This is a genomic window from Romboutsia sp. 1001713B170207_170306_H8, assembly GCF_015550495.1.
In the GTDB taxonomy this organism is placed as follows: domain Bacteria; phylum Bacillota; class Clostridia; order Peptostreptococcales; family Peptostreptococcaceae; genus Romboutsia_E.
In genome coordinates, this window is record NZ_JADNAX010000001.1 from 807,401 (window position 1) to 865,071 (window position 57,671).

Consider the following 57,671-nt stretch of genomic DNA (forward strand, 5'->3'; position numbering starts at 1 on the left):
GCTAAAGGATATAACTATAAAGAATTAGGGTATGATTATAGTGGTAGTATGCTAGTACTAAAAACTATACTTGGATATGATTATCTTTGGAATAATGTCAGAGTAAAAGGTGGAGCATATGGGGCTATGAGTAATATAAATAGAGAAGGAAGCATGATATTTGTATCTTATAGAGATCCTAACTTAGTAAATACTCTTAATGCTTATGAAGGTGCAGGAAACTATTTAGAAAACTTTGATATATCTGATAGAGAAATGACAAAATATATAATAGGAACAATCAGTAATTTAGATACGCCACTTATGCCTTATTATAAAGGAATGAAAGCAACTTCAATGTTTATTAGAAATATTACTAATGCTGATCGAAAGAAAGAAAGAGAAGAAGTTTTAAATACTAAGGTTGAGGATATAAAATCTTATTCAGAAATAGTTGATAAAGTTATGAATAAGGATTATTTAGCAGTTGTTGGTAATGAAAAAGAAATAAAAGATAATAAAGATTTATTTAAAAATTTAGTAAATGTTTTAAAATAATATATGAGCCTGAAAAGATGTATAAAAAGTAATAAATTATAATATTTACTATAAATCTAAAACTATAATTATTAAAACCTTAGTTTTTGTCAACTTAGGTCATCAAAAATCATATTTATATAATAAGAAATATAAATATGGAGGGTTGTATATGTCTAGAAAGAAAAAATCATCTTCAGGTAAGAATGGAAAGAAATCTACACAAAAGGCTACTAGCAATTCTAATAATGAAATGATGCAAGAATTAAAAAAACAATTAATACAAAAATTAATATCAAAATTATAAGATATAAAAAGTACATCAAAATAAGGTGTGCTTTTTTTATGTAATAAAGCAAGTAAAAACAACCTAAATGGGAAAAATTATATAGAATAAAAATTTTTAATTGATTTTTGAGAAAAAATGATTTAATATACCCTTAAGGGGTATATAATAATTATAAAATAAATAGAAAGGAAGATTGATATGAGTTCAAATAAAATAAATGAAACGTATAAAATAACAGGTATGACCTGTGCAGCATGTGCTAAAGCTGTAGAAAGAGTAGTTAGAAAGTTAGACGGTGTAGAAGAGCAAAGTGTAAACATAGCTACAGAGAAATTAAATATAGTTTACGATAATTCTAAAGTAAGCTTTGATACAATTAAAGGGGTAATAGAAAAAGCAGGGTATGGAGTTGACGTTGAAGAAGATAACAAGTCTATAGAAATGAAGATTGAAGGAATGACTTGTGCATCATGTGCTAAAGCTGTAGAAAGAGTAGTTAAGAAGTTTGATGGAATACAATCTATAAATGTAAATATAGCTACAGATAAAGCAACAATAATCTATAACCCATCTTTAGTAAAGTTATCTCAAATAAAAGGAGCTATAGAAAAGGCTGGGTATAAACCAATTGAGGAAGAAAAAAGTTTAAATATAGATGAGGATAAACTAAAAAAAGAGAAAGAGATGAAGACTTTATTTACTAAGTTTATAATAGCAACTGTATTTGCTATACCTTTATTTTATATAGCAATGGGTCCTATGATACCAAAGCCTATAGGACCATGGCCATTACCAAGAATATTAAATCCTATGACTCATACTTTAAATTATGCACTAATACAATTATTATTAGTATTACCAGTTATGGGTGCCGGATATAAGTTTTATATACATGGATTTAAGTCTTTGTTTGCAAAAAGTCCTAATATGGATACATTAGTTGCAATAGGTACAAGTGCAGCGTTTTTATACAGTTTATATACAACTATTCAAATAGCTAATGGTAGTATAGTAGGTATGCACCATCATCAACTTTACTATGAAAGTGCGGGTATAATAATAGCACTTATATTACTTGGTAAATATTTTGAATCAAGATCAAAAGGTAAAACATCAGAAGCAATTAAAAAGCTTATGGGTCTTCAACCTAAAACTGCAATATTAATAATAAATGGAAATGAAGTTGAAACTCCAATTGATGAAGTTATGGTTGGAGATATAATATTAGTAAAACCAGGTGAAAAGATACCCGTAGATGGTATAGTAATAGAAGGAAGTACTTCAGTAGATGAATCAATGTTAACAGGAGAAAGTATACCTGTAGAAAAAACTATAGGTTCTAAAGTTACTGGAGCAAGTATAAATAAAAATGGTAGTATTAAATTTAAAGCAGAAAAGGTTGGAAGCGATACAGCTTTAGCTCAAATAGTAAAATTAGTAGAAGATGCCCAAGGTACTAAAGCTCCAATAGCAAAACTTGCAGATACAGTATCAGGATATTTTGTTCCTATAGTAATGACTATAGCAGTAGTTTCTGCATTAGCATGGTGGATATTTGGAGGAAAAGACTTAGTATTTGTACTTACTATATTTATATCAGTACTTGTTATAGCTTGTCCTTGTGCACTAGGCCTTGCAACTCCAACTGCTATAATGGTTGGAACAGGAAAAGGTGCTGAAAATGGAATACTTATAAAAGGTGGAGAAGCACTAGAACTTGCACATAAAATTGATACAATAATATTTGATAAAACAGGAACAATAACAGAAGGTAAGCCTAGGGTTACTGATATAATAACTTCTAATAATATAGATGAAGACTACTTATTAAGTTTAGCAGCAAGTGCAGAAAAAAATTCAGAACATCCATTAGGAGAAGCTATAGTTAGGTTTGGAGAAGAGAAAAGCTTAGAGTTTAAAAATATACAAGAATTTAAAGCTATACCGGGCCATGGTATAGAAGTTGTAATAGATAATAAATCTATATTGCTTGGAAATAAAAAACTTATGGTTGAAAATAAAATTGATCTATGTAGTTTAGAAAATGAATCTGATAAATTAGCAAGTGAAGGTAAAACTCCAATGTATATATCAATAGATAATTCCATTGGTGGAATAATTGCTGTAGCAGATGTTGTAAAAGAAAGTAGTAAAAAAGCTATAGAAACATTACACAATATGGGAATAAAAGTTGCTATGGTTACGGGAGATAATAAGAAAACAGCACAAGCAATATCATCTCAAGTTGGCATAGATATAGTTTTAGCAGAAGTTTTACCAGAAGATAAATCTAAAGAAGTTGAAAAGTTACAAAATGAAGGTAAGTTTGTAGCCATGGTAGGAGATGGTATAAACGATGCACCAGCATTAGCAAAGGCAGATATAGGTATAGCTATAGGTAGTGGTACGGATGTAGCTATGGAATCTGCAGATATAGTTCTTATGAAAAGTGATTTAATGGATGTGCCTAATGCAATAAAATTAAGTAATGCAACTATAAAAAATATAAAACAAAACTTATTTTGGGCATTTGGATATAATACAGTTGGAATTCCAGTAGCTGCAGGCTTTTTATATATATTTGGAGGACCACTCTTAAATCCTATGATAGCAGCAGCGGCTATGAGTTTAAGCTCTGTATCAGTAGTTACAAATGCACTTAGATTAAAAGGATTTAAATTTAATAAATAGATAATGCTAAAAAGTTATTAAATTCTAAAAAATTACAAACCATTATGTATATAAGAATTAACATTATACATAATGGTTTTTTATATATTTAAATTTAGATTTATTTAAAGGGGGGGGATAAATAATAATTGTAGGAAAGTTAATAAATTGCACAGTAATTTTACTATTAAAAGAGCCAATAATGAAACTTTTTGATGTCTTATGTAATAATGTATAAAGTTCTAAAGTCTAAGCTTTTATTACTTTCACGCTTATATCTGTAGAAAATAATTTTTAATCAAACTTTTCATATTAAATTCATATATGTAGGCTAAAATATAAATATACAAAACAATAAATGATAGGAGTGATCTAATGAGCGCATCTATATTAGTAGTAGAAGATGATGCAAATATACAAGAACTTATAGTTGAATTCCTAAGGGCAGAGGACTATAAAGTAGATTATGCAAGTGATGGACTAGAAGGAATTCAGCTTTTTAAGAAAAATAATTATGATTTAATCATATTAGATATAATGATGCCAAATTTAGATGGATACTCAGCTTGTAAGATGATAAGAAAGACATCTAATGTACCAATAATATTTTTAACAGCTTTAAATCAAGAGAATGATGAGTTAAAGGGATTTGAACTAGAATGTGATGATTATATAACCAAGCCTTTTTCATTTAATTTATTAATAAAAAGAGTACAAGCAGTTTTAAGAAGAAGTAATAGTTCCATAGAAAATAGTGACTGTTTAGATTTTGAAAAATTAAAACTAGACTTGAATACATATACGGTGAATGTAGATGGAAATATAGTAGAGTTAACTTTAAAAGAATTTAATATATTAAAAAGCTTAGTGGAAAAATATCCTCAAGTCATAACCAGAGAAAGCTTATTAGATAGTATATGGGGATATGATTATTATGGTGATACAAGAATAGTTGATGCACATATAAAAAATATAAGAAAAAAAATAGAATTACCATATATAAAAACTGTAAAAGGGATAGGATATACTCTTGAAAAAGATATTAAATAGATGGGAGAAAATAAGCATTAAATATAAGTTATTTCTTATAACTAGTGGTCTTCTTGTGGCCTTAGCTTTAATAATATATTTAATACTTTATAATTGGTTGCCTGTGTATTATCATAAATATAAAATAGAAACACTAGATAAAGAAATAACAACTTTGATAAAAAATGCTGCTTATGGAGATACAAAGGCATTAAAAGAAAATCTTGAGCATCTTGAAAATAATCAAAATCTATCTATAATTTTAAGTGAGCAAAATGGAAAATTTATATATGGATCAAATAAAATAGTTTCATTAAGAAGGATTGATATTTATAGCGGAAAAGATAATATAAAAACAAGCAAAAATAATAAATTAAAAGAGTATAGTATACATAGATATATAATTACAAATGATTCTGAAGTTCCATATAGGCTAGATGTAATGATGCCATTACAGCCCATTGATGAAGCAAGCCTTGTAATTAGAAATATAATGCCATATATATTATTAGTAGCAATACTTATAGGTATGATAGGTGCATTTATATATTCTTCAACAGTAACTAAACCGCTTATAAAAATAATTGAAAGTGAAAGAGAACAAGAGCAAAAAAGAAGAGATTTTATAGCTACTATATCTCATGAATTAAAGACTCCAATAACAATAATTAGTGGTCAAATAGAAGGTATGATTTATAATATAGGAAAATATAAAGATAGAGATACTTATCTTAGAAAATCATATGAAAGTACTCAGGAATTAAAAGAATTAGTTAATGAGATGATTGAAATATCTAAAACCGAAAATTTAAAGCAGGATTTAAATTTAAGTAGTATAAACTTAAGTAATCTTCTAGATAAGCTAGTAAAAAGACAAATTTTTTTAATTGAAGAAAAAAATTTAAAAATGGAACTAAATATAGATGAAAATATTACAGTAATTGCAGATGAAGAAAAAATAACTAGAGCAATTAATAACATAATTAATAATGCTATAAAATATTCACCAAGTGGAGAAAAATTAATAATAAGACTTTATAAAAAGAAAAGTGCTAGAACTATAAAGCCTTATTTAGAAGTAGAAAATACAGGTGTAACTATAGAAAAAAAATATATTAAAGAAATTTTTAATCCATTTTATAGAATAGAAAAGTCTAGAAATAGAAAAACTGGAGGTAGTGGATTAGGTCTTTACATAGTTAGTACTATATTAAGTGGACATGGATTTGAGTACAATATATATGGAAAGAATAATTCTGTAATATTTACTATTAAATTTTAAAAATTTATCTATGAAATTCAATAAGTTTTCATAAAAAATACATATTAAATTCATATATAAGTAGTAATATTAAATATGAAAAGACTAGCTTAAAACATAATAATACCCAAATCTATAATGGTAAGCTCCCTCACATCCTCCAAAAGTTTACCATTATAGAGAAAGAGGGCAATATTAAAATATTTTTATTTTGATATTCGCCCTTTTTCTATTGGAACATTTCTATTAACAATATAATCCACTATATATCCCATAATAATAACTCCAGGAATATCAATTAATAATCTAAGAAATGTAAACTTATAACCTAATGCACCGATTTCAAATAATAAAGTAGAAATTTTAATTACACACCAAGAGTTCATAAATATTATTATATTAGAAAATTTTACCCCTTTCTTCATAAGCACTGCTGTGAAAGGAAATGCTGCATACATAGGTCCTGCAGCAAATGCAGCTAGAGCAATAGATAAAACTATTCCTAATATACTTGAACCCTCACCCATATATTTCATCATAGATTCTCTAGATACCCATTCATCCATAAGTCCTAATAATAGCATAATAGGAGGAAGTACAGATATCATTTGTAAGAAACTACTTTTTGCATTATTAAAAGTATTTACTCCTAAATCATTATAAAATATAAGTAAAAATATCAAAATACAAGTAAATAATAATACAAATTTATACCTATTTAGTATATATTTTAATTTACTCATCCAAGCATCACTCCTATAAAAAAAGCAACTAAAAAAGAAAATAAAAAAGCTATAAAGTTTCTAACAAAAGCAGCCTTTTTACCTATATATTTAGCTTCTAATGTGAAGGTCATAACTCCTACTAATGTAAGAGTAGACACTAGAGCCGCAACTTGAGCATATCCTGCACCACTTTTAAGTAAAGCATCTGCTGTTGAAAAAGCCACAAATGTTGGCATAAGAACGGTCGAACCTACTATAGCAGAAAATAAAACCCCTAAAAATCCAGATTGTGAACCAATAAGTTTAGATATAGTTTCGGTATCTAATAAAGATAATATTATTCCAACAATTATTATGATAGATAAAAATTGAGGCATTATATTTTCAAAAGATTTGAGTGCTTTAATAATTGCTTTTTTAGTTTTAGATTTATCTTTTATAAAAGATAAAATAAATAAAACAATAGCTATAGAATATAAAATATAAGACGTCATATCATAACCTCCAAATCTAAATCTATATTAATGTATGAAAAAAATATATAATAGTTAACAATATAGTTTTGATATATATGTTATAAGCAAATAATTTTATCGTTTTTGGAAAAAATAATAAAAAATATTAGAGGAGGCTTTGATATGGATAAAATGCAAAAAGAGCTTAATAACATGAAAAATGATGTAAAAGAAGGCATACAAAAAGTTGGCCATGCAGTAAAACATACAGCAAGTGATTTAAAATCAGATATGAAAGGTGCTATGGCATCTATGGAAATGAAAAAAGATGATCTTATGGAACAATATGAAGAAAAGAAATTTTCTAGAGAAATAAAAAAACAAATGGAAAAAGAATCTAAAAAGAATATGAAACACTAAATTATAGGTCTATCTTAGAAGATAGACCTATAATTTTATATTAATATAAATTATATCTAATAAATTTATATTAATGATTATCTTCATTATTTAATTAATAAAGTATTTGAAAATTTATAATAAGTTAAAATACATAAATAAAATATGGTATAATACTATATAAAATATTATCAAATCGGATATATATACAAAATACGTTTTATAATTTTTTAATTGGGTATTTTAATAAAACAAATTTTAAATGTGTAAATTAAGAAATTGATATATAAAGGAGACAATATGAGAAAGGTAGAATTATTAGCACCTGCAGGTGATTTAGAAAGATTAAAAATAGCATTTACTTATGGAGCAGATGCTGTATATATAGGTGGAGAAATATTTGGAATGAGATCTGCAGCAAAAAACTTCTCTAAAGAAAATATGATAGAAGGAGTAAATTTTGCTCACGAAAGAGGAAAACAGGTTTTTGTTACAATAAATATAATTCCAAGAAATGACGATTTATTACAACTTGAAGAATACTTATTAGAATTACAAGAAATTGGAGTTGATGCAGTTATAGTAAGTGATCCAGGGGTGTTTAGTTTTGTTAAAAAGACAATACCAAATATGGAAATTCATATAAGTACTCAAGCTAGTACAACAAATGCAGCTTCTGCAGCATTTTGGTACAAGCAAGGAGCTAAAAGAATAGTTACAGCAAGAGAATTATCTTTTAAAGAAATAAAAGAGATAAGAGAAAATACACCAGCTGATATGGATATAGAGACATTTGTTCATGGAGCAATGTGTATGTCATACTCTGGTAAATGTGTAATAAGTAATCATACAACAGGAAGAGATGCGAATAAAGGATCATGTGCTCAATCATGTAGATGGAAGTATACTTTAATGGAAGAAGTAGCTCCAGGTGAATATGAGCAAGTTTTAGGAGATATAGATCCAGAATTTTTCTTTAACTCTAAGGACTTATGTATGATTCAATATATACCAGAAATATTTGAAAGTGGTATGACAAGTTTAAAAATAGAAGGTAGAATGAAGACTGCATATTATGTTGCTACTACAGTTAGAGCATATAGAATGGCTATTGATGCATATTATAAAGATCCAGAAAACTGGGAGTTTAATCCAATGTGGTTAGAAGAACTTAAAAAAGGAAGTCATAGAGATTATAGTACTGGATTCTTCTTTGATAGACCTGATTCAAATTCTCATAATTATGAATCAGCATCTTATATTAGAAATTATGACTTTATAGGTTTAGTTAAAGGTAATGAAGAAGAAAGTGGACTTGTAATAGTAGAACAAAGAAATAAAATGTATGTTGGAGATAAGATAGAGGTTATAGGACCATTTAAAGAAACTATGAATGCAACTATATTAGAAATGTATAATGAAGATGGAGAACCAATAGAATCGGCTCCACATGCAAGACAAGTGGTAAAAATGAAGTTAGATATAGATGTTGAAAAAGATTATATGTTAAGAAAAGCAATAACAGTTTTAAGTATATAATAAAATAAAAGAAGTCTTAGGGAACTAAGGCTTCTTTGACATGTTTTAAATTTAGGTATAATATAAAACTATAGCCAATAGAAGGGAGATAAATTATGAATATAGGTAGAAATGATGATTGCTGGTGCGGAAGCCAAAAGAAATATAAAAAATGCCATATGAAATTTGATGAAAAGTTAGATGAATTAAAAAAAGAAGGTAAGACAGTTCCTTCAAGAAAGCTTATAAAAAATAAAGAGCAGATAGAAAAAATAAGAGAAAGTGCAAAAATAAATAATGCCATATTAGATTTAGTTGCAGAAAACATAAAAGAAGGTATGACTACAGCTGATATAGATAAGATTGTGCATGATTATACAATATCTCAAGGCGCAGTTCCAGCACCATTAGGATTCTGTGGGTTCCCTAAAAGCTGCTGTACGTCAATAAATGATGAGATTTGTCATGGTATACCAAGTGAAAAGGTAGTATTAAGAAATGGAGATATAGTAAATGTAGATGTATCCACTATTTATAATGGATATTATTCAGATGCTTCAAGAATGTTTTTAATTGGTGAAGTAAGTGATAAAGCTAAAAAGTTAGTTGAAGTTACTAAAGAATGCATGATAAAAGGTATAGAAGCAGTTAAGCCTTGGGGATACTTAGGTGATATAGGTGCAGCTATAGAAAAACATGCTAAAGAAAATGGATACAGCGTAGTTAGAGAATTTGGTGGCCATGGAATTGGACTTGATTTTCATGAAGAACCATTTGTATTCCATTTTGGAAAAGAAGGAAGTGGGATGGTTTTAGTTCCTGGAATGATGTTTACTATAGAGCCTATGATAAATGAAGGTAAGGCTGATTTATACATTGATGCAGATAACGAGTGGACAGCAATAACAGATGATGGTTCCTTATCAGCACAATGGGAGAATATGATTCTTGTAACTGAAGATGGAATTGAGATATTAGCTTATTAATGATATGGATATATTGATTTAGGGTCGGATATACCGACAGGTTGGCATGAAATATTATATTTCATGCCTTACTCCCTAGGATGTCAGACTAATCAATATATCCATTAATTATTAATTATCTAATATTGTTTTGAAAAAATAAAAAATCTTTAAATTTAAAATACCAAGTTTAAATTTAGCAATCTTTGTTTTACATCATTTATTACTTTTATTTCTTCTTGTTCTGAATTTGCTTCGAAGGTTACTGAGAATCTTAAGAATGCTCCACACTCATCCCATGGTACTGTTGATATGAAGGCTTTATTTAAGATATAATGACTTGCTTCTTCTGCATCTTTAAAATTTATTCCATCTTTAGTTCCTTTTGGAATAGGGACATAGCAGTAAAAACCTCCTTTTGGTTTTTCTACTTTAAATCCAACTTCTTTTAATGCATCTACTAATAAATCAAATCTTCTATCATATCTTTTTATATTTATATCAATTAATTCCTTATGAGTAAGTGCATATATTCCTGCTTTTTGAATTGCTCTAAATTGTCCAGAGTCGCAGTAACTTTTTACTGTTGAAAAAACTTTTATAGATTTTTGTGATCCAACTAAAAAAGCCAATCTCCATCCAGTCATATTGAATGCCTTTGATAGTGAGTGTATTTCTATTGAATACTCCATATTTTTATCTACGCTAAATATACTTAAAGGTTTTTCTTGATTATAAACTAAAGGACCATAAGCTACATCTGATACTATAAGTATGTTATTTTTTTTTGCAAACTCAAGTGCTTGTTCATAAAATTCTTTAGTTGCTATTTGTCCTGTTGGATTATTTGGGTAATTTAAGTATAGTAATTTTGATTTCTGTAAGATATGATTAGGTATAAGTTCAAATTCTGGATAAAAATTATTTTCTTTACAAAGTTTTAATTCATAAACACTTCCACTTACAAACCTAGTATTATTTGCTATTATAGGGTAACCAGGAACTGTCATTAGTGTAATATCCCCAGTATTTATAAAGCATGTTGGTAGCATTGATAATATAGATTTAGCTCCAATACCATGGACAATGTTAGATGTATTTATATTATCTATATTATACACGTCCTTTAAATAAGAGCATGCAGCAATTTTAAATTCTTCTATTCCATTATCTGCATAAAATCTATTTTCTTCTTTAGCAGCTTCTATACTTAAAGTATCAACTATTGATTTATCTGCCATTTTATCTGGTTCACCGACACCCATATCTATTATTTTTATATTAGGATATTTTATCTTTAACTCATCTCTGATTTTTTTTAGTTTTTCGAATTTAAATATCTTATTTTCATTAAAAAAGTTTTTACCCCCAAGTCTATTTGAAACTATGTTGTCAATAAAGTCCATGTTAACCCTCCAAAAATTATAAGAATAATATATAATACTTTAAAAGAAAGTGAAATGGAACTAAAAAACAACAAATTTATAAGTTTTTTGAGCTAAATAAAAATCCTAACTGAAATCAAATGATTAGTTAGGATTTTAAATAAATTAAACTTATTTTGCTCTTGAATCAAAGAATTTACCATATTTTATAACCTTAGGTTTTATATCTATGTTAAATTCTCTTTTATATCTTTTAATATCAGCAAGTTCTCCTCTAGTAACTATTGAAATAGCGTTACCACTTCTATTACCTCTAGCAGTTCTACCAGCTCTATGAATATATTCATTTTTACTTCCTGGGAAGTCTAAGTTAAATACATGACTAGTATCTACAACATCTAAGCCTCTAGCAGATAAGTCAGAAGATACTAAAACTTTAGCTTTACCAGTTCTAAATGCATTTATAGCATTTTTTCTATCTTCTTTAGACATATCACCAAATATACCAACAGCTTTGTATCCATGGAAATTTAATTTAGAGGCTATAACCTCTATACTTTTTTCATTGTTAACAAAGACTATCGCTCTTTTTGGAGTAGTTGCAGCTAATGCTTTTCTAAGTAAGTCAAACTTTTCTCTTCTTTCTCCTAATAAGTACATATGTTTTATTTTAGGATTTATAGTAACTTCTTTAGTAGCATTTATTACTATTGGATCTTTCATAATTTCTTTGCATAAATCTATAGTTTCATTATTTAAAGATGCTGAAAATCCCAAAAGTTGTCTACCTCTTAAAGTACACTTTATAATATCTTTAACATAAGATATGTTATTTCCACTTAATAAGCTATCAACTTCATCTAAAACTATAGCTTTTATAGTATGAGCTTTTAATTTTTTTTGTTTTATTAAATCTAAAACTCTACCACAAGAAGCTACAGCTATATGTGGCTTAAGATTTTTTATACTTTTTATTTGCTTTTGTATATTTACTTCCCCGAATATAGGTAAAGAAGTAACTTCTACTCCTGAATTTTTAGCTAATAACTCTATTTGGTTATGTATTTGAACAACTAATTCATGAGTAGGCGCAAGAACTAATACTTGTGTTTCTCTTTTTGTAGTATCTATTTTTTCAAACATAGGTAATAAGTAAGCTAGCGTCTTACCACTTCCTGTTTGAGAATTAACTAGAATATCTTTATTATCAAGTATATTTTTAAAAACAAGAGATTGAACCTCAGTTGGAGAAGTTATATCTTGTTTTTTAAGTCCGTTTATTAAATTATTATTTAACTTTAATTCTTCAAAACTTTTCATAAAAAACTCCTTTTATTATTTAATATCTAAATTAGTACTTTTTATTATACACTTAATAGGAAAAAAATTATATATAATAATATAAATATTTACTTAAATATCGTTATAAACATGATAATTAATAAACAAACATGTTGTAAAAAAATGCAAAATATAGTAAAACTATATTATATGATGAGAATTAAAAAAATAATAAATCGCATAATAAATAGTGAGATAAAGTTTTAGATTGGATTATTTTGGGAATTATTATAATCTAATGAGTAATGGAGGTTAAATTATATGAAAAAAAATAAGGTAGTAATAGTTGGAACAGGTATGGTAGGTATGAGTTATGCATACTCAATGATAAATCAAGGTACATGCGAAGAATTAGTTCTAATTGATATAAATAAAGAACGTGCTAGAGGGGAAGCAATAGATTTAAACCACGGCCTTAGCTTTGCACCAAGAAAAATGAATATATATGCAGGGGATTATAGTGATTGTAAGGATGCATATATTATATGTATAACAGCAGGAGCTATACAACTTGAAGGTGAAACAAGATTAGATTTACTTCATAAAAATAGTAAGATAATGAAATCAATAATAGATCAAATAAAGGAATCAGGATTTGATGGTATATTATTAATAGCAACTAATCCAGTTGATATAATGACATATGTTGCCCAACAATTATCAGGGTATGATAAATCAAAAGTAATAGGTTCTGGAACTACTTTAGATTCAGCAAGACTTAGATATACATTAGGAGAAAAGTTAAATGTAAATCCAAAGGATATAAATGCATACGTTATGGGTGAGCATGGAGACTCTCAATTTGTACCATGGAGTTATGCATTATGTGGTGTACAACCAATATATCAAATAGCATCAAAAAAAGATTCAAGTTTAAAATTCGATGAGTTAGAAGAAATAGAAGATACTGTTAGAAATATAGCTTATGAAATAATTAAGTGTAAAAATTCTACGTATTATGGTATAGGTATGGCTTTAACTAGAATAACAAAAGCAATACTTGAAAATGAAAATAGTATACTTACAGTTTCTTCATACTTAAATGGAGAATATGGACATGACGATGTTTATATAGCGGTGCCAAGTATAGTAAATCAAGATGGAGTTAGAGAAGTTATACATTTAGCATTAGACAATAGTGAAAAAACTAAATTAGATGATTCTATAAAAATAATGAAAGAAAATATAGCTAAATTAGATTTAAAATAAATAAAAAATACCTTAAGACTAAGTAAATTACATAGTCTTAAGGTATTTTTTTATTTATATATAAGTATGAAAATTTAAAAATTAGTTGAATAAAAAAGTTATTTGTTATATATTATATATAACAAATATAAAATATATAATTGGATGAGAAAATGCTAAGTATAAAAAATCTATCTAAGTCTTATAAAAGTAATGAAAAAGCTATTGATAATATTAGCTTTGAAATAAATAAAGGAGATATCTTTGGATTTATAGGTCATAATGGTGCAGGAAAAACTACAACTATAAAATGTATAGTAGGTATACATGAATTTGAAGAAGGTGAAATTTTAATTGATAAAAAAGATATAAATAAAAATCCAATAGAATGTAAAATTGATATTGCTTATATACCAGATAATCCTGATCTATATGAGTCTTTAACAGGAATACAATATCTTAATTTTATATCAAATATTTTTAAAGTTGAAAGAAAAGAAAGGGAAGAACTAATTAATTATTATGCAAATAGATTTGAAATTAAAGATAATTTAGGCAATTTAATATCATCTTATTCTCATGGCATGAAGCAAAAATTAGCTATTATAAGTGCACTTATTCATAAACCTAAGATTCTAATATTAGATGAGCCATTTGTTGGATTAGATCCTAAAGCATCATTTACATTAAAAGAAATGATGAAAGAGTTTTGTGAAAATGGAGGAGCTATATTCTTTTCTACTCATGTACTTGATGTAGCAGAAAAAATTTGTAACAAGGTTGCGATAATAAAAAATGGTAAATTAGTAACTAGTGGTTATACAGATGAAGTCACAAGGAATAAAAGCCTTGAAAGTTTATTTATGGAGATGATTGAACATGAGTAATTTAGGACTATTAATTAATATAAATATAATAAATGAATTTGGATTAAATAAAATAAAATACTTAAATAAAAAAGAAAAAACTAAAATAATAGGTATGATACTAGCTAGTTCAATTCTTATTATATATGTAATCTATAAGATGTTTAATTTTTGCTTAGATATAAGTGATACTTTAATACAATATAATTTAATGGATTTACTACTTATAAGCGGATTTACAGGGGCAGTGCTTTTTAGTTTAATTACAACTATATATAAAGGCTCTTCATATTTATTTGAAGCTAAAGATTTTGAAAGTTTAATAAGTTTACCCATAAATGAAGTAGCAATATTATTAAGCAAAATATTCATGTTGCTTATATCTAACTACTTATTTACAGTTCCATTTTTACTTATACCAGGAATAGTATATTTTATAAGAATGGATATAAGCTCAATATATTTAGTAAATTTAATATTAATGTTTCTATGCGTTCCATTAATACCAATAATAATATCATCAATGATAGCTTTTTTATTAGGAAATATTTCATCTAAGTTAAAACATAAAAGTTTAATATTAATAATTGGAAGTATAATTTTACTTGCACAGTACGTATTATTAGTTAGCAAAATGGATGTATTATTAAAAAATATAATTGAAAATAGTAACTCTGTAACTGACACAATAAAAAAGATATATTTTATGTCTTATTATTTTATTGAAGGATTGAAAAATAATGATATTTTATTAGTATTAAAATTTATATTTATATCAATATTGTCATTTATACTATTTATAGTTTTATTTTCTAAACAATATAAAATTATAAATTCTAGAATGAACGAAAATTATAAAGCTAAAAAATATGAGATAAAAGATTTAAAAAATAGCTCTATAATAAGTGCATTACTTCAAAAAGAAGTAAAAAGATATTTTTCATCATATATATATGTTCTTAATAGTTCTATAGGTATAATTTTATTAAGTATATTTTCGATTGGTATTATAGTGTTTGGTCAAGATAAGATGGCGGATATTTTACAATTAAATTTAGATTTTGCTTTTATAAAAATTCAAATAATAAGTTTAATATTATTTTGTATAATGACAACATGTACTACTTACTGTTCAATTTCATTAGAAGGAAAAACTTTATGGATATTAAAGTCTTCTCCAATAAAATAAGTTGATATATTTAAAAGTAAAATAGCTTTAAATTTGGATTATAAGTATTCCAGCAAGTTTAGTTTGTTTCATATTAATTAGCTTTAAATTAAAATTTGATTATTTATTTATAATTATTGGAAGCCTAGTGATTACATTAATGGCTATACTGGTATCAGAATTAGGATTATTTTTAAACTTATTATTCCCTAATTTAAACTGGAAAAATGAAGTTGGTGTTGTAAAAAGAAGCTTTTCATTAATAGGAGTTATGATATTTTTTATATTATATATAGGGTTGTTTGCATTTATATACTTTAAATTTAAAATAATAAATTTAAATATATACTTATTATTACCAATAGTTTTTACATTAACAATTAATTTAGTAATATGGAATTTGATAAAAACTAAGGGTGTAGAAATTTTTAAAAAGATATAAATAAAATAAAACAAGCTAAAAAATTATATAATTTTTTAACTTGTTTTATTTTATTTATAAAAATTTATTTATGGTGATTAGAATCATTAAAAAAATATAACAATAAATAATAGGGTTAATAAATATAAATTATAAAAAATAGAAAAATCTTATAGTAGTAAAACTAATTTATATGGACAATTTAAACTTATAAAGCAAAATAACAATGAAAGGAAGATATAAATGTCTAAAAAAGGAAATGAAAGAGAAGAACTTGATAATAATAAAGTAATAAAAGAACTTTTAAAAGAGAACCATTCTAAAGAAGAAATAGCAGAAGAAGTATCCACTAATAGAACAGTAGCAGATGTATTAGGAGATAGACTTTCAAAAGCAAGAAGATTTCCTCCGTGTTAGATAAATTTATTTGCTAGAGGAGTGATGACGATGAAAAATGAAAGTAGATTTGGTAATGAATATTACAGTAATGGGCTTGAATTTACAAAGGATGTACTTCGTGCAAGTTCCTCTATAGAAGATATTATTGAAAAAGCACATATTGTAGAAGAAACTAAAGAAGAAATGGAAGAAAGAATAAGAGAAAGCAGATAAAAATTTAATTTTAGGGCTATTTTAAAATATTTTGATATTAGATATGTTAGATATAATAAATAAAATAAGTACATATGGTATAGTATATGCTAATGTTCGTTATTTTAAATATTAAATACTATCACTAGATAAAATCAAAAACATATTTTGAAATATGCCCTTTAAAAATACATAACACGTATTTTTTTATAAAAAAATAAAAAAATATTCGTGATAATATTGATAAATCTAAAAGGTATTGTTATAATGATTGAGTAATGTGAATTGGAAAAATATAGTTTAATTAAATTAATAACAAATTAGTTTGGGGGATTTATAAAATATGACTACAAAAAATTCTGTGATTTATCAATTAGACGGTAAGCCTAAGCTTAGACAGGCGATACCATTAGGATTACAACATATATTAGCTATGTTTGTGGGAAATGTTACACCGCTTATAATTATAGCAAATGTAGTTAATATGAGTTTAGCTGATAAAACAGCTTTAATCCAATGTACAATGTTCGTATCGGGAATCGCTACTTTAATGCAATGTTATAACTTTGGACCTTTTGGAGCAAGGTTACCTATTGTTATGGGAACTAGTTTCGGGTTTGTTCCTGTATTAACTGTAATAGGTACAAAGTATGGGTATGAAGCAATACTTGGTGCGTGTTTAATAGGTGCATTAATTGAGATATTATTTGGGAAATCAATGAGCAGTTTAAGAAAATATTTTACGCCAGTAGTTACAGGTACTGTTGTATTAGCAATGGGCATTTCTTTACTTCCAACAGGAATAAAGTATTTTGCAGGAGGAGTTGGAGCTGAAGATTTTGGTTCATTATCAAATTTAGCTTTAGGGACTATAGTATTAATAACAGTTTTAATAATGAGCAATTATACTAAAGGAATAACAAAACTTGCTTCTATACTTATAGGATTAATAGTTGGTTACATAGTTGCAATACCAATGGGGAAAATAGATTTTAGTTCATTATCAACAATATCTATTATTTCAATGCCAACACCATTTAAGTTTGGATTTGAGTTTCATTTAGACGCTATAATAGCAGTAGCAGCTACATTTATAGTTTCTGGAGTTGAGACAGTAGGAGATATAACAGCAATAGCGTATTCTGGTATAGGAAGAGATGCTACAGATAAAGAAATATCAGGAGGGGTTATGGCAGATGGATTAGGAAGTGTAGTATCATCAATATTTGGTGTATTGCCTAATACATCTTTTGGTCAAAATGTTGGTATAATAGCTATGACGAAAGTTATAAATAGAAACATAGTTGGTATTGGAGCGTGTATACTGGTATTAGCTGCTATATTCCCAAAATTTGGAGCATTAATATCGTTAATGCCTTCAAGTGTTTTGGGTGGAGCTAGTATATCAATGTTTGCAATGATAGCAGTTAGTGGTATAAAATTAATAACTAGCGAGCCTTTAAATGAAAGAAATAGTACAATAGTTGCATTAGCAATAGGTATAGGTGTTGGGATATCATTTGTTCCTGGTGTACTAGTAAGTCTTCCAGAATCTATACAATTAATATTTGGAGATTCAGGATTAGTGCTTGTTGCTTTAATAGCTGTTGTGTTGAATATAGTATTACCAAAAGAGGAAAAAGAAGATAAAGCACTAAATTTAGATGTAGAAATAGTTTAGATATTTATTAATATATATGTAAATAAAAGCAGAACTTTAAAGTAAGTTCTGCTTTTTATTATTTTTAAATATAATTAAGAAGATGAATTAAAATAAAAGCTATAAAAAGGAATATACATATAAAGATATTGCAATATTCTGAAAATTTAAGTACAATAATTATTATCTAATTTTTTATTTAATGATTAAGGGGGAGTTAGAGTGGAGTATAGAAATAGATTTCCAAAGAAACAAGGACTGTACGATCCGACATTAGAAAAAGATAGCTGTGGTGTTGGATTTATAGCAAATATAAAGGGGAATAAAAGTCATGATATTGTGAGAAAAGGTCTTAATATATTATTAAATCTATCTCATAGAGGGGCTACTGGTTGTGATGAAAAAACTGGTGATGGAGCAGGTATATTAACTCAAATACCACACGTATTTTTTAAACGTAAATGTAAGGAATATAATATAGATTTACCTGATGAAGGTAATTATGCTGTAGGTATGGTGTTTTTACCTCGTGAGTCTGATGAAGATTTAAAATGTGAAGGGATATTTGAAAGTGTGCTTAAAGATGAAGGTCTTAAGCTTCTAGGTTGGAGAGATGTAGAAGTAGATAGAAATGCAATAGGAGATATTGCTAAAGGTAGTGAGCCTTTAATCAAACAAATATTTATAGACAGAGAAAATTATTCTGTAGATGAATTTGAAACAAAATTATATGTAGTAAGAAAAGTAGTTGAAAAACTAATAAGAGAGTCTGATATGTATAATAAGGGTTATTTTTATGTATCAAGTTTATCTAGTAAAGTTGTAATATATAAAGGGTTATTATTAGCACATCAAATAGGCAATTTTTATAAAGATCTAAAAGATCCATTATTTGAAAGTGCATTGGCGCTTGTTCATCAAAGATATAGTACAAATACTTTCCCTACTTGGGATTTAGCTCAACCTTTTAGATACATAGCACACAATGGAGAAATCAATACAATAAGAGGAAATCGAAACTGGATGAATGCTAGAGAAAGAAAGCTTGAATCGGATAGATTAAAAGATAATATAAAGAAATTATATCCAATATTAACTCCAAATTGTTCTGATTCAGCAACTTTTGATAATGCTTTTGAATTACTAATAAATAGTGGAAAACCATTAACTAAAGCAATATCAATGCTTATACCTAAGGCATGGGAAAATAGTGAATTTATGAGTGAAGAAGAAAAATCATTTTATAATTACAATTCAGCAATTATAGAGCCATGGGATGGTCCAGCTGCTATAGTATTTACAGATGGTACGAGAATAGGAGCTACATTAGATAGAAATGGACTTAGACCATCTAGATATACTATAACAAAAGATGGATTTGTTATATTAGCATCAGAAACTGGTGTATTAGACATAGAACCAGAAAATATAGACTGTAAAGGTAGATTAGAACCAGGAAAAATATTTATGGTTGATTTAGAACAAGGTAGAGTTATAGATGATAATGAAGTTAAAGAAGGACTATTTAAAGAGTACGATTATGTAGATTGGATAAAAAGAAATAAATTAACTTTAGATATGCTACCTCATCCATCATATTTGCCAAGTGGAGATACTGACACACTTACACAAAGACAGCAGGCTTTTGGATATACTCATGAAGAAGTTAAGTCTATAATTTCTGTAATGGCTAAAGATGCTAAAGAACCAATTGGTTCAATGGGTTATGATACACCTCTAGCAGTTTTATCAAACAAACCTCAGTTACTATATAATTATTTTAAACAATCATTTGCACAAGTAACTAACCCTCCAATAGATCCAATAAGAGAAAGATCAATTATGAGTTTGACTACTATATTAGGTGAGATGGTAAATTTACTAGATGATAAAAAAGAAGATTGTAAATTTATACAACTAGAGAATCCAATACTAACAGATATTGAATTAGAGAAAATAATTAAAATAAATAATGAAGATTTAAGAGCTATAAAAATACCTATAACATATAGATCACCAGGGAATGGTGAGGATTTAATTAAAGCAATTGATTTATTATGTGAAAGAGCTAAAAATGCTATTGAAGAAGGATATAATATAATAATACTTACAGATAGAGAAATAAATAAACATCAAGCGGCAATACCTTCATTACTTGCAACAAGTGCACTTCAACAGTATTTAATAAAAAATAAATTAAGAACTAACACAAGTATAATAGTTGAAACTGGAGAAGCTAGAGAAATTATGCATTTTGCACTACTAATAGGTTATGGAGCTACTGCAGTTAACCCATATCTTGCCTTTGAAACTATAGACTATTTAGTTAAAAAAGAGTTATATATTAAAGAGATAAGTAGTGAAGAGGCTAAAAATAATTACATAGAAGCTATATGTAAAGGATTACTTAAAATTATTTCTAAAATGGGAATATCAACAATTCAAAGTTACAGAAGTGCACAAATATTTGAAGCAATAGGGCTTAATAATGAATTAGTGGAAAAGTATTTTACAGGAACTCCATCTAGGATAGAGGGCATAAACCTAGATATAATTACAAGGGATACATTAATACGCCATGAAAGAGCTTTTAATAGATTAAGAAATCCTATAGATACATTAGAACTAGGAGGTCAATATAGTTATAGAAGAAATCAAGATTACCATATGTTTAACCCTTTTACAATAAGTAAGCTTCAACAAAGTACTAGAGATGGAGGGAGCTATGATAGCTTTAAAGAGTTCTCTGATGATATAAATAATCAATCGAAAGAATTATGTACTATACGTGGACTTTTATCATTTAAAAAAGGTGAAAAAGTATCATTAGATGAAGTAGAGCCAGCTAAAGAAATAGTGAAAAGATTTGTAACAGGAGCAATGAGTTTTGGATCATTAAGTAAAGAAGCACATGAAACCTTAGCAATTGCTATGAATACAATGGGGGGACGATCTAACACAGGTGAAGGTGGAGAAGATTCATCTAGATACTTAGATAATAGAAGAAGTGCAACTAAGCAAGTTGCATCAGGGGGATTTGGTGTAACAACTGAATATTTAGTAAATGCAGATGAATTGCAAATAAAAATGGCTCAAGGTGCAAAGCCAGGAGAAGGGGGTAGATTACCTGGCCAAAAGGTAAATGAAGTTATAGGTAAGGTACGTCATGCAACACCAGGTATTGATTTAATATCACTTCCACCTCACCATGATATATATTCGATAGAAGATTTAGATCAACTTATACATGATCTTAAAAATGTAAATCAAAATGCAAGTATATCTGTTAAATTAGTTTCAGAAGTTGTAGTAGGAACTGTAGCGGCAGGAGTTGCAAAAGCTAAAGCTGATTTAATATTAATATCTGGATATGATGGAGGAACAGGCGCAGCACCTCTTACATCACTTAGACATGCAGGAGTTCCATGGGAATTAGGTTTAGCAGAAGCACATCAAGTTCTTCTTTTAAATAACTTAAGAAGCCGAGTTACATTACAAACTGATGGTCAAATGAGAACTGGTAGAGATGTGGCAATTGCAGCACTTTTAGGAACAGAAGAGTTTGGATTTGCAACAGCACCACTTGTAGTATCAGGCTGTATGATGATGAGAAAATGTCACTCTAATACTTGCCCTATGGGAGTTGCAACTCAAAATCCAGAGCTTAGAAAGAAATTTAGTGGAAAACCAGAGTATGTAATAAAATACTTTTTCTATGTGGCTGAAGAGCTGAGAGAAATAATGGCAAGTCTTGGGTTTAGAAAAGTTGAAGATATGATAGGTAGGGTAGATTTATTAGAAGTTAATAAAGAAATGCTAAATGATAAAACTAAATATTTAGATTTATCAGCAATACTTTATAAGCCGAACTTACCTCAAAGAATAGTTGGAAGAAAAATAATGAATCAAAACCATGGTTTAGATAAGGCATTAGATCATAATTTAATAGAATTAGCTAAAAAGAGTTTAGAGAACAAAGAAAAAACTGTCGCTGATATATCAATAAGAAATACTAATCGTACAGTTGGAACTATGCTTAGTGGTGAGATAGCAAAATTATATGGTGCAAATGGATTAGATGATGATACAATAACATTTAACTTTAGAGGAAGTACAGGTCAAAGTTTTGGTGCTTTTGGAATGAAAGGACTCACTTTAAATGTAATTGGGGATTGTAATGATTATTTAGGAAAAGGTCTATTTGGAGCCAAGATAACTGTTAGACCAGATGAGAATGTACAGTATAAATCAGATGAAAATATAATAGCAGGAAATACTTTGCTTTATGGAGCAACAAGTGGAGAGATTTATATAAGTGGAATTGTTGGAGAGAGATTTGCAGTTAGAAACTCTGGAGCTATAGCGGTAGTAGAAGGATTAGGTGAGCATGGTTGTGAATATATGACAGGAGGTAGAGTAGTAATCTTAGGAGATATAGGTAAAAACTTTGCAGCAGGAATGAGTGGAGGTATTGCTTATATATATAATAAAGATGAAAATTTAGAAAGAAAAATAAATAAAGAGTTTACAGAGATTGAAAAATTAGTTGAAGTAGAAGGAGAGGATGAATTAAGAAGTTTAGTAGAGAACCATTATAAATATACTAGTAGTCAAAAAGCTAAGTTTATTATAGAAAATTGGGAAGAGGAAAGACATAACTTCTATAGGGTAATACCAACTATATACAAAAATATAATTTATACAAGTAATAAGATTGAAGAATCTTCAATAATATAAGGAGGAGGAATATGGGCAAAGAAACTGGTTTTATAGATTATAAAAGAGAAAATCCAAACAAACGTCCTGTAGAAGAACGTATAAAAGATTATAAAGAAATATTTATACCCATGGATTATAAGGACGTAAAAGTTCAAGCATCAAGATGTATGGATTGTGGTGTAGCATTTTGCTCCTCTGAATTTGGATGTCCACTTGGAAATACAATACCTGAGATGAATGATTTAGTATATAGGGGACAATGGAAAGAAGCCTTAGATATGTTACTTAGAACAAATAACTTTCCAGAGTTTACAGGAACTGTATGTCCAGCTTTATGTGAAAATGCTTGTATATTAGGCTTATATAGTGAATCTGTTTGCAATAAAAGTATGGAAAAAAGTATAATTAATAAAGGATTTGAGGAGGGGTATATAAAAGCAAAACCTCCTATAGTTAGAACTGATAAAAAAATTGCTGTAATAGGTTCTGGTCCATCAGGTCTTGCTTGCGCAGATCAATTAAATAAGGCAGGACATAACGTAATTGTTTTTGAGAGGGATGATAATGTAGGTGGACTTCTTACTTATGGTATACCAGATTTTAAATTAGAAAAATATGTTGTAGATAGAAGAATAAATCTTATGAAAGAAGAGGGAATCATATTCAAAACAAATATGTGGATTGGAAGAGATTACCCTGCAAATTATTTAAAAAGAGAGTATGATGTATTAGTGCTTTGTGGAGGAGCAACGCAAGCTAGAGATTTACCTGTTCCAGGAAGAACACTAGAAGGTCTTTATTTTGCAGTAGATTATTTAAAACAACAGAATAAAAGAAATAGAGGAATAGAAATTGAAGAAAATGAGATAACAGCTAAAGGAAAAAATGTAGTCGTTATTGGGGGAGGAGATACAGGTAATGACTGTATTGGAACTGCTATTAGACAAGGTGCTAAAAATGTGTATCAAATTGATAGATCTAGCAAAAACTCAAAATATAAAAGTTTAGATAGCAATAAAACATGGCCATTAGGACCTATGATATTTAAAACATCTACATCTCATGAAGAGGGTGGAATAAGGGATTTTTCAGTTAAAACTGTAGCATTTAGTGGAGAAGCGGGTAAAGTTAAAAAGCTTCATGCAATTAGAATGGATGAAAATTATAATGAAATACCCGGAACTGAATTTGAAATAGATTGCGATTTAGTATTGTTTGCAATGGGATTTTTACATCCAGAACATGAATCTATGATTTATGATTTAGGCGTTGAATTAGATAATAGAGGAAATGTAAAAACAAATTCAAAATATCAAACATCAGTAGAAGGGGTATTTTCAGCAGGAGATATGAGAACTGGTCAATCTTTAGTTGCAAAATCAATTGCAGAAGGAAGAAATGTTGCTAGAGAAATAGACTTATATTTAATGGGAAATACAAACTTAAGATAAATATGAAGTTAACTAATAATTATGTGACAATAAAATAAATAATATAGAAAATATGAGATTCGAGAATTATGTTGAGAATCTCATATTTTTATTTATATAGATAAATATGTCCAATGATACAGCTTAAAAAAGATATTGAATATAATTAGTATCAGTATGTAAAAAAATAAATATTATAGAATAAAGAACTTGTTTTTGAAATGGTAATAAATTTAATTATACATTAATATTGAGTAACCTAAATGATAAATATTCAAGTTCGGTATATAACAATATAGGGGGAATTTATGAAAACTATATCATTATACGCATCTTCAAGTGCTTATGTAACAAATAGATTTCCTAGATGTAACTATATTTTTAGTGAAAATATATATGCAGGTTGTAAATATAGGCAATACAATAGTTATAGATACATTTCCTTATTAAGGTTTAACTTTTCTTCTATAAGGAGTAATTTAGTAGATATTAAAAAAGCTATTTTATATATTGCTGTAAAAGGAAACTTATATGAATCATCCTACAACGATGAGCCTTTAAGTGTTGGATATAATAACTACTATTTTGATTTTTATAATGTTAATTATGAAAGTAGACCTAGATGTACACATATTAATTCAACAAGTAATATTTGTAATATAAATGGTTGTAGCTATATTGCAATGGATATAACAACTTTAGTATGTAAATGGATATATGGTTATTTATCTAATAACGGGATTTCACTATATGCAGGAAATAATTTAAATAAGATTTATGAGCTATATTCCAATAAAAGTTCAAGACCACCATTTTTAGAAATTTCTTATGACATAAAAGTTAGAAGCCTAGGTATATTTGCTCAAGAATCTAATTGCTATCATGTAACAAATGTATATGATGGATTAAGAGGAGCAACTGGTGCTACTGGAGCAACAGGCCCAATAGGACCTCAGGGAGCTCAAGGTATGACAGGCCCAACAGGACCTACTGGAATTCAAGGAGAGATAGGCCCAACAGGCCCAACAGGACTTACTGGAATTCAAGGAGAGATAGGCCCAACAGGCCCAACGGGACCTACTGGAATTCAAGGAGAGATAGGCCCAATAGGCCCAATAGGCCCAACAGGTCCTACTGGATTTATAGGATCTTATATACAGCTAAATGATGAAGATTATACAAATAATATAACTTCAGAAGGTACAAATTTAACATTATCAGATACAGGAATTGACCCTAGCTACACAAATGGTGGATATAGCTTAACGACAACAAGTACAACAAATGATACCCTTATTTTTGAACAACCTGGAATGTATAATATATATGTAAATCTAGTTACATCATTCGCTACATCAAGTACAGTAACAACAGGAGAAGAATATACTATGCTTTTCCAAGTACAGAATATATCTGGAACATATAATCAGTATTTGTTACATGAAGGCGTTATACCATCAGGTGGAGCATCAACATCTGTTAGTAATCAGCTAAGTGTCAATTTCTTATATAATGCAACTACTGCCAATGATGGCATTATCATTTCTTTATTTGGATTTGATTTTGAGCTTGCTAATCCAGAAATTTTACAAGTTGGCCAGATAATAGTAATTGCATCTAGATGGGGTAATGCTATAACTTAATATAAAATATGTTGTGGAGTTAAATAATAAAAAGGCATAGATATAATAACTAAGCCTTTTTATTATTTAACTAATTTAGCTATTTTTGTTTTTCATAACATAGCCATAAAATATAGACAATACAAAATGTTAAATCTATATTAAATCCATAACAAAATAAAATATAGTTAATATAATAAAAAGAAATACTTATATAAAGGGGAGGCAGTTATGGAGACATATATACACACAATAGATTGTAACAATTTATTAATAATATTTGCTATAGTTGCATTGACAGGGATTATATGTAGCAAAGTGAGTGAAAAAATAAAGATACCAGATGTGGTACTTTTTTTAATTGCAGGAATGATACTTGGTCCATCATTTTTAAAATTTATAGATATAAGCAAATATGGAGTAGAGAATCAATTAATATTAACTTTTGGATCAGCATTTATATTGTACTTAGGAGGAAAAGAAATAAGTTTAAAGGTATTAAAGAAAGTCAAAATATCTGTACTTTTACTTTCTAGTGTAGGAGTTTTAATTTCTGCATTTGTAATGCAGTCAATTATAGGATTCACATTTAATACTAGCTACATGACTGCATTACTTATAGGTTCAATAATAGCATCAACCGATCCTGCAACATTAGTGCCTATTTTTAATAGTGTAAAAATAAATAACAAAGTAAAACAGACAGTAATAAGTGAATCAGCTTTTAATGATGCAACTGGTGCTATATTAACATCAGCAGTACTGGCTATAATTTTATCCGGAACATTCTCACTAAAATCAAACTTATATGAGCTTATTATTATGGTAGTTGTAGGGATATTAGTTGGCGTTGCAACAGGACTTGTACTATTAGCTCTAGTAAATGATAAGCCATATGGTATATTTAAAGAATATACACCTATAGTATCTGTTTTATCAGTTGTAATTGCATATGAGCTATCTACTGCACTTGGTGGAAGTGGGTATATGTCATGCTTTATTGTAGGTATAATAACTGGAAATAAAAAGAACTTTAAATTATGGTTAAGTCAAAAACACTATGATACAGACTGTCATGTTGTAGAGACACTAGGTACAATTTGCAGGATGGCTATATTTATAATATTAGGAACTCAAGTAGATTTAGCAGTGCTTGGAAAATATTTAATTCCATCAATACTTACCGTACTTGGATTAGTTTTCATAGCAAGACCTATTTCCGTCTTAGTATGTACTATATTTGATAGAAAAGCAAAATGGAATAAAAGAGAAATACTCTTTATGATGTGGGTGAGAGAAACTGGGGTAATACCAGCAGCTCTTTGTGGTATTATAGCATCTATGAAGATACCTGGATATGAAATTATGTCTTCAGTAGTTTTTATGACTATATTAATAACATTAATAGTGCAGGGAAGCAGTACAAAATTTGTAGCTAAAAAACTAGGATTATTAGATGAAGATGATAAAGACAGTAATTAAAATACAAAATCCATATCTATAATTTAACATAGATATGGATTTTATATTTAAGCTAAAAACGTACATAAAACAAGAATGAGTAATGAATATAATGATTATTACGAATTTTAATGTCGAATAAAAGAGAAATATGGTATAATTATAAAGATTAAAAGAAAACTTACAGGGAGGAAAAGTATGTTTACAGTTATGGAAATGGTTCAGCCTAAAACGGTTGAGGAAGCATACGAGATATTGACAAAAAGAAAAAATAATCAAGTTATAGGTGGAAGTGCTTGGCTAAGAATGGGGAGTAAAAGAATAGGTACAGCTGTAGAGTTATCTCAGCTAGGCTTAGATTACATAAAAGATAGTGGAGATTACATAGAAATAGGTGCAATGACTACTTTTAGAAGTTTAGAAACTAGCAAATTACTAGAAGAAAATTTTGGTAGTATAATAAAAGACTCTGTAAAAGATATAATAGGAGTTCAATTTAGAAATGTAGTAACAATAGGTGGAACAATCTTCTCTAAATTTGGTTTTTCTGATTTAATAGTGGCTCTACTTGCTCTAGAATGCGAAGTGAAACTAGTGAGAAATGGAAAACTAGCTTTACGAGAGTTTTTAAATAAAGAATATGAAAAAGACTTACTTACTAAAATTTATATAAAGAAAAATAACGTAAAAGCATCATATAAAAGTTTAAGAAATGCACAAAGTGATTACGCATTATTAAATGTTTCTGTATCTAAATTTGAAGATAAAGTAAAAATATATGTAGGTGCAAGGCCTCAAATAGCTACTCTTGCAATTAAAGCTAGCGAGTTTTTATCAAATAATGAATTGACTGATGAGAATATAGAAAAAGCAGCTTTTATGGTTAGTGAAGAACTAACTTTTGGAACTAATATGAGAGCAACTAAAGAATATAGAAGTTTAATGAGCAAGGTACTTGTAAAAAGAGCATTAATGGAGGTCAGATAATGTTAGTAGAATTAAAGGTAAACTCAAAAAAGTATAAAATAGATATAGAGCCAGAGGAACAATTAGTAGATACACTTAGAAAAATAGGAAACTTAAGTGTTAAAAGAGGTTGTGATACAGGATGTTGTGGACTTTGTTCTGTCTGGATAGACAAAAAGCCAACATTATCATGTGCAACACTTACTGTAAGAGCAATAAATAAAGAAATAACTACAATAGAAGGATTAGAAAAAGAAGCTGAAGAATTTGCAAAAATACTTATAGCAGAAGGTGCTGAACAATGTGGTTTTTGTTCACCAGGATTTATAATGACAGTGCTTGCAATGAAAAATGAACTTGAAAATCCAACTGAAGAAGAAATAAAGCATTATTTAACAGGAAATCTATGTAGATGTACAGGATACATGGGTCAATTAAGAGCAATAAAAACTTATATGGGGGTAAAATAATATGAGTTTAGTAGGAAAAAGTATACCTAAAACAGACGGACTTGCAATAGCAACAGGTAAACCTGTGTATACAGATGATTTATCATCAAAAGATGCATTAGTAGTAAAAATACTTAGGAGTCCACATGCAAATGCAAAAATAAAAAATATAGATACAAAAAGGGCAATGCTTGTACCAGGAGTAGAATGTGTACTTACATATAAAGATGTACCAAATACGAGATTTACACTAGCTGGTCAAAGTTATCCAGAACCATCTCCATATGATAGATTAATATTAGAAGATAGGGTAAGATATGTAGGGGATGAAGTTGCTATAGTTGCAGCAGTAGATGAAAAAACTGCAGTTAAAGCACTAAAAATGATTAAAGTTGAATATGAAATATTAGATGCAGTTATTGATTTTGAAACTGCAATAGATAATAAAGTAATAGTTCACGAAGAAGAAGTACATACAAACTTTGATATAGGAATGCAAAGAGAAAGAAATATAGTTGCAACTCATGATTATACTAAAGGGGATGTTGATAAGGTATTAAGTGAGTGTGATATAGTTTTAGAAGAAACTTATTATACTCAAGCACAAGCACAAGCTATGATGGAAACATATAGGGCATATAACTATTTAGACCATATGGGAAGACTTGTTGTAATATCTTCAACACAAATCCCTTTTCATGTAAGAAGACATTTATCTAGAGCTCTAAATATACCTTCAAGTAAGATAAGAGTTATAAAACCAAGAATAGGTGGAGGTTTTGGTGGAAAGCAAACTGCTTGTGTAGAAATTTTCTCAGCACTTGTTACTTTAAAAACTGGAAAACCAGCTAAATTAATATATGATAGAAAAGAAACATTTAACTGTTCAAATAGTAGACATGCTATGAAAATGAATGTAAAAATAGGGGCTACTAAAGATGGTGTTATAAAGGTAATAGATATAAATGCTTTATCTGATACAGGAGCTTATGGAGAGCATGCATCAACTACATTTGGACTAGTTGGAGAGAAAAGTATACCGATATATAATAAACTAGAAGCTGCTAGATTTAAGGGTAATGTAGTTTATACTAATAAAATGCCATCAGGAGCTTTTAGAGGATATGGAGCAACTCAAGGATGCTTTGCAGTTGAATCAACTATAAACAAATTAGCTACTAAGTTAAATATGGATCCTGTAAAATTAAGACTTAAAAACATAGTCAAAGAAGGTGAAGTTACTTTTGCATATAATAAATCTATAAATAGTGCAAATTTAGCGGAATGTATAAGAAAAGGTAAAGAGATGATAAAATGGGATGAAAAATACCCATCACGTGACCTTGGAAATGGAAAAGTAAGAAGCGTTGGAATGGCACTTACTATGCAAGGTTCTGGAATAGCTGGAATTGATACATCTTCAGTTGAGATAAGGCTAAATGATGATGGGTTCTATACGCTATATGTTGGTTCTACTGATATGGGAACAGGAAGTGATACTATACTTGCACAAATGGCATGTGATATTTTAGAAACTACTATGGACAAGGTTACTGTTGTATCTGCAGATACTGATATAGTACCTTATGATCCAGGATCTTATGCATCAAGTACAACTTATGTTACTGGTATGGCGGTAGTTAAAGCATGTCAACAATTAAGAGAAAGGATAATAGAAGTAGGAGCTAGTAGGCTAGAGATAGCTAAAGAGCTTGCTGAGTTTGATGGAGAGAAGGTATTCTGTGATGATAAATCTATATCTGTATTTGATTTAGCTGTTGATTTTACAGTTGGACCTAATAAGATTCAGTTAAATGGATTTGCATCTCATGGAAGTCCAGTTTCACCACCTCCTTATATAGCAGGATTTGTTGAAACTGAGATTGATAAGGAAACTGGTAAGGTTGAGATTATTGACTATGTTGCAATAGTTGATTGTGGTACTGTTATTAATAGAAATCTTGCTACTATACAAACTGAAGGTGGTATAGTTCAAGGTATAGGTCTTGCTTTATTTGAGGAAGTAAGATATTTAGAAAGTGGTCAAATGGATAGTAATAGCTTTATGCAGTATAAGATTCCTGCTAGAAGTGATATTGGTACTGTTAGAGTTGATTTTGTTGAGACTTATGAGCCAACAGGTCCATTTGGAGCAAAAAGTATAGGTGAGGTTGTTATTAATACTCCTGCTCCTGCTATTCAAGATGCTATATATAACGGTGTTGGGGTTAGAATTAATAGCCTTCCGATGACTCCAGAAAAGATATTCATGGATATGAATAACTAGTATATAGTTTTTATGTAATTATATATCAAAAACACATTGATAAATTTATCAATGTGTTTTTTTTATGAAATAAGAAGAATTATGATATATTATAAATATAAATTTAAAATAATATAGATTAATTCAGTTTATTGAGGGGGATATTGTGAAAAAAACAGAGACTAATCATAAAACTTATATGTATATGCCGGAGAAAGATTTTGTAGTTTATTATTATAAAGATACTGAAATTCCCGAGGTACCACTTCATTATCATGAATTTTATGAGTTACTATTTCTTATAGATGGAAATTTAGATTATATAGTAGAAGATTATATATATCATTTAGAAAAAGGAGATCTATTATTTATACCTCCAGGTGTGTTTCATAATCCAATTATTCATAATTTTGATGTACCTTATGAAAGATATGTACTTTGGATATCTGTATTTGCCATTAATAAAATTTTTGAGCTAGATGAAGATGCGGACATTTTTAAAGACGAATCTTTTAATAAATCATTTTTACTTAGAAGTAAAGGATATATTGCATCAACACTTCAAGGCGCTTTTAAATCACTTTTTGATTCTTATGAAGAAAAGAAGTATTGTTATAAGAGTGAAGGTTATTCAATTATTATTCAAATTTTAACAATGTATAATAGAGAGTTATACAATAGAACAAAAAATATAATGAGTGGAAGTAAAGATACATTAATAAGTAGTATATTACACTATATAAATGCACATATAACAGAAGATTTATCTTTGGATAATATTGCATCAATATTTTTTATTAACAAATATACTATATCTCATAAATTTAAAGATGTTATGAATATATCATACTACCAATATGTTATACAAAAAAGATTAAGTATAGGAAAGCAGCACTTATTAGAAGGTATGCCTGCTAATAGAGTATATAAGGTTTGTGGTTTTAGTGATTATGCATGTTTTTATAGAGCATTTAAAAAAGAATATGGGTTTTCTCCAAGTAAATTAAAACAAATTCATAAAGAATGTATGAATATATACTAAAATATAGAATTAAAAAATAGCAAGAATAACAATAATTAAAGCAATTATATGCATTTTAATTGTAATAAAAATTAAGTATACTAATATAAAATTTAAATATAATAAAATTTATGAGTATATGGAGATTAAATATGTCGATTAGAAATTTTAAGTTTAAACTTATAAACAATAAAGATAATATAGTTAGCTTTTCTAGTGAAGATATAGTTGCTAAAGTACAAGTATTAGAAGAGGATATATTAAGAGTTATAATACATAAAGAAGATGGATTAAAGTTAGATAAAACATGGTTAGTTGCTCCTGGCATGGATGATATACCTTTTGAAGGAAGAGATAAGTTTGATACAACAGGATTTAGCTTGCCAGAATTTAAATTAGATGAAAGTGATGAATTTGTAAAAATATCTACTTCAAAAGTGGAGGCATCAATAAATTTACTTAATTTTAGGATTACTTGGTATTATGTAGATGATAATAAAAGAGTTGAATTTATGAGAGATAGACAGACTCAAGCATATAATTTTAAAGGAGAGCTTGGTGATGGTATATATCACTATATAAATAGAAATAGAAGAGAACAGTATTTTGGCTTAGGTGAGAAGGCAGGAAATTTAAATAGATATGGAAAAAGGTATAGAATGCTAAACATAGATGCTATGGGCTATGATGCAGAGAGTACAGATCCACTATATAAACATATACCTTTTTATATAACTAGAGATGAAGAAACTAATTTATCTTATGGTATATTCTATGATAATATGTCTAATGCAATATTTGATATGGGTCAAGAGTTAGATAATTATCATGGACACTATAGATATTTTTATTCAATAAATGGAGATCTAGATTATTATGTAATTGCTAAAAAAGATATACCATCTATAGTTAAAACATTCAGTTGGATGAGTGGTAAGACAACATTTTCACCTAAATGGAGTTTACACTATTCAGGATCAACTATGACATATACAGATTCACCAGATGCAGAAGAGCAGTTAAAGAAGTTTGTTGATTTATGTGAAGAAAACGATATACTAAGTGGATCATTCCAATTATCGTCAGGATATACATCAATAGGTGATAAGAGGTATGTATTTAACTGGAATAGAGATAAGATACCTTCACCTGAGAAACTGACAGAGTATTTTCATAAAAAAGGTTTAAGATTATGTGCAAACATAAAGCCGGCTTTATTATTAGATCATCCAATGTTTGAGGAGTTAAAAGAAAGAGGGTTATTTGTAAAAGAAGAAAATTCTGATACACCTTATTTATGTCAATACTGGGATGAATTAGGTGCACACTTAGACTTTACTAATATTGACACTATAAATTGGTGGAAAGAACAAGTAACGAAACAGCTTTTAGAGTATGGAATAGATTCTACATGGAATGATAATAATGAATATGAAATATGGGGAAATAATAAATTAAATGGATTTGGAAAAGAGATAGATTTAGAGCTTGTTAGATCTATAATGCCATTACTGATGATGAAATCATCATTTGAAGCTCAAAAAGAGTTTAATCCAAGTGAAAGACCATATTTAATATCAAGATCTGGATGTCCAGGGATACAAAGATACGTTCAAACTTGGAGTGGAGATAATTACACTTCATGGAAAACACTAAAATATAATATAAAAATGGGAAATGGATTAAGTTTGTCTGGAATATACAATCATGGTCATGATATAGGTGGATTCTCTGGAAATGCACCAGAGCCAGAGTTATTTGTAAGGTGGGTACAACAGGGAATAATGTATCCTCGATTTACAATACATTCTTGGAATGATGACAAGACTGTAAATGAGCCATGGATGTATCCAGAATACACAAAAACTATATCTAATTTATTGAAGCAAAGAAATCGTCTAATACCATATTTATATGACTTACTTTATAAAGCACACAAATATTACGAACCGATAGTAAAGCCAACACTATATGATTTTGGAAATGTAGATAAAAATACATTTGAAGAAAATGATGAATTTATGCTAGGTAATGCATTATTAGTTGCTTGCGTAGTGAATAAAGGTGATAAAGAGAGACTTGTATATCTTCCTAAAAATGATTTTGGATGGTATGATTTTAATACTCATGAATGGTATGAAGGTGGAAAGACAGTTACGATACCAGCTCCTTTAGAGTATTCACCAGTATTAGTTCAAGGTGGCAGTATAATACCTATAAATGAAGCCGATGTAACCTTTAATAGCAAAGAAAATGATGAAAGAGCATTTTATATATTCCCTCCAAAAGGAAATTCTACATTTGAATATAAATTCTTTGAAGATGATGGAATTACAAATGACTATGAAAATAATCATTTTTTATATAAATTTAATGTAATTACTACTGATTTTGATATATCAATAAGCTTAAAAACAGAAGGTAAATATAATGTAGGATATAATAGTATATCTATTTATTTACCTAAAGATGAGAATAGAGTTTTTAAGATAAATGGAAGCATTTTAGATAAAAATTTGAAGTATATTTTAAAATAATTATTTATTTTTTAATAAAAAGCTACTAGATTTAATCACACATCTAGTAGTTTTTTACTTTATTCAAAACCATTATTATAAATTTATTCAGAATAAGTTTAAATAAAACGTAATAAATTAATAGGTTACTAAATAATATAATTTTATATGATAGAATATCTAGTTATAATAAATTTTTATGGAGATGATTAAAAGTTATGAATAAGATAGGGATTATATATTTTTCTGGAACAGGAAATACAAAGTTTGTATCCAAAAATATAAAAACTGAGTTAGAAAGATATAGAAAAGAAGTTAAATTAATAAATATAGAAAAAGATATAATAAATCCAAATGACTATGAATCATTGATAATAGGAGGTCCTATATATGTAGAAAGATATCCAGATATATTACTTGAATATGTAGAAAAGTATCTAGGAGAATATCAAGGAAACTGTATGCTTTTTACTACTCAAGGAGCTAAGAGGGAAAGTTTTGCATTTCAACATTTTATGAATAGATTTCCATTTATTAATATTAGATATTGTATGTATATACCAATGCCTAATAATTTCTATAATTTCATGTTTGAAATGTCGTCAAAAGAAGAAGAGAAACAATTAATAAAAGAGAGTGAAGTATTAATAAAAAAAGAAATAAAAGATTTTTTTAATGGAAAAATAAAAGTTTATCCCAAAAATAATTTTAATGTAACTATGGTAGATAAGATTTATAAGATATTTTATAATTACTATACGAGATTTTTAACTAAGAAGATTAATATTGATATAAATAAATGTAATAATTGTAAACTATGTGAAAAGAGTTGTCCTGTTAATTGTATTAAAATAGAAGAGAATGCTAATTTTAATAAAAACTGTATACTTTGTCAAAGATGCATGAGTCATTGCCCAAACAAAGCGTTTCTGTATAAGAACAAATCATTTATACAATATAATCCTAACTTTAAAGAATTTAGTGAGACTTTAAATGATAAGATAGAGTAAAGTTGATTAAATAATTAATAGTAAATCAAATATAAAATTATTAGAAGCCAATATTGCCATTAACAATAAAATAAAAGTATGTATCACTAATAATAGTGATACATACTTTTTTATGTAAATAATAAAGTTATAAAGAAGTTTTTATAGCATTAACAATTTTACTTTTAAAAATATTAATATCAGTATGTTCTACTTCTATAGGAACCTGAATTTTTTCGAATAGGTCAAAAATTATATCATCAGTTATATCACAAGAGCTAGTATCTGCGACTATAATATTTTCATATTGACCATATTGTTGTCTAATATCATAAATATCAACAGCATTTGCAAACTTATTTAATTCATCAAACTTAGTAACCCATCCAGACGTTATATATAAATTTTTATTATCAATAATACTTCTTTTATTTTTTTTATCTTTGATTATTAATTCCATACAATTTGCTTCACTAAAAGTAATAACATTATCATAATTTTTTAAAAAATCATGGAACTTATAATGGCATTTACTTCCATATAGTAAAATAATTTTATCTGCATCAATCTTATTTAAATTATTAACTATCTCTGATTTTAACTTATTTAAATTTACATGAAGGCCAAAGGGCAAATATTTTAGATTAATATCATCGTCAAAGATTTTTTCTTCTTTAATTTCTTTTAAAACTTCATTTAACTCGGGTTCAAAAACACCACATGATAAGATGAAGACTTTCATAAAAGCGATACCTCCTTTTAAATGTAAATACATTATTTGATCTAATATATAGAATGGGAATTAAAATATTCTTTTTTATCTAAATAAGTTAAAATACCAATAGAAAGAAGTAATACAACAGTAGCACTAAGACCTGCCTCAGGTCCAAAAATTCCACCAGATATAAACCTATTTCCAACTAAGTTTAAATCTATTAAACTTGAAACCTCAACATTTATACCACTAACTTCAAATCCAAATAAATTACCTTGGGCAAAATTCCAAGCAGAATGCATACCACAAACAGTCCATAAATCATTAGTTTTTATAACATATAGGCCATAAAAAATACCAACTAATACTATATTTATTACAGCAATAAAGCTTACATTAGGATTAGTTAAATGTAATAAACCAAATAAAGTTGATGATATAAATAAACCTATACCAATATTGTATCTTGCTCCTAAAATGTTCATTAGCCATCCTCTAGTTACAATTTCTTCAGTAGTACCTTGAATAATCCATCCTATTAAAATAATTAAAACTCCACTTAAAGCAGATATACCAATTGGCTGAGTTGGATTATTTTCAAGACTTACAAATCCAAATATAAATAATATTAAAACCACAGCACACATCATAAGTATTCCAATAATAAATCCTAAAGAATATTTTTTGATCCAATTATTTTTATTAAATCCAATAGAAGAAAATTGTCTTTTTTCTATGAACTTTACTCTTATAAATACTAGGAGAGATATAAATATAAATGAAACTAATGTTATTAATAAAAATAATAAATCTTGGTTACTTTGAAATATATTAAATCTATTTAAGATAAGATATAAAGGGGTTACACCAATGGCCCCAATAAGTGAACCTATATTCATAAATATTAATGTAAGAATAATTGCCCAGACAATGTTAGGTAACTTCTTACTTTTTTTAGCTTCATCTATAAGGCATTCATTTTTAACAAACATATAAAATCATCCAATTATTATAAAGTCTTGCATATTAATTGTAGTTATATTTTTATATAAAATCTAGTTAAATTATAATTTTATATAAGAATATAAAGAAATAAGTGAATACTTTAATAGCATTCACTTATTATTTTATTTAATATTATTAATAAATTATTTTAGACCTAAATCTGAAAGCATCTGTGATATTCCGTACGTCTGGTCATATTTAGAGTAGTATTCACTAAAAACATCATCAACAGATGAATCTTGATAAACATCAAATTCAATTCCTTTATATTCAGATTTGATACACTTTAAAGTAGTATTATTTAAATAATTTTTTAATCTTAATATATAATCTTTTATATCTTCATTAGGTAAAACTTTTAATTCGTCAATATTTTGAGCTACTATGTATGCTGATTTATTTATTTCTTCAGATGAAATACTTTCACTTAGTTGAGATTTTATATGTTCTAAAAATTCCTCAGTAAGTTCTAATTCATCTAAATTTTCATCTTTTAAAACGTATTGGATTTTATCTAAAATCATAGCATTATTCCATTTATATTTATTAGAAGTATCCTGATTATTAAGTTTATTATTCATTTTTATTATCTCCTATTTAAATTTAATGTTATTATATCAAAATTATAAGTATTTATCATCAATATCAACGTATAATAACCTTGTTATGGTATAGGTTATATGTTAATATTAGGAATACTTATATAAAAAATAATTAATACAATGATTTATATATAACTATATAAACTTTTAAAATATGGAGGCAAAATGAATAATAAACCAAAAACAGAAATAGGATTAAAATATAATAAAGCAATAAAAATGAATAAAAATTTTATGTATCAAGATTTAAAAAGAAGTAATTGTTACAATACGTATTTTTCAAACTCAAATTTTAACTTTACAAGTTTAAGAGGAGCACATTTTAAATCTTGCAATTTTTATGGATGTACATTTAAATCATCAGAAATAATAGGAGCAAATTTAAAGAAAAGCAAATTTAAGAATGCAAAATTTGAAAATACGGTATTTGAATCTACTAATTTAGATGATGTAGATTTTTCAGGAGCAAAATTTAAAAATGTAATATTCTTAAATACAGATATATCTAAATCAAAAAATCTTAATATAGATTCATCTAAAGTAAAAATATTCAAGGAAATGCCAGTGATAGAACTTAGTGAAAGATTAGAATGTGCAATAAAAAGTGCAATGGAAAATGAATTTGTTAAAAAATCTAGAACATTAGATACTAAAGATGGTGGAATTAATTTTGTAAGTATAATGATACTTTTAGAAAACTTTAAAGAAAAGCAATTAATAGATGGATTAATGCTAATAGGGGAAAGAATAGATAAAGAGTTTTGTACATTAAGTTATATAATAAAAAACTTAGAAATTTATAAATCTCAAGGTTTATTATAATTTAAATAAAATGATATAATAGATAATTCATAATACCATTTTATTATTTCATATATATTAATATTAAATGTTTAAAAGGGGATATAAAATGAACGATTTAAAATTAAATATATATGAAATTGTTCGCAATGTGGTTGTAAAAGTATTTATTATAACACTAATAAATTTAGAATGAATTCAAATGGAAATAATATAGAAAATGCTCTTCAAGAAAATAGTATCTTGGAGAGTTTTTTATTAAAAATAAATAAATATTTCATGATAAATACCTTGACTTAGAGTTAGCTTCAAGTACTATACTAAGAATAGATTTGAAATTAATTTTGTTAAAAATAAATAATAACTTTAGGAATAACAGCTTAACATATTTATACTTAGACATCAAAATCCTAAAAATAAAAAGGAGAAATTTATTATGGGAAAATCTAAAGTATATTTTACTAAAGAAATAACATCAAATAGTTTAATTGAAATATATAAGGCTATGGGAGTAACTCTAAAAGGAAAAGTAGCTGTTAAAATTTCTACAGGAGAGCCTGGTGGACATAATTTCTTAGAACCTAATTTAATTAAAGATCTTGTTAATAAATTAAATGGAACAATAGTTGAATGCAATACTGCTTACCCTGGTGGAAGAAATGAAAGTAATGTACATTGGGAAACTATAGAAAAGCATGGATTTAAAGCTATATCACCATGTGATATATTAGATGAAGATGGTGATATGACTATTTTAGTAAAAGGTGGTAAGAATTTGAGAGAGAACTATGTTGGTAATCATTTGCAAAATTATGATTCAATGCTTATACTTTCTCATTTTAAAGGTCATGCAATGGGAGGGTTTGGTGGAGCACTAAAAAATATGTCTATAGGACTAGGATCTTCTAGAGGAAAATTACACATACACACATCTGGAGAAGGTGGAAATTTTGAGGATATGTTTACTGCTGACCATGATTCTTTCTTAGAATCAATGGCTGATGCGGATAAATCAGTTATGGATTTTATGGGAAGAGAAAATATTGTATATATAAATGTAGCAAATAAACTATCTGTAGATTGTGACTGTGATGCTAATCCAGATGAGCCTAAAATGGCTGATATAGGTATTTTAGCATCAACCGATCCAGTAGCCTTAGATCAAGCTTCAGTAGATTTAGTATATCAATCTAAAGATCCAGGTAAATCATATCTAATTGAAAGAATGGAATCTAGAAATGGTATTCATACTGTAATATCAGCTGAAAGCTTAGGTCTTGGCTTTAGAGAATATGAATTGATAAATATTGACTAATATAAAAGCTAGATGAAAATTTTCGTCTAGTTTTTTTATTTTAAGAGGAGAATATATAATTAACGAGAACCTGTTATTAGATGAGATAAAATACAGAAAGCTAGGGGGATAGCAAAGTATGGATAAAAATATTCAATTAAAAAAAGAAAAAAGTAAATTATTAAGAGTACTAGATTATGTTGAAATGATAGGTAATTTATTACCTCATCCAGCAACATTATTTATAATTTTAAGTGTATCTATAGTTATATTATCAGCAATAATGGGGGGCATGGGTACAAATGTTACATATGAGGCAGTAGATACTACAACAGAAGCAATAGTTCAAAATACTGTAACAGCTCAAAGTTTGTTATCAGCAGATGGTATAAGATTTATATTTACAAATGTTATAAGCAATTTTACTAGTTTTTATCCATTAGGACCAGTATTTACAATAATTTTATGTGTAGGAGTAGCAGAAGGAACAGGATTTTTATCAGCAGGTTTAAGAAAAATTGCAAAAGTAACTCCAAAAAGGTTTGTTACATCAATGGTTGTATTACTTGGTATTATGTCAAATGTGGCATCATCAACAGGATATGTAGTTCTAGTCCCATTAGGTGCAATAATATTTATGAGTTTTAAAAGACATCCAATTGCTGGATTAGCCGCAGCATTTGCAGGTGTTTCTGGAGGATGGAGTGCTAATTTACTAATAGGAAGTAACGACCCAATGTTTGCAGGAATATCTACAGAAGCAGCTAGTATTCTGGATCCAAATTATTTTGTACAACCGACTTCAAATTGGTACTTTATGGTAGCATCAACGTTTGTAATAACAATTATTGCTACGTATATAACAGAAAAAGTAGTAGAACCAAGGCTTGGAGAGTATGAGTGTGAAGAAAGATATATAGTAGAAGATATATCTAAAGAAGAAAAAAGAGGTATGAAGTTTGGTATTATTTCATTACTAATATATATTTTTATAATTTTAGCGCTAATAGTACCTAAAAATGGTATATTAAGAAATCCAGAGACTGGAGGGATACTAACATCTCCATTTATGAGTAGTATAATACCTATAATGGGCGGAGTCTTTTTAGTTCCAGGAATATTTTATGGAATAGGATCAGGAACTATAAAAAATGATAAAGATATTATAGAACTAATGGTAAAAGGAATAGGAGGAATAAGTAGCTTTTTAGTACTTATATTCTTTGCAGCTCAGTTTGTAAAATATTTTGATTATTCAAATATAGGAACTATTATATCAGTAAGCGGAGCCAGATTTTTAGAAAGTACAGGGTTTGTAGGACTACCTCTTATAATATGTTTTATAATATTAACATCTATAATAAATATATTTATAGCAGTTGATTCAGCTAAATGGGTACTTATGGCACCTATATTTGTACCAATGTTTATGAGAATCGGATTATCACCAGAGTTAACACAAGTTGTTTATAGAATTGGTGATTCATGTACAAATGTAATCGCACCACTTATGCCGTTCTTTGCTTTGATAGTTGCATTTTGCCAAAAATATGATAAGAAAGTTGGTATTGGAACATTAATAACTACTATGGCACCGTACTCAATAGGTTTTTTAGTTGGATGGACAACATTATTTATAGTTTGGTATATCTTTGAATTACCACTAGGTCCTGGATCTGAGATTTTTTTAATATAATATTAATAAATTGTAATATTATGTTAAGGATATAGTAATATTTATTATGTATAATTAGCTTAAATTTAATATTTTTGTAACGGGGAGATAGTCATAATGAAGAAAAATATTTTTAAGTTAATAATATGTATAAGTATAATATTAGTTTCAAGTATTTCTATATTAGGATTTAGTGATGAAGAAAGTTATGCAGATATAAAATTTAAAGAAAATGTAGTATTTTATGCTCAGCATCAAGATGATGAAACTTTATGGGCATCAAGTGCAATAATTGAAGCCATAAATGAAGTAGGTGCTGATCATGTTTATATAGTTCAGGTATCTTATGGAACAGGAATAAAGGTATTTAACAATGAAAAACTCTTTGAAAATATGAGTAATATAGATAAATACGAATATAGAGAAAGAGAATTTCTTTCAGCTGTAAATCAATTAGGGATAAAACGTGAAAATATAGTATTACTACCTAGAATAAATAATACAGGATCTACTAGCTTTGACTTAATGGAGCAGATAGCTTTAAAATTTGAAAAAGAATTAAAAAGTGTTACTCATATAGCACATACTTATAAATTAGATTGGCATTTACAACATTTAAAAAATGGATCTGTTATTCAATCTTTATATAATGCAGGGATGATAAAAGATGTAAGGTACTTTGTTAAACCAGAATATGAAAAATATATACCAAAAGAAGAAAAAATAATTTATAAGACAATATCTTTAAAAGATAAAGAAAAGATAAAAAAAGCATGCGAAGAATACAAGTTAGTAAATGAGGATGAAAAAAGAGATGGTATTGGATATAAGTCAGATCATAAATCATTTGATAGATTAATCATAAATTACAGTTCAATACTTCATACAGCTAATATTTAAAATAAGTAGAAATGGAGAGAATCTCATATTCTCTCCATTTCTACTTATTTTAAGTAAACTTTTTTAGGCCTTGTAATTTGTTAGTAATAATAATAAAATTAACAAATAAAATATAAGTAATTTAGAGATTTAGGGTGAAGTTGAATGGTATATGGTTGGTATTATGATACAGTAATAGGTAGAATTATAATAAGAGAAGAAAACAGTAAAATAACAAATTTAGATTTTTACAAAGTTGATGATAATTTTGAATTAAAAGAAACTTATACATTGAAAGAAGCAAGTAAGCAGCTAAATGAATATTTCCAGGGAAAAAGAAAAGATTTTGACTTAGACTTAAGTATTAAAGGAAGTAAATTTCAAGTAAATGTTTGGAATAATTTAAAAACTATTAAATATGGGCATAAATTAACATATAAAGAACTAGCAATAAAAGTTGGAAACAAGAATGCATCACGTGCTGTTGGAAATGCAAATGCTAAAAATCCAATACCAATATTTATACCATGTCATAGAGTAATTAAATCAGATGGAAGTATTGGTGGATACTTAGGTAGTTCTAAAGAAGGAATTAGAATAAAAGAGTATTTAATTAGGTTAGAAAAAATACAAAAATCACCTATATAATTTATAGGGTGATTTTTTATTTTAAAAATTGTAAGGTGAATATTAAGAATTTGTAAGAATCTTTAAAGGATAGTGTAAGAATCATATTTTATAATAATATTAATAAAAAATATGAGAGGTAATTTTATTATGAAAATTTTGATATAATAGCATCAAGAAATCCTAGTACGCCTATTAAGGCATTAGTAGCAAAAAAAAATAGATATTTTATTAAATGATAAAAACATAGATATGATAATATCAACTTTTCCAATTTGTAGTCAATATGTATCTGCATATAAAAAAATAAAAAATAAGAATATGCCTTTATTTACTTATATAACAGATATAGATGTAAACGAAGAATGGATTTGTGAAAATACAGATATGTATTTTGTAGGTAGTAAACAAACCAAAGAATCATTGATTAAAAAAGGTGTAGGAAAAGAAAAAATAATAGTATGTGGTATACCTGTAAAACATGATTTTAAAGACCAAGCGATTACCGAAATAAGAAAAAATAATAAAGAAATACTAATAATGGGAGGGGGATTAGGCCTAATACCTCAAGGGGATAAAATATTAGATTATTTATCAAATATAGAGAATATAAATATTACTTTTATTGCTGGTAAAAATAAAAGGTTAATAAAACAAATTAAAGAAAGTTATCCAAATATAAATGTATTAGGATACTGTGATAATGTTTATGATTATATGAAAAAAGCAGACTTACTTATTACAAAGTCTGGTGGAATTACATTATTTGAAGCAATACATTCTACTACGCCACTATATGTTATAAGACCTTTTTTATGTCAAGAAATTGGAAATGTAAAATTTATTCAAGAGCATAGAATAGGAAAAGTAATATGGACAAGAGGAACAGATATATGTGAAGATTTAACATTTTTATTAGAAAATGATATTTTATTAGATGATATGAAAAAAAATATAAAAAATATAAGAGAAAACTTGGATAATTCGTCTCCATTAGCTTATTATAATAAGAGCTTAAATTTATGCTATTATAATGTAAGTAATAGTTATATAAAAATTTCGGGAATATAAATTTAAAACAATAAAAGAGTATAATGAGAAATAAGAAAATATGGAGGAAAATAATCATGAGTTATAATATACTTGTAGTAGAAGATGATATAGATATAATAAAATTATTAAAAATATATTTAGAAAATGATGGTTATAATGTATATTCAGCAAATAACGGCATTGAAGCATTAAAAATAGTAGAAAATATAAAAATAGACTTAGTAGTTATGGATATAATGATGCCTAAAATGGATGGATATGAGCTTACAAAGAGAGTAAGAGAAAAGTATAATGTACCAATAATTATTTTATCTGCAAAAAATGAAGATAGTGATAAAATATTAGGGCTCAATTTAGGTGCAGATGATTACATTACAAAGCCTTTCAATCCGTTAGAAATAGTGGCTAGGGTGAATTCTAATTTGCGTAGGTTTTATCATTTGAATAATCCAAGCAAATATAGTGATGAAAGTAGTAAATTAGTAGTAGGTGACTTAGTATTAGATAGACAAAAATTAGCACTGTTTAAAAGAGGACAAGAAATAACTGTTACGCCAACAGAATATAAAATATTATTGTTGCTTATGAAAACACCAGGAAGAGTATATACAAAAGTACAAATTTATGAAGATATAAATGGAGAATATTTTTCTAATGATGATAATACAATGATGGTTCATATTTCTAGACTTCGTGAAAAAGTAGAAGATGATTCTAAAAATCCTGAATATATAAAAACTGTAAGGGGAATAGGTTATAAAATTGAAGATAAATAAGGGTATAAAAGGAAGTCTATTCACTCTTCTGGTTAGGAACTATATATTTTTTACAATGGCTATTGCTATTTTACTAGGAACTATAATGTTAATATCTAACTATAGATATGATGCTATTATGAGAGAGCCTAAAGTAAATGATTTAGTAGATTATGCTAGCTTAGTTTCTAAAGAAGAGTATGGAGGAATGCCTATAGAAAAGTTAATGGGTAAGGGATCATATATAGAAGTTTTAGATAAAGATAATAATGTTGTATATAAAAGTAAAGGTGATAAGATAAATAAGGAATATACAAAAGATGAACTTGAATGTATACAAAGTTATTTACCACAATGTGAAATAAGAGTAGAAGAATACTATAATTCTAAAAATGAAAAAAATACCTCTGTAACTATAAATTATTATAGTGATGAGAATAGAGATAAAATATATATTATAGACAAAGACTTAAATTTAATTTACACAAATATAAAAACTAATAGAAAATCTTTTACTGAAAATGAGTTTAAATACCTTACTGGAGAAGAGTTTAAAGAATATGATGTAAGAAAGTATAAATTTAAGAACAAAAATAATGAAGATTTTACATTAATAAGCTATATACCTAGATTTGGGGACTCAATTGCTAAAAGATTAAGTAATGCTACAAATGAATCTATTATCGCATTTATTGTAGTATACATAATATTAGCTATTTTATTTATATTATGGATGAATAAAAAGATAAAAAAACCATTAAAAATATTAAATGGAGCTATTGTAGATTTTAAAAATGGTATTAGAAGGACTTATCTACAATATGAAGGACCAAAAGAGTTTGCGGATATTTTCCATAGTTTCAATGATATGTCGAGTAAATTATATGAAAGTGAACAAAGAAGTAAAAGACTAGAAGAAGAAAAGCAGAAAATGCTTGCTGATATATCACATGATTTAAAGACACCAATAACTGTTATTAAAGGATATTCAAAAGCCGTGTGTGATAATTTAGTGAATGAAGATGAAAAGAATCAATATCTTATGACTATTTATCAAAAGGCAGATAATTTAGATGAACTTATTAATACATTTCATGAATATAGTAAAATGGAGCATCCAGAGTACAAATTAGTTTTAGAAAAAATGGATATATGTGAATATATTAGAGCTTATCTTGCTCAAAAATATAATGAATTATATATTAGTGGAGTAGAACTAAATGCGGACATACCAGAAAGTGTTATTTATTGTGATATTGATAAAGTTCAATTAAAACGGGTATTTGAAAATTTAGTTTCTAATACACTTAAACATAATAAAAATAAGGTATCTATTTTATTTAATATAAAAGAAATAGATGATAAGGTAAGAATAATAATAGGAGATAATGGGGTAGGAATATCAAAATCAATAGCCAAAAATATTTTTGACCCATTTGTAGTAGGAGAGCAATCTCGAACAAAACAAGGGTCTGGATTAGGATTGGCATTGAGTAAAAAAATAATAGAAGCTCATAGTGGAGCTATAAGACTTGTTGATGCTAAGAAAAATTATAAAACAGTATTTGAAATATTACTACCTATAAGTAAAAAATAATTATAAAATTAATAAAATCATATATTTAAATATTACATGAATATGACTTCTGAAATGGATTTTTTTGTTTCGTCATAATCGAATTATTATAGTGATATCAACACTAATATTCGACAAAAATATAAATATAAAATAAATTTTCAAATTTTAATTAAAAAATATTGACATAAATCATAAATGATAGTATTCTCTTCTAAGAAATAATTTTGATACTTTAATTTGGTCCAGAGAGGCTATAAAGAATGGTTACATATTTAGTGAAGAGTAAACTTGTGTAATAATCCTTTTATCACCTCTGATAAGAGGATTTTTTTATAATTTAGTATAAAACTTATACTTAATATGTAATTGTACGGAGTGTCATCATAAAGAGTTATTTAAGACAACGGAGGTACAATCAATGAAATTAAAAAAATTATTAGCAATAGCAACAACAGCAGTATTATCAACATCTTTATTAGTAGGATGTTCATCAAACACAGAAGAAGATGATAAAATATCAGTAGCAATGATAACTGATGTTGCTGGGGTAAATGACCAATCATTTAACCAATCAGCTTGGGAAGGATTACAAAAAGCTGAAAAAGAATTGGGTGTTGAAGTTAAATACTTAGAATCTACTCAAGATGCAGATTACATGCAAAATGTAGAAACATTAGTAGATCAAGGGACTGATTTAATAATAGGTGTAGGTATGAAGTTAGCTCCTACAATAGAAGAAGCAGCTAAATCATATCCAGATCAAAAATTTGCAATAGTAGATGAAACTTATGAAGAAATACCATCAAATGTAAAGTCGATATTATTTAATGCAGAGCAATCAGCTTACTTAGCAGGTTTAATAGCCGGTAAAATGAGTGAAACAAACAATGTTGGATTTATAGGTGGAATGCAAATTTCAGTTATAGATACTTTTAAATATGGATTTATGGCAGGAGTAAAAGCTTCTAATCCAGATGCTGAGATACAAGCTCAATATGCAAACTCATTTACTGACCAAGCTAAAGGTAAAGCAATAGCTACTCAAATGTATAAAAATGGGGCTGATATAATATTTATAGCAGGTGGAGATGTTGGAACAGGAGCGATAGAAGCAGCGAGAGAACTTGGTAAATACGCTATAGGTGTAGATAGAGACCAAAGTGACTTAGCTCCAGAAAATGTTTTAACTTCAGCTATAAAGAGAGTTGATGCAGGGGTATATGAAACTGTAAAAGCTTTAACTGAAGGAAACTTTGAAGGTGGAACTAGTTCAGTATATGGATTAAATGAAGATGCTGTAGGAATACCTGATACTACTTCAAATTTAGTACCACAAGAAATATTAGACTTTGTAAACGAACAAATGGATAAATTTAAAAATGGAGAACTAAATGCTCCAAAAACAGAAGAAGAATATAATGAACTTGTAAAATAAATAAAAAAAGACTATAGGTAAAATTATCTATAGTCTTTTTTATTTAATATAATTAAAAAATATATTGACTTAGAGTCAACTCAAAGTACTATAATAAAATGATATAACTTAAAGATTGGGGGAGTATAATGAAAAAATTATGGAAATACGTATTTAAATATAAGATTTTATTTTTCATAAGGGTGCTTACAATATCTTTGGCGGCTTTATCTGTTATAGCATTTGATTTTATTATGGGATTTATAGTTGATATATTTGCAAGTGGTGAAAGTCAAAAATTTATTCCTATAATTGCTATAAGTATTGTACTAATATTAATTTTATTTGTAACTGAATATGTAGACGGTCTTATTATGTCATCCTATATAAAAAATACAGTTAATTATATGAGGTGTGATATATTTAATAAAATACTAAATAAAGATATTAAAGATTTTGCTTTAGATAATAGTGGTAAGTACATATCTATTCTTTATAATGATATTAAAATAATAGAAGATAGTTTACTTAATAATATATTTTTAGTAATATCTTCATTTATATCATTTATAATATCATTAGTATTTTTATTTTCTATTAGTCCATCAATAGTATTATTTATTGCGTTATTTGGAGTATTAGGATTTATAATACCAAATGCACTTTCTAAAAAATTAGTAATAGAAAAAAATAATTACTCACATAATCTTGAAGAAATTACATCTGTCACTAAAGATTTATTTTCAGGATTTGAAGTGATAAAGGGATTTAATATAGCTAATAAAATTAAGGATATATTCAATGATTACTCTAATAATGTTGAAGTTAGCAAGAAGAAATGCTCTATATTGGAATCTATAATAAAAGGATTTTCACTTTCTTTTAGCGTTACTATATATTTAGGAGTACTTATATTAGGTGGATACTTAATGTATAAAAATCAAATATCTGTAGGTATAGCTATAATAATTATTCAATTAAGCACTCATATAGTAGGACCTGTTAAAGTAAGTATATCTTTAATAAATCAAATAAAATCAGTATCTCTTATTTCTGATAAGATTGATGATATTATTAACACTACAAATGAAGATATTGAGCATATAGAACTGCCTTTATTTGAAAGTAGTATAAAAGTAGATAATTTAAATTTTTCTTATACTGATGATAGAAAAACTTTAAATAATATAAATTTAAGTTTTGATAAAAACAAAAAGTATGCAATAGTTGGAGAAAGTGGTTGCGGTAAAAGTACACTTATAAAACTTATTATGAGATATTATAAAAATTATGAAGGTGATATATTATTGGATAATAAAAATATTCAAAATATATTTAGTAATGACTTATATAAAAATATGTCTATGATTCAGCAAAATGTATTTATGTTTGATGATACTATAAAAGAAAATATAAAATTATTTGCTAACTATAGTGATGAAGATGTTTTAGAAATCTGTAAAAGGTCAGGATTATCTAATTTAATAAAGTCTCTTCCAAATGGAATTAACTCATTAGTTGGAGAAAATGGAAATAAGTTATCTGGAGGAGAAAAACAAAGAATTGCTATAGCTCGTTCTTTAATAAATAATACTAAGATTTTAATTTTAGATGAGTCAACTTCTGCACTTGATAATGAAACTGCTTATAATTTAGAAAATTCTTTATTATCAATAGAAGATCTTACATTAATAGTTGTGACTCATAAGCTTATAAAAAGTATATTAGTTAAATATGATGAGATAATTGTTATGAAAGAAGGAAATGTTATAGAAAAAGGTCAATTTGAAGAACTGATTAATAATAAAGGATATTTTTATAACTTATATTATTTACAAAATGAATATATTTAGTAAAAAAGAAGAACCATATTTTAAAGTAAAAATGGATCTTCTTTTTTTATAATAAATTTATATGAATTATTTTATTTATATAAAAATTTTTTAGTGAGTTATATATAAATATTAATAACTTTAAATTTAAAGAATAAGATGTTAAAATTAATTTAAATAAAAATTTATTAAGTGTATAAAATTTCATCTAATATTCAGATTATATTATATCAAAAATTGAAGAGGAAATTTTAGCTTGTATAAATTAGAAATAGACGTATTTTATAATAAAAGGGGACAATTTATGTTAAAAGATATTAATAATAGAATAAGAGAAATAAAAAATGAAGTAGCAAAAAAGCAAGTATTAGAAAAGAAGCTTAATGAATTAAAAACAGATCTTTATAAGAGTGAGTCGGATTTATCTGATTTAGAATATAAGCTTAAAAAAGAGTTAAATGATGTAGAAAAATTAAAAAAATTATCTCTATCAAGTATTGTATCTACAATAATGAATAATAAAGAAATGAAAATAGAAAAAGAAGAAAAAGAATATATTACAGCTAAAATTGAGTATGATAAATGCAATTCAAAAGTTATATTATTAAAGAAGAATATAAGTGATATGGAAGAGAGATTAAATTACTTAAAAACATGTGAAATTGAGTACTCTAAATTACTAAGAGAGAAAATAGATTTAATTAATACATATGGAGATGAAAATGATAAGAAAAAAATTTTAGACATGGAAAAATATATTGATGAATATTTAATGGAAATTAAAGAGTTAGAAGAATCAATTTCAGTTGGAAATTGTTTAATGGGAGAAATAAAAGAAACAAAGAAACTATTAGAGTCTGCAAAAACTTGGAGTAATCTTGACTTATTTGGTGGAGACTTAATATCATCTCTTGCAAAACATAGTAAAGTTGATGAAGCGCAAAGACATTTTTCAATAATATCGAATTTATTAGAAAGGTTTAATAAAGAATTAGAGGATGTAAGGATAAGTAGTTTGAATTTTTCTACTACAAGTAGGACTTTAGATATATTTTTTGATAATATATTTTCTGATATATCTGTTAATTCTCAGATTAATAAATCTTATGATGATGTATGTAATTTAGAAAGAAGGGTAAATAGAATTATAGGTGTATTAAAGGAAAATAAGACTAGAATAAGTGATGTTATTAGTGCAAAAAGAGAAGAATATGATGAATTTATAGATACAATATAAATAGTATAAAATAAAAAATACCTAAAGGATAACAATTAAACTTTAGGTATTTTTTATTTTGAATATAACTTATACTGATAAGGTTAGAATTCTATTACGTACCAAGCTATTCCTATTAAAAAGAAATATGCTAGAAATCCCCAAAATAAGAAGTCAGTAAGTTTAGGAAGACTAGGAGGAGTAAAAGTAAAACCTTTTTTTATAATTTTAAACAATTTCCAACTATCTTTAATATTAATATTTAAAGTCAAAGGGCTCTCTACTTTATACTCTATATTGTATACTGGTTTGTACTTATTAATGAAATAGTTTTCAATTAAAATCGCATCAGCTTCAGTTTTACAAACAATATACTCTATTCTACCAACTGAGTTATAGCATTTATTAGGAAGATGACCACCCTTGCTAAAGTGTTCATACATTCTAGTCTCAAGAGATCTTTTAGTTTTTCCTATATAAATAATATCATTAGTTCTATAGTCTAAAAATCTATATACATATGCCATAATTAATACTCCTATATAGTATTTAGATTTATTCTCTTCAATATATGGTATTTTATTCATAATAATAATTATAGATAATTCATAGTCTAACTTTTGTATAAATATAGTGTATAATTATAATATAAATTGAAAGTAGGGGGAAGTTATGAGAGAAAAATTCCGTTCATCTTTAGGATTATTAGGCGTTGCATATGTATCACTTCTTATAGTTTTATTAGATAAATATGCACAGCTACGGTTAATGAATGAAGATAATTTAATTCAAAATATATTTGATAAAATAAACTTTGAATCTACCATAGGTAAACGTAGTATTGTATTTTTTCTTATGTTTTTCTCTATGAACTATTTTATTGCAAAATCAAATATGAATGAAATTACAATATACAAAGATGATCAAATAGAGGATAAAATAAGTAAAAAGTTGATTTTATATAAAGGACTAGTATTGGTAAGTTTAATTTTAGGAATATACTTTAGTCAATCTTCTAAAGATATAGATATTAGTTGTATAAGTATATATTTAATAATATCTAGTATATTAATTCATTACAGTAAAAAAGGATATTTACAATCGTATATGTATAATAGGCAACTTCAATGGTATAAAGAAATAAATAATGAAGAAATCTATGATGATACTAATAAATGGAGAAAAAAACAAAGATTTAATGGATTTGCCAATATAGATAAAAAATATAGATATAGACATATATTAGAGTATATACCAACAGTTATCATAGCGACAATATTAATGATTCCAAAATCTATAGTAATAAGAATTTTTATGATATATATATTATTAGTTAATATAGCATCAATTATAGAAAACTTATTTAATGGATATACTTCTATTTCTGGAGTATGTACATCTATAACAGAGAATAGAAGAAAAAATAGTATTACATATAAGATTGTTGTAACAGATTATGAAAATAAATTAGAAAAAAAATTTAACATAAACGATGTATTTAGTATATCTGAGATGGATAAAGTTGAAGTTGTGTATGGAGTTTTCAGCAAAAGATGTATCATGATAAACAATGTCATAAATGCTCCTACAGGAAATCTTATGGGTGGATATTTTACACTATTTGTACTTATAGCAGTACTCACATGGAATCTAGGTAGCCACTATTTTAACAGTGACAGTTATAATAATAATTACTCTGAAGAAGAATCTAAATATGTATATGAGGGTACTTACGAAGATGGGTATCCTGATATAAACTGCAGTGAGTACGACTCACATGTAACTTTAAATGGACAAGAAATTTTAGACTTATATCAAAATACAGATAAAGATAGTCTAGAATATGTTGTTTTAGAACCTGATGAGTATTATGTAGAATCGACATTTAATACTTTTGAACATTATGATGGAATGATTAATAGTCAAATTATTGATAATAAAAAGTATGGTAGAATTTTATATCCATATAGCTATGACAACTTAGTAAATAATATAACTCTAAAAAAAGAAACTGCAATGTATTTAATTGGATTAGTAATTCCATCCGATGCAGTAGAGGAAAGAGTATTGACTAACAAAGGATATGGAATTGAGTGTATAGTTTATAAATCAAGTAAAGGTACATTTGTAGTAAGAATGCAAAAGAATCAGTACTTTAATGGTACAGAACCTTATTATAATGAAGATGAGATAGTAGATTTAGTATATCTTAAACTTATAGAATAAGAGAGTTAATGAAGTATAAAAGAATATAGTTTTAATTTTATTTTATTAATATATAATCTTAAGATTTATAATATAATAATTAATATATATGTATACATAATAAGGAGATGGATTCTATGAAATTAATTGATTATCTACCTAAATTACTTCTAGCTTCAGCTATTGGATATATTGTTGGACTTGAAAGAAGTAGTAGAAAACATAGTCAAATAGGTGTTGGAACAGTATCTATATTGGTAATAGGTTCAACACTTTTAACTATAATTTCTAAATATGGTTTAAGCGGTGCAGATCCATCAAGATTAATTGCTAATATAATTACAGCAGTAGGTTTTTTATGTGGATCAGTTATATTTATGAAGCCAACGGAAGAAGAAAATAATGATGTAGTACTTAAAGGTTTAACTACTTCTGTTACACTTTTTGCTCTTACAGGTGTGGGAATAGCTATTGGTTTAGGACATTATGGATTAGCTATTACAGCAACTGCAATAGTAGAATTAAATATATTACTATCTAAAGCAAGAAAGAAGATGCGTAGTAAAAAAGAAGATTTAAGGAATTAATTCCTTAAATCTTCTTTTTATTTTATTGATTATAGAATTTCAATCTAAAGATTTATATATTTTAGAATACCTTTTTCCTTTGATAAAAAGTCATTTTCAGTTAGTTCATCATTATATAATAATGAAGCAATTGCTATACAATATTCAGCTTCATCAGAATTATTATTCCATAATAAATGAGTATTAAAGTAATTATCGCTTAGTTTATCTAAATCTATACCCATAGATTCCATGCTATACCTTATTAAACTTGGATTTGAGCAAGGTTTATCTTTTGAGCAAGAGCAAGTTTTACAAAGTTTACAATTTCCGCTATCTGTATATAAACCATTAAATTCATTTTCTAGATTAATAAGTAACGGAGCAAGTAAATTACGAAGTTTAGGATGAATTTCAGAAATTGAATCTTCGTTTAAATTATACTTTAGCTCTAATACTAATGAATATTTAAAGTTATTAGCATAATCAGAAAACTTAGGTGAGTTAGGAGGACAACACCAATTATTATTATAATTTGGACAACTTTTTTTACATAGGCTAGAGAAATATTCATAGTTCATATAAGAAATCAGATTATTATTTTTTACTATAACTCCTCTTAAGTTATAGCTCTTATTGTCTTTTTTAAAGTCTATGTTTATCATAATTTAAATCCTTTCTATCTTTAAAATGTTAATAAAAATATCAATAATAAGTAAGGTCTAATTTGATGTAATATATCGAAATTAGACCTTACTTATTATTGATTTGAATTAAATATGCTATTGTATAAATTTAGAATTTCTGAATTAGATTTACCATCTATATCATTTTCAAATTCATTTTGCATGCCAGCAGCCTCATAGTAATCTTCTAACTCAGCAATGCATTCATCTAAGCTTTTACCTTTATTTTTTTTCATATAAATAACCTTCTAAAATTTTATAGATATATATTAGAAATAATAGTACATCATACTGCCTAAAATACTACCAAAGATAGATAATAAGATAAGGCATATGATAATAGGTATAGCTATAACTAAAATAGGTATTAAAATATTTACACCACCTTTTCTTGATATAGCAGAGCTTCTTTCTTCACTACTTAAATAATTAACTTCCTCTAACTTTTTATTAATAAAGGTTAAATAAATGTAATTACCATACATACCCATAAGTATGTGGTAACCTAACCATGATATTGCTCCTAGAAAAGGAACAAATGATAATATAAAGACAGCGCAGAATATTGCTACAGCAATGGCATACATTTTTCTATATAGAGCCCAGTATGCTCCAAGGAAAAATGATGACCAGTTCCAACTTATATTATTGTTTGTTTTCTTCATTATAGTGAATTTTTCTTTATAGTATGGAATATTCTCTTGAACGAAATTATAAACATATTTATCTGCTGTAGAGCTAGACTCTCTTGAAGTATAAGTTTGATTTACTTGAGGTTTTAGTATAACTTTTTCTTCTTCTGATTTTAGTTCATGACCACAATTAGAGCAAAATTTTGAGTTTATAGAGTTTTCACAATTACAATTTAAACATTTTATAACCTCATTATTATTCATGACTACCCCCTTAATATTATAAGTAGTATCAATAAATAATATTTTAATAATAGTATATTTATTACCTTAAAGGTTAAATAAGTATTTTAAAAATATTTATAAAAAAGAAGGATTTTTATAAAAAAATCAGAATATTAATAATAATGTGGAAAAATGACTTTTTAAGGAGGGGAAGACATGATTTCAAAAGAAAGATTAAAAAATATATTCATTAATATGGTAAAAGTAGATAGTCCATCTAAAAATGAATACGAAATGGTAAAATGGCTAGTATCATATTTATATGAAAGAGGTATTAAAGCTAAGATTGATAAAGTAGGAGAAAAATTTGGTGGAAATAGTGGAAATGTAATTGCTTATATAAAAGGTGGTTTAGACTTAGAGCCAGTTTGTTTTCAGGCTCATATGGACCAAGTTAGTCCTTGTTTGGGAGTAAAGCCTATAGAGTGTGGAAATATCATAAAATCAGATGGAAGCACGACATTAGGTGGAGATGATAAAGCTGGAATAGCAGCAGTATTAGAAGCAATAGAGCATATAAAAGAAACAAATACACCTCATAGGGACATATATTTAATGTTTAGTGTATGTGAAGAAGTAGGCATGTTTGGATGTAAATATTTAGATATTGATGATTTGCCTGTAAAAAATATAGTGATAATAGATTCTGTTGGAGAGCCTGGTGCAATTGCATATAAAGCTCCATCTAAAGAGCATATAGATATAACTTTTTATGGTAAAAAGGCGCATGCAGGTATAGAACCTGAAAAAGGAATAAATGCAATTGTAGTTGCAAGTCATGCTATATCAAATATGAACATAGGAAGAATAGACAGCGAAACAACATCTAATATAGGAGAAATAAAAGGTGGAGGATCCACAAATATAGTAACTGATAGTGTAAGTTTTAATATTGAGATAAGATCTCACTCAATGGAAAAGTTAAAAAAGGAAATAGAAAATATGAAAATTTGTTGTGAAGAAGCTGCTAAAAAGTTTAATACTACATATGAGTTTAAACATGAAAACTCATATCCATCTTTTGAACTTTCAAAGGACAGCTATATTTATAAACTAACAGAAAAGAGTATGCAATTAGCAGGAATAACACCAAATCCTATGATTATAGGAGGTGGAAGTGACGCTAATATATTAGCTGGAAAAGGATATGATTGTGCAATTATAAGTATGGGAGTATATAATCCACATGCATTAAATGAATACTTAAATTTAGATGAATTATATATTACAACAAAAGCTGTAATAAATATGATGACATTAGAGATTTAAATATAAAGGGAGAGGTATTATGGAAAATACAAGAATAGAGAAAAAAAGTTTTTTTGATAGAATGCTAGACACCATAGAAAGAGTTGGGAATAAATTACCAGATCCGGTTACAATATTTTTAGGTTTATGTGTAGTCATAATGGTATTATCTGCAATTATAGCATCTAAAGGAGTATCAGTTGAGCATCCTGGAACAGGAGAAACTATAACAGCAGTAAATCTAATGACTGTAGAACAAATTCAAATTTTACTAGGAAGTATAGTTAGTAATTTTCAAGGATTTGCACCATTAGGACTTGTACTTGTTACTATGATAGGAGCTGGTGTTTGTGATAAAACAGGGCTTATGACTTCAACTATAAAAGCTTCTGTTAGTAAAATACCAAAATCAAGAGTGACATTAGTGGTAATGACTATAGGTATGTTGGCTAACTTAGCATCAGATGCAGGAACTATACTATTCCCACCTCTTGCAGCATTAGTTTACCTAGGTGTAGGCAGACATCCACTTATAGGATTATTTTCAGGATATGCGGCTGTTTGTTTAGGGTTTGCAGCTAATATAATGATAAGTGTAAATGACATACTTGCAGCGAGCTTTACAGTTCCAGCAGCTCAAATGATTGATGCAAATTTTGACGCAAATGCAACGATGAACTTAATATTTATGATAGTTTCAACATTTGTATTAATAG

51 protein-coding genes (2 of these 51 running past the window's edge) are annotated in these 57,671 nt (G+C 27.0%); 40 read left to right on the top strand and 11 right to left on the bottom strand.

Features of this window, described 5'->3' with window-relative positions; all coding sequences use genetic code 11:
- The 5 genes from I2A66_RS03880 to I2A66_RS03895 all read left to right on the top strand — a co-directional run.
- Window positions 1-537, top strand: the 3' end of a protein-coding gene (locus I2A66_RS03880; RefSeq protein ID WP_147516607.1) for an insulinase family protein. Its footprint begins 2,391 nt before the window's first position; only the last 537 of its 2,928 coding nucleotides appear in the window; its start codon lies off the left edge, out of view; its stop codon occupies window positions 535-537.
- Between the two features lie 151 nt (window positions 538-688).
- Window positions 689-823: a hypothetical protein gene (locus tag I2A66_RS17375; RefSeq protein ID WP_279265847.1), complete on the top strand. Its 135-nt coding sequence runs from the start codon at window positions 689-691 to the stop codon at window positions 821-823.
- Window positions 824-1,003: 180 nt separating this feature from the next.
- Complete coding sequence (locus I2A66_RS03885; protein WP_147516606.1) at window positions 1,004-3,496, top strand: heavy metal translocating P-type ATPase; 2,493 nt, start codon at window positions 1,004-1,006, stop codon at window positions 3,494-3,496.
- 354 nt (window positions 3,497-3,850) lie between these two features.
- Window positions 3,851-4,525: a response regulator transcription factor gene (locus I2A66_RS03890; RefSeq protein ID WP_122639917.1), complete on the top strand. Its 675-nt coding sequence runs from the start codon at window positions 3,851-3,853 to the stop codon at window positions 4,523-4,525.
- Window positions 4,506-5,786, top strand: coding sequence for a sensor histidine kinase (locus tag I2A66_RS03895; protein ID WP_122639916.1), 1,281 nt, complete (start codon window positions 4,506-4,508; stop codon window positions 5,784-5,786). The genes I2A66_RS03890 and I2A66_RS03895 overlap by 20 nt, the downstream gene beginning before the upstream one ends.
- Window positions 5,787-5,971: 185 nt before the next feature.
- On the opposite strand, the gene I2A66_RS03900 is transcribed toward I2A66_RS03895, so the two are convergent.
- Window positions 5,972-6,508 carry a permease gene (locus tag I2A66_RS03900; protein ID WP_122639915.1) on the bottom strand — a complete coding sequence of 179 codons (537 nt, stop codon included), beginning with the start codon at window positions 6,506-6,508 and terminating at the stop codon, window positions 5,972-5,974.
- Entirely contained in the window at window positions 6,505-6,984 is a 480-nt protein-coding gene (locus tag I2A66_RS03905) for a permease (protein WP_147516604.1), read from the bottom strand. Before I2A66_RS03905 ends, I2A66_RS03900 begins: the two co-directional genes overlap by 4 nt.
- A 144-nt stretch (window positions 6,985-7,128) precedes the next feature.
- On the opposite strand from I2A66_RS03905, the gene I2A66_RS03910 reads away from it, so the two are divergent.
- The 3 genes from I2A66_RS03910 to I2A66_RS03920 all read left to right on the top strand — a co-directional run bounded on the left by I2A66_RS03910 (window position 7,129) and on the right by I2A66_RS03920 (window position 9,848).
- On the top strand, window positions 7,129-7,365 hold the full coding sequence (locus tag I2A66_RS03910; protein WP_147516603.1) for a hypothetical protein: 237 nt from the start codon (window positions 7,129-7,131) through the stop codon (window positions 7,363-7,365).
- Between the two features lie 279 nt (window positions 7,366-7,644).
- The gene (locus I2A66_RS03915; protein ID WP_195250988.1) at window positions 7,645-8,883 is read left to right on the top strand and encodes a peptidase U32 family protein; all 1,239 of its coding nucleotides are present in this window, start codon (window positions 7,645-7,647) and stop codon (window positions 8,881-8,883) included.
- Between the two features lie 95 nt (window positions 8,884-8,978).
- Complete coding sequence (locus tag I2A66_RS03920; protein WP_122639911.1) at window positions 8,979-9,848, top strand: methionyl aminopeptidase; 870 nt, start codon at window positions 8,979-8,981, stop codon at window positions 9,846-9,848.
- Window positions 9,849-10,003: 155 nt separating this feature from the next.
- On the opposite strand, the gene I2A66_RS03925 is transcribed toward I2A66_RS03920, so the two are convergent.
- Window positions 10,004-11,233 carry an LL-diaminopimelate aminotransferase gene (locus I2A66_RS03925; protein ID WP_195250990.1) on the bottom strand — a complete coding sequence of 410 codons (1,230 nt, stop codon included), beginning with the start codon at window positions 11,231-11,233 and terminating at the stop codon, window positions 10,004-10,006.
- 150 nt (window positions 11,234-11,383) lie between these two features.
- A complete protein-coding gene (locus I2A66_RS03930; RefSeq protein WP_195250992.1) occupies window positions 11,384-12,532 on the bottom strand; it encodes a DEAD/DEAH box helicase in 1,149 nt (382 codons plus the stop codon).
- A gap of 282 nt (window positions 12,533-12,814) precedes the next feature.
- Here I2A66_RS03930 and I2A66_RS03935 point away from each other — a divergent pair, with 282 nt between their 5' ends.
- From I2A66_RS03935 to I2A66_RS04015, 17 genes are all read left to right on the top strand, one after another.
- Window positions 12,815-13,762 (top strand): L-lactate dehydrogenase, encoded by a 948-nt coding sequence (locus I2A66_RS03935; RefSeq protein ID WP_122639908.1) that lies wholly within the window; start codon window positions 12,815-12,817, stop codon window positions 13,760-13,762.
- 152 nt (window positions 13,763-13,914) lie between these two features.
- Window positions 13,915-14,628, top strand: a complete 714-nt coding sequence (locus I2A66_RS03940) for an ABC transporter ATP-binding protein (RefSeq protein ID WP_195250994.1) — start codon at window positions 13,915-13,917, stop codon at window positions 14,626-14,628.
- The gene (locus tag I2A66_RS03945; protein ID WP_195250996.1) at window positions 14,621-15,796 is read left to right on the top strand and encodes an ABC transporter permease; all 1,176 of its coding nucleotides are present in this window, start codon (window positions 14,621-14,623) and stop codon (window positions 15,794-15,796) included. Before I2A66_RS03940 ends, I2A66_RS03945 begins: the two co-directional genes overlap by 8 nt.
- 127 nt (window positions 15,797-15,923) lie before the next feature.
- Complete coding sequence (locus tag I2A66_RS03950) at window positions 15,924-16,217, top strand: hypothetical protein (RefSeq protein WP_122639905.1); 294 nt, start codon at window positions 15,924-15,926, stop codon at window positions 16,215-16,217.
- 222 nt (window positions 16,218-16,439) lie between these two features.
- Window positions 16,440-16,613, top strand: coding sequence for a hypothetical protein (locus tag I2A66_RS03955; RefSeq protein WP_164489029.1), 174 nt, complete (start codon window positions 16,440-16,442; stop codon window positions 16,611-16,613).
- 30 nt (window positions 16,614-16,643) lie between these two features.
- Window positions 16,644-16,808 carry a hypothetical protein gene (locus tag I2A66_RS03960; RefSeq protein WP_164489028.1) on the top strand — a complete coding sequence of 55 codons (165 nt, stop codon included), beginning with the start codon at window positions 16,644-16,646 and terminating at the stop codon, window positions 16,806-16,808.
- A gap of 322 nt (window positions 16,809-17,130) precedes the next feature.
- Window positions 17,131-18,468 (top strand): uracil-xanthine permease family protein, encoded by a 1,338-nt coding sequence (locus I2A66_RS03965; RefSeq protein ID WP_122639904.1) that lies wholly within the window; start codon window positions 17,131-17,133, stop codon window positions 18,466-18,468.
- A 201-nt stretch (window positions 18,469-18,669) separates the two neighbouring features.
- On the top strand, window positions 18,670-23,184 hold the full coding sequence (gene gltB, locus I2A66_RS03970) for a glutamate synthase large subunit (protein ID WP_195250998.1): 4,515 nt from the start codon (window positions 18,670-18,672) through the stop codon (window positions 23,182-23,184).
- An 11-nt stretch (window positions 23,185-23,195) separates the two neighbouring features.
- The gene (locus tag I2A66_RS03975) at window positions 23,196-24,617 is read left to right on the top strand and encodes a glutamate synthase subunit beta (RefSeq protein ID WP_122639902.1); all 1,422 of its coding nucleotides are present in this window, start codon (window positions 23,196-23,198) and stop codon (window positions 24,615-24,617) included.
- A 287-nt stretch (window positions 24,618-24,904) separates the two neighbouring features.
- Window positions 24,905-26,239, top strand: a complete 1,335-nt coding sequence (locus tag I2A66_RS17380) for a DNRLRE domain-containing protein (protein WP_207734717.1) — start codon at window positions 24,905-24,907, stop codon at window positions 26,237-26,239.
- 210 nt (window positions 26,240-26,449) lie between these two features.
- A complete protein-coding gene (locus I2A66_RS03985) occupies window positions 26,450-27,700 on the top strand; it encodes a cation:proton antiporter (protein WP_147516597.1) in 1,251 nt (416 codons plus the stop codon).
- Window positions 27,701-27,877: 177 nt separating this feature from the next.
- On the top strand, window positions 27,878-28,666 hold the full coding sequence (locus I2A66_RS03990; RefSeq protein WP_147516596.1) for an FAD binding domain-containing protein: 789 nt from the start codon (window positions 27,878-27,880) through the stop codon (window positions 28,664-28,666).
- A complete protein-coding gene (locus tag I2A66_RS03995; RefSeq protein WP_122639898.1) occupies window positions 28,666-29,115 on the top strand; it encodes a (2Fe-2S)-binding protein in 450 nt (149 codons plus the stop codon). Before I2A66_RS03990 ends, I2A66_RS03995 begins: the two co-directional genes overlap by 1 nt.
- 1 nt (window position 29,116) lies before the next feature.
- A complete protein-coding gene (locus I2A66_RS04000) occupies window positions 29,117-31,381 on the top strand; it encodes a xanthine dehydrogenase family protein molybdopterin-binding subunit (protein WP_147516594.1) in 2,265 nt (754 codons plus the stop codon).
- 145 nt (window positions 31,382-31,526) lie between these two features.
- Window positions 31,527-32,402, top strand: coding sequence for an AraC family transcriptional regulator (locus I2A66_RS04005; RefSeq protein ID WP_147516593.1), 876 nt, complete (start codon window positions 31,527-31,529; stop codon window positions 32,400-32,402).
- A gap of 131 nt (window positions 32,403-32,533) precedes the next feature.
- On the top strand, window positions 32,534-34,918 hold the full coding sequence (locus I2A66_RS04010) for a glycoside hydrolase family 31 protein (RefSeq protein WP_122639895.1): 2,385 nt from the start codon (window positions 32,534-32,536) through the stop codon (window positions 34,916-34,918).
- Between the two features lie 197 nt (window positions 34,919-35,115).
- Entirely contained in the window at window positions 35,116-35,907 is a 792-nt protein-coding gene (locus I2A66_RS04015) for an EFR1 family ferrodoxin (RefSeq protein ID WP_122639894.1), read from the top strand.
- A gap of 127 nt (window positions 35,908-36,034) precedes the next feature.
- Here the strand turns inward: I2A66_RS04015 and I2A66_RS04020 are convergent, their stop codons facing one another.
- From I2A66_RS04020 to I2A66_RS04030, 3 genes are all read right to left on the bottom strand, one after another.
- Window positions 36,035-36,628, bottom strand: a complete 594-nt coding sequence (locus tag I2A66_RS04020; protein WP_195250999.1) for a DUF1638 domain-containing protein — start codon at window positions 36,626-36,628, stop codon at window positions 36,035-36,037.
- A gap of 41 nt (window positions 36,629-36,669) precedes the next feature.
- Window positions 36,670-37,593, bottom strand: coding sequence for a CPBP family intramembrane glutamic endopeptidase (locus I2A66_RS04025; RefSeq protein ID WP_195251000.1), 924 nt, complete (start codon window positions 37,591-37,593; stop codon window positions 36,670-36,672).
- Between the two features lie 156 nt (window positions 37,594-37,749).
- Window positions 37,750-38,187 (bottom strand): hypothetical protein, encoded by a 438-nt coding sequence (locus I2A66_RS04030; protein WP_122639892.1) that lies wholly within the window; start codon window positions 38,185-38,187, stop codon window positions 37,750-37,752.
- Between the two features lie 186 nt (window positions 38,188-38,373).
- On the opposite strand from I2A66_RS04030, the gene I2A66_RS04035 reads away from it, so the two are divergent.
- The 11 genes from I2A66_RS04035 to I2A66_RS04085 all read left to right on the top strand — a co-directional run bounded on the left by I2A66_RS04035 (window position 38,374) and on the right by I2A66_RS04085 (window position 51,354).
- Window positions 38,374-39,030, top strand: a complete 657-nt coding sequence (locus I2A66_RS04035) for a pentapeptide repeat-containing protein (RefSeq protein WP_147516591.1) — start codon at window positions 38,374-38,376, stop codon at window positions 39,028-39,030.
- Between the two features lie 415 nt (window positions 39,031-39,445).
- A complete protein-coding gene (locus tag I2A66_RS04040) occupies window positions 39,446-40,324 on the top strand; it encodes a DUF362 domain-containing protein (protein WP_147516590.1) in 879 nt (292 codons plus the stop codon).
- Between the two features lie 118 nt (window positions 40,325-40,442).
- Window positions 40,443-41,999, top strand: a complete 1,557-nt coding sequence (locus I2A66_RS04045; RefSeq protein WP_195251001.1) for an AbgT family transporter — start codon at window positions 40,443-40,445, stop codon at window positions 41,997-41,999.
- Window positions 42,000-42,095: 96 nt separating this feature from the next.
- A complete protein-coding gene (locus I2A66_RS04050) occupies window positions 42,096-42,878 on the top strand; it encodes a PIG-L family deacetylase (protein WP_195251002.1) in 783 nt (260 codons plus the stop codon).
- Window positions 42,879-43,022: 144 nt separating this feature from the next.
- On the top strand, window positions 43,023-43,505 hold the full coding sequence (locus I2A66_RS04055; protein ID WP_122639888.1) for a methylated-DNA--[protein]-cysteine S-methyltransferase: 483 nt from the start codon (window positions 43,023-43,025) through the stop codon (window positions 43,503-43,505).
- A 204-nt stretch (window positions 43,506-43,709) separates the two neighbouring features.
- The gene (locus I2A66_RS04060; protein WP_330615448.1) at window positions 43,710-44,555 is read left to right on the top strand and encodes an MGDG synthase family glycosyltransferase; all 846 of its coding nucleotides are present in this window, start codon (window positions 43,710-43,712) and stop codon (window positions 44,553-44,555) included.
- Window positions 44,556-44,611: 56 nt separating this feature from the next.
- Window positions 44,612-45,313: a response regulator transcription factor gene (locus I2A66_RS04065; protein WP_122639886.1), complete on the top strand. Its 702-nt coding sequence runs from the start codon at window positions 44,612-44,614 to the stop codon at window positions 45,311-45,313.
- Entirely contained in the window at window positions 45,300-46,889 is a 1,590-nt protein-coding gene (locus I2A66_RS04070) for a sensor histidine kinase (protein WP_147516585.1), read from the top strand. The genes I2A66_RS04065 and I2A66_RS04070 overlap by 14 nt, the downstream gene beginning before the upstream one ends.
- A gap of 400 nt (window positions 46,890-47,289) precedes the next feature.
- Window positions 47,290-48,306 (top strand): BMP family lipoprotein, encoded by a 1,017-nt coding sequence (locus I2A66_RS04075; protein ID WP_122639884.1) that lies wholly within the window; start codon window positions 47,290-47,292, stop codon window positions 48,304-48,306.
- Between the two features lie 128 nt (window positions 48,307-48,434).
- The gene (locus tag I2A66_RS04080) at window positions 48,435-50,138 is read left to right on the top strand and encodes an ABC transporter ATP-binding protein (protein ID WP_147516584.1); all 1,704 of its coding nucleotides are present in this window, start codon (window positions 48,435-48,437) and stop codon (window positions 50,136-50,138) included.
- A gap of 283 nt (window positions 50,139-50,421) precedes the next feature.
- Window positions 50,422-51,354 (top strand): hypothetical protein, encoded by a 933-nt coding sequence (locus I2A66_RS04085; protein WP_122640569.1) that lies wholly within the window; start codon window positions 50,422-50,424, stop codon window positions 51,352-51,354.
- Window positions 51,355-51,437: 83 nt separating this feature from the next.
- Here the strand turns inward: I2A66_RS04085 and I2A66_RS04090 are convergent, their stop codons facing one another.
- Window positions 51,438-51,920, bottom strand: a complete 483-nt coding sequence (locus tag I2A66_RS04090; protein WP_147516583.1) for a GIY-YIG nuclease family protein — start codon at window positions 51,918-51,920, stop codon at window positions 51,438-51,440.
- Between the two features lie 85 nt (window positions 51,921-52,005).
- Here I2A66_RS04090 and I2A66_RS04095 point away from each other — a divergent pair, with 85 nt between their 5' ends.
- On the top strand, window positions 52,006-53,559 hold the full coding sequence (locus I2A66_RS04095) for a hypothetical protein (protein WP_122640567.1): 1,554 nt from the start codon (window positions 52,006-52,008) through the stop codon (window positions 53,557-53,559).
- A gap of 116 nt (window positions 53,560-53,675) precedes the next feature.
- Window positions 53,676-54,125 carry an MgtC/SapB family protein gene (locus tag I2A66_RS04100; RefSeq protein WP_164489072.1) on the top strand — a complete coding sequence of 150 codons (450 nt, stop codon included), beginning with the start codon at window positions 53,676-53,678 and terminating at the stop codon, window positions 54,123-54,125.
- Window positions 54,126-54,169: 44 nt separating this feature from the next.
- On the opposite strand, the gene I2A66_RS04105 is transcribed toward I2A66_RS04100, so the two are convergent.
- The 3 genes from I2A66_RS04105 to I2A66_RS04115 form a co-directional block, all read right to left on the bottom strand.
- Window positions 54,170-54,769, bottom strand: a complete 600-nt coding sequence (locus tag I2A66_RS04105; RefSeq protein WP_122640565.1) for a DUF2284 domain-containing protein — start codon at window positions 54,767-54,769, stop codon at window positions 54,170-54,172.
- Between the two features lie 95 nt (window positions 54,770-54,864).
- On the bottom strand, window positions 54,865-55,026 hold the full coding sequence (locus I2A66_RS04110) for a hypothetical protein (protein ID WP_164489071.1): 162 nt from the start codon (window positions 55,024-55,026) through the stop codon (window positions 54,865-54,867).
- 33 nt (window positions 55,027-55,059) lie between these two features.
- Complete coding sequence (locus I2A66_RS04115) at window positions 55,060-55,686, bottom strand: DUF2628 domain-containing protein (RefSeq protein ID WP_122640564.1); 627 nt, start codon at window positions 55,684-55,686, stop codon at window positions 55,060-55,062.
- Between the two features lie 177 nt (window positions 55,687-55,863).
- On the opposite strand from I2A66_RS04115, the gene I2A66_RS04120 reads away from it, so the two are divergent.
- On the top strand, window positions 55,864-56,976 hold the full coding sequence (locus tag I2A66_RS04120) for a M20/M25/M40 family metallo-hydrolase (RefSeq protein ID WP_147516579.1): 1,113 nt from the start codon (window positions 55,864-55,866) through the stop codon (window positions 56,974-56,976).
- Between the two features lie 19 nt (window positions 56,977-56,995).
- Window positions 56,996-57,671: the 5' end (the start) of an AbgT family transporter gene (locus tag I2A66_RS04125; protein ID WP_195251004.1), read on the top strand. Its footprint extends 866 nt past the window's final position; 676 of the gene's 1,542 nt are visible here — the first part of the coding sequence; it begins with the start codon at window positions 56,996-56,998; its stop codon lies beyond the right edge, outside the window.

Excerpts from the sequence above, each read along its gene's own strand:
- I2A66_RS03945 (WP_195250996.1), top strand. The coding sequence starts at position 14,621 with ATGAGTAATTTAGGACTATTAATTAATATAAATATAATAAATGAATTT.
- I2A66_RS17380 (WP_207734717.1), top strand. The coding sequence starts at position 24,905 with ATGAAAACTATATCATTATACGCATCTTCAAGTGCTTATGTAACAAAT.
- I2A66_RS03885 (WP_147516606.1), top strand. The coding sequence starts at position 1,004 with ATGAGTTCAAATAAAATAAATGAAACGTATAAAATAACAGGTATGACC.
- I2A66_RS17375 (WP_279265847.1), top strand. The coding sequence starts at position 689 with ATGTCTAGAAAGAAAAAATCATCTTCAGGTAAGAATGGAAAGAAATCT.
- I2A66_RS04035 (WP_147516591.1), top strand. The coding sequence starts at position 38,374 with ATGAATAATAAACCAAAAACAGAAATAGGATTAAAATATAATAAAGCA.
- I2A66_RS04010 (WP_122639895.1), top strand. The coding sequence starts at position 32,534 with ATGTCGATTAGAAATTTTAAGTTTAAACTTATAAACAATAAAGATAAT.
- I2A66_RS04050 (WP_195251002.1), top strand. The coding sequence starts at position 42,096 with ATGAAGAAAAATATTTTTAAGTTAATAATATGTATAAGTATAATATTA.
- I2A66_RS03915 (WP_195250988.1), top strand. The coding sequence starts at position 7,645 with ATGAGAAAGGTAGAATTATTAGCACCTGCAGGTGATTTAGAAAGATTA.
- I2A66_RS03955 (WP_164489029.1), top strand. The coding sequence starts at position 16,440 with ATGTCTAAAAAAGGAAATGAAAGAGAAGAACTTGATAATAATAAAGTA.
- I2A66_RS04065 (WP_122639886.1), top strand. The coding sequence starts at position 44,612 with ATGAGTTATAATATACTTGTAGTAGAAGATGATATAGATATAATAAAA.
- I2A66_RS03890 (WP_122639917.1), top strand. The coding sequence starts at position 3,851 with ATGAGCGCATCTATATTAGTAGTAGAAGATGATGCAAATATACAAGAA.
- I2A66_RS03985 (WP_147516597.1), top strand. The coding sequence starts at position 26,450 with ATGGAGACATATATACACACAATAGATTGTAACAATTTATTAATAATA.
- I2A66_RS04120 (WP_147516579.1), top strand. The coding sequence starts at position 55,864 with ATGATTTCAAAAGAAAGATTAAAAAATATATTCATTAATATGGTAAAA.
- I2A66_RS04030 (WP_122639892.1), bottom strand. The coding sequence starts at position 38,187 with ATGAATAATAAACTTAATAATCAGGATACTTCTAATAAATATAAATGG.
- I2A66_RS04000 (WP_147516594.1), top strand. The coding sequence starts at position 29,117 with ATGAGTTTAGTAGGAAAAAGTATACCTAAAACAGACGGACTTGCAATA.
- I2A66_RS04110 (WP_164489071.1), bottom strand. The coding sequence starts at position 55,026 with ATGAAAAAAAATAAAGGTAAAAGCTTAGATGAATGCATTGCTGAGTTA.
- I2A66_RS04100 (WP_164489072.1), top strand. The coding sequence starts at position 53,676 with ATGAAATTAATTGATTATCTACCTAAATTACTTCTAGCTTCAGCTATT.
- I2A66_RS03990 (WP_147516596.1), top strand. The coding sequence starts at position 27,878 with ATGTTTACAGTTATGGAAATGGTTCAGCCTAAAACGGTTGAGGAAGCA.
- I2A66_RS04115 (WP_122640564.1), bottom strand. The coding sequence starts at position 55,686 with ATGAATAATAATGAGGTTATAAAATGTTTAAATTGTAATTGTGAAAAC.
- I2A66_RS03935 (WP_122639908.1), top strand. The coding sequence starts at position 12,815 with ATGAAAAAAAATAAGGTAGTAATAGTTGGAACAGGTATGGTAGGTATG.
- I2A66_RS03940 (WP_195250994.1), top strand. The coding sequence starts at position 13,915 with ATGCTAAGTATAAAAAATCTATCTAAGTCTTATAAAAGTAATGAAAAA.
- I2A66_RS03905 (WP_147516604.1), bottom strand. The coding sequence starts at position 6,984 with ATGACGTCTTATATTTTATATTCTATAGCTATTGTTTTATTTATTTTA.
- I2A66_RS04080 (WP_147516584.1), top strand. The coding sequence starts at position 48,435 with ATGAAAAAATTATGGAAATACGTATTTAAATATAAGATTTTATTTTTC.
- I2A66_RS04105 (WP_122640565.1), bottom strand. The coding sequence starts at position 54,769 with ATGATAAACATAGACTTTAAAAAAGACAATAAGAGCTATAACTTAAGA.
- I2A66_RS04040 (WP_147516590.1), top strand. The coding sequence starts at position 39,446 with ATGGGAAAATCTAAAGTATATTTTACTAAAGAAATAACATCAAATAGT.
- I2A66_RS04095 (WP_122640567.1), top strand. The coding sequence starts at position 52,006 with ATGAGAGAAAAATTCCGTTCATCTTTAGGATTATTAGGCGTTGCATAT.
- I2A66_RS04055 (WP_122639888.1), top strand. The coding sequence starts at position 43,023 with ATGGTATATGGTTGGTATTATGATACAGTAATAGGTAGAATTATAATA.
- I2A66_RS04025 (WP_195251000.1), bottom strand. The coding sequence starts at position 37,593 with ATGTTTGTTAAAAATGAATGCCTTATAGATGAAGCTAAAAAAAGTAAG.
- I2A66_RS04045 (WP_195251001.1), top strand. The coding sequence starts at position 40,443 with ATGGATAAAAATATTCAATTAAAAAAAGAAAAAAGTAAATTATTAAGA.
- I2A66_RS03995 (WP_122639898.1), top strand. The coding sequence starts at position 28,666 with ATGTTAGTAGAATTAAAGGTAAACTCAAAAAAGTATAAAATAGATATA.
- I2A66_RS03965 (WP_122639904.1), top strand. The coding sequence starts at position 17,131 with ATGACTACAAAAAATTCTGTGATTTATCAATTAGACGGTAAGCCTAAG.
- I2A66_RS03930 (WP_195250992.1), bottom strand. The coding sequence starts at position 12,532 with ATGAAAAGTTTTGAAGAATTAAAGTTAAATAATAATTTAATAAACGGA.
- I2A66_RS03910 (WP_147516603.1), top strand. The coding sequence starts at position 7,129 with ATGGATAAAATGCAAAAAGAGCTTAATAACATGAAAAATGATGTAAAA.
- I2A66_RS03960 (WP_164489028.1), top strand. The coding sequence starts at position 16,644 with ATGAAAAATGAAAGTAGATTTGGTAATGAATATTACAGTAATGGGCTT.
- I2A66_RS04075 (WP_122639884.1), top strand. The coding sequence starts at position 47,290 with ATGAAATTAAAAAAATTATTAGCAATAGCAACAACAGCAGTATTATCA.
- I2A66_RS04090 (WP_147516583.1), bottom strand. The coding sequence starts at position 51,920 with ATGAATAAAATACCATATATTGAAGAGAATAAATCTAAATACTATATA.
- I2A66_RS04020 (WP_195250999.1), bottom strand. The coding sequence starts at position 36,628 with ATGAAAGTCTTCATCTTATCATGTGGTGTTTTTGAACCCGAGTTAAAT.
- I2A66_RS03925 (WP_195250990.1), bottom strand. The coding sequence starts at position 11,233 with ATGGACTTTATTGACAACATAGTTTCAAATAGACTTGGGGGTAAAAAC.
- I2A66_RS03900 (WP_122639915.1), bottom strand. The coding sequence starts at position 6,508 with ATGAGTAAATTAAAATATATACTAAATAGGTATAAATTTGTATTATTA.
- I2A66_RS03920 (WP_122639911.1), top strand. The coding sequence starts at position 8,979 with ATGAATATAGGTAGAAATGATGATTGCTGGTGCGGAAGCCAAAAGAAA.
- I2A66_RS03975 (WP_122639902.1), top strand. The coding sequence starts at position 23,196 with ATGGGCAAAGAAACTGGTTTTATAGATTATAAAAGAGAAAATCCAAAC.
- I2A66_RS04015 (WP_122639894.1), top strand. The coding sequence starts at position 35,116 with ATGAATAAGATAGGGATTATATATTTTTCTGGAACAGGAAATACAAAG.
- I2A66_RS04085 (WP_122640569.1), top strand. The coding sequence starts at position 50,422 with ATGTTAAAAGATATTAATAATAGAATAAGAGAAATAAAAAATGAAGTA.